This is a genomic window from Nitrososphaerota archaeon, assembly GCA_029785825.1.
GTDB lineage: Archaea > Thermoproteota > Nitrososphaeria > Nitrososphaerales > Gagatemarchaeaceae > UBA183.
Map to the genome: position 1 here is coordinate 964,588 of JAFLYY010000001.1, position 57,671 is coordinate 1,022,258.

Genomic DNA, 57,671 nt, shown 5'->3' on the forward strand with positions numbered 1-57,671 from the left:
GCGAGCCCGGCCGACGCGACGCAGACCTTGGCCGTCCCCGAGGAGACCCCGGTGACCTTCACGTCATAGTAGGCGGCACCTGTCAGGTCCGCCTGGGGGACCCCGGCAGGCGGCGCAGGGCCCGCTCCCCTGGTGGTGATGTTGACGAGGGTCCCGGCGGCCGCCGCCGAGCCCGTTATCTCCACGAAGACCCCGGTGGAGGTCTCGTTGACGGAGGCGCCCCCGGCGAACAGGGCGACCTGGCAGGCCTCCGCCGCCGCGGAGGTGCAGGCGGGCGCGGTCGAAGCGAACTCAGCCGTCAAAGTCCCATAGGTGGCGACGCTCACGGACGTGGAGGGAGCCCCCGGCACGGCCACGGACAGCCCGGGCGAAGCAGACCAGCCGACGAAGCCGTACCCCGCGGACGGGGACGCGGAAAGCGCCAGGGACGAGTCCGCGTCGTACCAGCCGGAGCCTGCCGCGGGGGAAGCCGTCCCCGAGCCGGGCGGACTGACCGCGACCGTGACGAGGTACTGCGTCGCGAAGGTGACGGCGAGCCCGGTCTGGGTGGGGACGACGAGGCTCCCCGACGCCGCGGAAGGCTCGTACCTCACCCCGGGGGCGCTCCCCTGGACGGCAGGGACGTTCCATGTCCGCGTCCCCGAGAGGACGCCCGGGAACGACATCGACGCCGACGCCGACGTGAGGGTGACGCCGTCGAAGGTGGCCTGCCATGTCGTGCCTGGCGGGAGGCCCGACTCGGTGACCGTGACGGAGTAGCTGGAGACGGGCGCCGATATCGGAGCGAACGCCGCGGTCTCGTTCACCGGGCCGCTCATGGTGACGGAGGCGGGGTTGGCGGAGCCGGTGTAGGACCCGGCGCCCGTGCCCGTCCAGGAGGAGAAGGCGTACCCGGGCGAGGGGGTGGCGGTCAGCGTCAGCAGTGCGCTCGCGTCGAACCAGCCGCTCGCGGGAGAGACGGCCCCCGGCCCTGTGGCCTGGACGGCGAGGTAGTACTGGGTGACGAACGCGCCTGACACAGTGCCCCCCGCCGAGGGGGCGGTCACGGTCCCCGACAGGGCGGTGGCCCCGGCCCCGGTAGACGAAATCCAGGCGTACCGCTTTCCGGAGGCGGTGCTCGACACGGCGGCGCTCCAGGAGTAGGCGTGGACGGAGCCGGGGAGCCAGCTGAACGACAGCGGGAACTGCGAGGCGGAGTAGGCGACCCCGTCGACCGTGAGGGCCACCCCGGTCGAGTCGGGCGAGATCCCCGAGACGGCGAACCCTACCGTCACAGGCTGGGCCCCGATGAGGAGAGGGGTCCCGGTCAGGTCGGCCACCGGGACGGTGCCGCAGAGCGTGTCGGGGACCGTGAACGTGATGGGGGTCGCGTCGACCCAGGAGGAGGACCCGTTGCTGTAGTACTGCATGCCAGAGAACTGGGTGGCGGCCGGGTTATCGATGCAGATCTGGGCGGTCCCGTCGGTGATCCCTGTGACCTTGACGTCGTAGTACCCCACGGAGGTGAGGATCGAGCCCGACGTCCCCGCAGGCTGGGAGCCGAGGACCGTCGTGGTGATGTTGGCGCTCGTCCCGTCGGACGCGGTCGAGCCGGTGACGGTGACGTTGGTCCCGGTGGAGGCGGAGTCGTCGGCCGAGACGGACCCTCCGGACGTCTGGGCGACCGTGGAGACGGACGCGGTGACCACGAAGGGGGACGACACCACGATGGACGGTGCCGCGGAGGTGGTCTCCAGGATGAAGTAGTAGGGCCCCGCCGGGGCGAGGGAGGCCGGGACCGTCACGGTCGCGGAGAGGGACCCTCCGGAGCCGGAAGAGACGCCTGTCACCGCAGTCCCCTGCTGGGCGCAGGTCTGGGCCAGCGTCAGGCTGAAGCAGTAGCCGTACGCCGTGGAGGGGGAGAGGCCGGCGGCCGTCAGCGTGAAGGAGGTCCCGGCGTCCCCGGAGGAGACGTTCAAGGACATCGAGGGCCTCACGGTGTAGGGGACCGAGGCGAGGAAGACGCGGACGACGGGGTAGCTCGGGGGCGGGTACACGGTCATCGAGACGGTCACGTAGTAGACACCTCCGGCGGCCGACGAGGGGACGGTGAGCGTCGTGGAGGCGGGGATGTCCCCCGACGCGGTGGAGGAGAAGGCGGGGGACCCCGAGCAGGCCACCAGGTTGGAGCTGGAAAAGCAGTACTCGTAGGTCTGGCTGGGAGAGAAGCCGCTCCCCGTGAGGGTGACGGTCGAGCCGGGGGAGCCCTCGGAGGGGCCGATGGAGAGCGAGGGAGAGGTGACGGTGTAGCGGGCGTAGCCGACCAGCTGGGACCCGAGGCTCACCACGAGGTAGTAGGCGCCGGGGGCGTTGTCCGAGGGGACCGTGGCGCTCAGGCCGCCCGGGAGCTTGCCGTCGCTCGCCGTGACGTAGGAGTTGGAGAAGGCGGGGCCGTCCGGGTAGGAGTACAGCACCACCATGGCGAGGCCGGCCCTCTGGGTCGGGAGCGGGGCGACGACGGACCAGGCGTCCGTCAGGGGGTTGAAGCTCTCCACTGCGTCGGTGTACCCGCCCGCTGTCTTCCCCCCCGCGGCGTAGATCAGGCCGTCCGCCTCCGCCGAGGCCAGCCCCGCGGTGGCGGTCCCGATGGGGGGCGCGCTGGCCCACAGGTTGGTCGCGGGGTCGTAGACCTGCGTGGCCGAGGTGAGGGCGCCCCCTGGCAGGGCGCCGCCGAACGCGTACAGGAGCCCGCCGTCGGCCGAGGCCGCGAGCCAGGAGGGGTCGAGGGGGGGCTGCGAGATCGGGGGGCAGGTCGACTGGGTGCTCCAGCAGTTGGCGGCCGTGTTGTAGGCGTACGCCCCTCCCGGGCCCGTCCCGCCGACCGAGTAGACCTCCCCGTCCAGGTAGGCGGCCGAGGACGCGGAGGTGGCCACGGGGCGGACCGCCACGGAGGCGCTGCACGGCCCCACCGACGACCAGCAGTTCTGGTCAGGGTAGAAGACGTACTGCGCGGAGAGCGAGCCCGAGAGGCCCGTCCCCCCGAAGGCGAACCCCCTCGTGCCGTTGGAGGCGGACGCGAGCCCCGAGGCCAGGGTCGGGTAGGCCGGCCCGGAGGCCCACATGTTTGTGAGGGGGTCGTACACCTGGGTGAGGTCCACGAGGCCCCCTGTGGCGTTGGTCCCGCCGACCACGTAGATCAGCCCGCCGATGCTGAAGGCCGTGGCGTTGGTGACCGCCACGGGGAGGGGCGGCGCCGCCATCCACGCGTTGGTGGCGGGGTCGTACGCTTCGACCGTGTTGAGCGCCGGCGACCCGGCGTTCTGGCCGCCGATGGCGTAGATCGTCGGCTGGCACCCCTGGGTCGGGGGCGCGGGGCCGTAGGCGAGGCAGGTGGCGTACTCCATCCCCGGGGCGAGCCCGCCGGCCCCGAACGAGAACCCGGTCCCCGCCGTCCCGGACGACGGGCTGACGGCGACCGTGGGGGTCGTGACCGTGAAGAGCGCAGACGCCACTACGAGCCCCGAGGCGGCGGCGGTCACCGCGAAGAGCCCCGTGGACGACCCCGAGGGGACGGCGAAGGACGGGACGATGAACAGGCCGGGGTCGCTTCCGTACAGCTGGAAGGTGTGGGCGGAGGAGCAGGCGGCCGGGGACGAGGTCACCCCCGGCTCGAAGCAGTAGTAGTAGGTCGCCTCGGTGGTGTAGTTGGACCCCGAGAGCGCGACCGGGGTGCCGCCGGGGCCGAAGGCGGGTGAGAGGTCGAGCGTGGGGACGCCGAAGCTCGCCGTGACCGTCCCAGGGCCGTCCGGATAGACCCCGGTGGACGGGGCCCACTGGTCCTCGAAGGTCAGGGGGCCGCCGCTGGCGGACCACTGGAGGAAGTCCGCGGGGGCCGTCGGGGTGGCGGCCATGTCGATGAGGACGGTGGCGTTCTCCCACTGGTTCCCGTTGAGCGTGATCGTCCCGGCCCCGGATACGGCGAAGTCGACGAGGTACTGGTGATAGTAGACGATGTCGAGGGCGGCCGGCGCCGACACGGTCCCCGAGCCGACGAGCGCGTACCACCTGTCGGTGGAGTTGGACCCTGTGAGCGGGTCGGTCGCCGTGAAGCTCCCCCCCGCGTTGAACCAGAGCTGGACGGAGGAGGGGGACAGGGGGAGGGTCGCGGTCGACGTCCCGGTCAGGTTCCCCGCGGCGAAGGCGGGGGCCGAGGGGGACCCGCCGTCCGCGACGGTGTAGCTCAGGGTGAGCTGGAACTGCTCGTAGTAGTAGATCGGGCTGTCGACCGCGTTGGCGGCGTCTATCGTCCAGGTCAGGTCGCCGCCGGACACCGGCGCTGCCGAGGAGGCGAGCCACCTGGTCCCGGCCGGTCCCGAGACGAGGAGGGGGGAGGTCGCGACGGTCCCCCTGAGGGCCCAGACGGCCTGCGGGGATGTCGTGAGGTCGACGGCGGCCGCCGATGGGGCGCCGTTCACGCTCCCGCTGGCGGGGATGGTGAAGTACCCCAGGGGGATGGCGGAGACCGGGGCGCCGCCCACGGGGGAGTACTGGACCGTCTGGAGCAGGAGGTCGTAGTAGTACAGGGTCGGGGTGAGCTGGGACCCCTGGACCGTCAGCCCCACGGCCGCGCACGCCGGGTCGATGCACCACTTCTCTGACGAGGTCGACCCGCTGGAGGACCCGGAGACCGAGAGCCCGCCTGCGCCGCTCCCCTCGTCCATCCACTCGGCGAGGGACTGGGAGCACTGCTGCTGGGACTGTCCGGAGGAGCCGAGGTAGGTGTAGGAGATGTCGAAGCAGTTGGGGCTCGCTATCGGGGTGCTCGCCCCCGCGGGGAGGAGGTTCAGGGCGGTGTGCGCCTGCAGGTAGTAGGTGACCACGACGGACGCGGAGGAGGAGGCGGTCCCCGAGGGGGTCCCGGTGTAGAGCCTCTGCGCGCTCCCGGACCCGGCGAGGGGGTCGGTGACCGACCAGGTGGTCCCCGAGTCGACCCAGTAGGAGGCGGCGGTCGAGCCGAGGGCGGCCGTCTGGGGGGACCCGTCGGAGGTGTAGGACAGGGTGGGCGCGGAGTAGCCCGCGGGGAGGGCGGAGGCGGCGCCGTCGACGCTGACGGCGTACTTCATGGACAGGGAGTACTGCCTGGTGAAAGCTATGACGACGCTCGAGCCGGCCGGGACGGCGGTCGAGCCTGATGCGGGGGAGGGGGCGTACCGGCACCCGGTGCCGCAGGCCACGTCGGGGGCGCTCCAGGGGTACGTCCCCACGGAGAGGGCCCCGGTGGCGAGGGACGAGCCCGTAGAGGAGTAGAGCACGCCGTCGAAGGTGACGGTCCAGCTTGTCCCGGAGGGGAGGCCGCTCTCGTCGAAGGTGACCGCCCCGGAGGTGACGGTGAACTGCGCGAACGCGACCAGGGGTCCCGACGTCGAAAGGACGACGACGAAGTAGGCGCCGGGGGCGGTCCCGGAGGGGACCGTGATGGAGCAGGGGGCCGCCGTGGTGCCGGGCGGGGATACGGTGCATGACGCCACCGCCCCTGAGGCGTTCGTGTCAAGCGTCCCCGACGGGAAGGGCCCGGCGCAGGCGCCGCTGGAGGTGCTGAGGCAGAGGTCGTACTGGGAGCTGGGGGCGAGGCCGGACGCGGTCACCGCCGTGGCGGTCCCGGCCGGTCCCGACGATGGGTTGAGCGTGACGGAGGGGACGCCGAAGCTGGCCGTGACGGTCCCCGTCCCTCCGATGACGGCCGTGGTGGAGGGGGAGCCGGCGGAGGCGAAGGTGATGGCCCCCGTGGACGAGCTCCACGCCGAGAAGACGTAGCCGGGGTTCGCGGCCGCGGATATCGCGACCGAGGTGGCGTTCTCCCAGACGGAGGAGCCGGACGGGGTCGTCGACCCCCCTGCGCCGGGGGCGGACGCGAAGGACACCTGGAACTGGTGACAGTAGTCGAGGGGGGGTTCGACGGGCGCGGGCCCTCCCGCGGTCCAGGAGGCGGTCCCGCCAGACACGGCCGCGGTGGAGGAGACCAGGACCCACCTCTCGCCCGTCCCGCCAGCCAGGACGTCGGGGGCGGTCAGAGGGGAGCCCTCCAGGGCGTAGACGAGGGGCGGGGCGCTCATGGGGTTGTAGAGGGCGAGCGTGACGGCCGTGGCCAGGGGGGAGTCAGACTGGGGCGGGGAGGCGCCGTAGGTGAAGACCGAGGGGGCGGTCACGAAGCTGATGGAGGGGGCCGACGGGGACCCCCCGTCGCTGACCTCGTATACGGCGGGGACCGCGACGAGCTCGTAGTAATAGTAGCTCGCGGAAGCAGGGGTCGGCCCCGCGGAGATCTTCGCGCCGTCCCCGCAGACGTTCCCGGGGGCGGCGGGGCCGGTGAGGCACCACATCTGGCCGAGCCAGGACTGCGAGGTGGCGGCGGAGACCGTGACGGTGGTGGACTGGTCGACGGTGAGGACGAGGGGGGACCCGACGTACTCGGCGGTGGTCGTGACGCCGCCCGAGGTGTAGGTGACCGTGAAGAAGTTCGTGGCGTTGAGGGCCGAGGTGCCGAGCGAGTCCGGGGTGAGGGTGATGGAGACCTGGGTCTGCGGCGGGGCGGACGACCCGAAGTCAGCTGTGATGGTCCCCGCGCCGTCTATCGTGGCGGTGGTTAAGGCGGAGGACGCGCTGGAGAACGTTATGGACCCGGTGGACGAGCTCCAGCCGGAGAAGGCGTAGCCGGAGTTCGCGGTGGCGGAGATGGGTATCCCGGGGCTCCCCGCGTCCTCCCAGACGGCCGTCCCCGAGGGGGCGGTCGAGCCGCCGGCGGACGGGCTCGAGGCGAAGGTGACCTGATACTGGTGCTGGTAGTCTATGGGGTTGCCGAGCTGGCTCGGCGCTGTGACCACCCACTCCGCCACGGGGATGGAGTTCACCACCGCGAGGGTGGCGGTCGCGGACGACACGGTCCACTGCTCCCCTGTCCCCGCGCCGCTCAGGACCTGGGGCAGGTAGGCTGTCGTCCCCTTCAGCACGAAGGCGTCGAAGGGCGGGGTGTTGGGGAGGGGCTGTCCTCCGATCCCGGGGGACCCGATGGTGACGGGAGAGTCAGAAGGACCGGCGGCGGCGGGGGCGGTGGTGTAGGCCAGTCCGGGGGGAGTGGGAGGCTGTCCCGGGACATAGGACCCGCCGCCGAGCAGCGCGTATGTGACAGGCTCCGAGAGGAGGCCGTAGTAGTAGTACGTCTCCGTGGCTCCGGACGCCCCTGTGCTGAAGGACGTCGCCTGGCAGGCGCTGGCGGAGTAGGACAGGCACCACGCCTCAGAAGAGGTGGATAGGGAGGACTCGGCGGAGACCTGCACGTTCGTGCCGGCGTCGGCGCTGAAGGAGAGCGGGGCCCCGACGTAGTCGACCGTGGTGGGGGCCCCCGAGTAGGTGTAGGTGACCGTGAAGAAGTTGGTGGCGTTGAGGGCCGAGGTCATCGAGTCAGGGGAAAGGGTGAGCGACACCGGGACTTTGGTGGTGGTCATGGAGAAGGCAGCAGAGGCCGCGTCCCCCACGTCGTCGAAGGCGGTCACGACGGGGGCGGAGAGGGCGGAGCTCGGGACGGTGAACGAGCACCCGTTCGAGGCCGGGAGGACCCCGAGGCTCCCCGACGTGCTCTCGGTCGTGCAGGTGCCGCTCGTGGAGACGGAGCTGCCGGCGAAGTAGACGATGATCGGTGCGCCTGCGGCGTACCCCGAGCCGCTGACGGTCACGACCGTGCCGGCGAGCCCTGAGCCGGGAGAGAGGGTGAGGACCACCGTGCCGGTGACGGTCAGCGCGAAGGTCCCGGAGCTCGCGAGGTTGTTGCCGTCCCCGGCGTAGTTCGCGGTTATGGTCGGGGCGCCGGTCACGGAGTCGGAGTAGGAGACGAAGCAGGAGCCTGAGGAGAGGGTGCACGCGAGGGTGGACCCGAACGAGACCCCGAGGCCGAAGGTCCCGGTGGAGCTCGAGGAGGAGAAGGTCACGGTCCCAGTCGGCGAGCTCCCTGTGACCGTGGCGGTGCAGGTGGTATCCGACCCGGTCGAGCCGGAGGGGGCGTGGGTCGGGTCAGGAGAGCAGGAGACGGACGTGCTCGACGAGGTGGGAAGGGTGCTGTCGGGGCGGACGGGCGCCGGGGCAGGGGTGGCTCCGACGGCCGGTAGCGCCTGCTGTGGGGTGGCCGCCGAGGAGCGCGGCGTCACGCTGACCGGAGAGCCCAGGGCGCTGACCACGAAAAGCGCGACGAAGAGGAACGCCTGCATCTTGGCAGGGCGCCGGAGCTTCACGTCCGTCATCGGGGCGCACCAGCTGTTTCAGGCCGTCGGGAGGGTGCGGCGACCGTCGCCGGAGATGGGGGGGCGCAGACATCCCTTTCTCCCGATGGCAGGAGCAAACGACGGGGACGACGTCGCGGTGTCGGGATAAGCCCAGTCCAAACGCCGCTTGCGGAAAACGACAGACAAACCCTTAGATATGCAATTTAGGCGGACGGTTATACAAGAATTGGACAGGGTGGACGTTGCGATCCTCCGTTGGTTCCTGCAGGGACATCAGACGGCCCCCTTCCGGCCCGAGGTCCGCCCGAACATCAGCATCCTGTCGAAGAGGCTGGGGGTGTCAGCAGAGACGGTCAGGAACAGGATGCGCAGGTTGTTCGAGACAGGCGTCCTGAACGGGGTGGTGGGCCAGCCGAACCCGGAAGTCCTGGGGCTGCAGATAGCCGCCCTCGGGATCCAGGTCCCTCCGGAGACGTCGAGGCACAAGCTGGCGAGGAGCCTGGCGCTCGTGGAGGGGATGCAGATAGTCGCCACCCACCTCGACGGGATGATAGGGCTGGTGTTCTTCCACGAGGGAGGGGCGTCTCTGGAGAGGAAGCTGAAGCTGGTGAAGACGATGTCGGGGGCGACGGAGGCGATGTTCACCGAGGTGGTCTTCCCCCCATGCGACCTTGAGCTGAAGAGGGCGGACTGGGAGATACTCGCGGCGCTGAGGCCGGACGCATCGCAGTCATATCACGAGCTGGCGAAGAAGACGAGGCTGTCGGCGAGGACGGTCAAGAGGCGGCTGGACAGGATGGTGTCAGGGATGGCGCTGTTCACCATGGCGCTCCACGAGACGAGGGCCGTCAGCGGGAGCCTGGAGGCGAACGTCGTGGTGCAGTACGAGCCGGGGGCGGACCGCTCGGCCGCGGACGGGGCGATAATGAAGGTCCTGGAAGACAACCTGTTCTACGCCGGGGTGTGGGCCAGGTACAGCGTCTACGCCATCAGCATTCCCAACCTCGTCGCCGCGGAAGAGGCGGAGAGGAAGCTGATGCAGATACGCGGAGTGAAGGACGCGAAGGCGAGCATAATCGAAGAGAGGCTGGAGCTATACGACTCGCTGGACCAGGTGATCTCCTCGAAGCTCAGGGGCCCTGGGTCGGAGAGTCGGCCCCCGGCGCGCAGCGTCGCCGTGGTTCAGAGGGCGAGGAAGAGGCCGCGGTAGGGTCCCGCCCTGCGTACGGGGGCGCGTTCAGCTCCACCAGCGCCGTCTCCTTCTGATCGCGAAGACGGCGGCCAGAAGGACGGCCACCGCAACCGCGACGGCAGCCAGGACGTAGAAGCCGTATCCTGTGAGGAGGGAGCCGAGGCCCGGCTGGGATGTCCCCCCGGCGGCGGACGACGGCTGGCCGGAATGGGAGCTAGTCGCGGTCCCGCTCGAAGCAGCCGCGGCCAGGGAGCCGATGGCCACCGGGGTCCCCCCGAGGGCCGACAGAGGTATCGTCCCGCAGACGGTGGTCCCGGACGCGGTGGTCCCGGACGCCTGGACCCAGCCGGCTCCGTTCCAGTACAGTATCTCAGTCTGGGCGTCGACCCCGACGCTCGTGACGCAGAAGCGGAGCTCCCCGGCCGAACTGCTGTTGGAGCGGAGGTCGACCACGCCGACGAGGCTGGAGAAGGCGAGCGGGGAGGTCCCTGCGAGCGAGACCTGGGCAGGGGTGCCCGGAGACGGGGGCTGCAGGACGGCGACAGTCAGGGTCAGCCCCTTCCCTTCGATGGAGGACGCGCCCGTCACTTCCAGGGCGATCCCGCCCACCGCGTCGTTGACGGTCACGTTGACGCTCCCGGAGCTGGAGACCACGGCGGTGACCGTGACGGGAGCAGAGGAAGTGGTGGACCCGGCGGACGAGGTGGTGGACGCGGCTGAGCCCGTAGGCGTGGTAGACGCGGCGGTGGCCGATATCGCAGGCGCCCCGGTGGAGGTGGTCGTAGTCGACGCGGTCGTCGTCGTCGTCTCGTTGACCGAGTAGCTGAAAGTCGTGGTCGCGTGGTAGGCCGGTCCGGAGGTGGAGGGCGCCCAGGTCGCGTCGACCGCGTACTGTCCGTCGGTCCAGCTCGCCCCGCCCGCGGCGAAGGAGACGGTGTAGTTTCCCGTCGTCCCGTCTACCTGGGCTTCGGCGGCCCGCGCGAGCTCACCCTGGGGGTTGTAGACCGAGATCGAGACGCTGGTCCCCGCCCCGGGCGCGGGCAAGACCGAGCCCACGACCACCACCTGCTGGGAGCCGTAGTAGCTCGGAGAGTTGGTCTGCACGGTGAGCCTGTACGTCTTGGCCCATGCGGGACCCGCCGCCACCAGCGCCCCGGACCCCATGAGCAGGAGAAGCAGGAGGGTGAGGGCCTCTGTCCTCGCCCTTCTTGCCTTGGCCACGTCGGGCCCTACTTTGCGCGCCTTCTAACTATGAGGGTCGCGATCGCTATCAGCACGAATGCGACCGCCACCCCTCCGATGATCAGCCAGTTGGTGGCAGGCGGAGGAGGAGACGCCGAGGAGCTGCTCGAAGAGGTCGGCGTGGTCGAGCGCTGCTGGGTGGCCGAGGTAGACGTCGTGGTCGTAGCGCTGGCGGTCTGGCTCGTCCTGGTCGTGATCGTGGTGGTAGTAGTGGTAGTCGTCGAGACCGCGTAGAAGCCCGCGGTGACCGTGCCGGGGCCGGCGACCGTCGCGGAGGTGGACGGGGAGCTCGGGGTGGCCACCGTTATGTTGCTTGTCGCAGACCACTCGCTGAACCCGAACCCGGACGCGGGGGTCGCCTGTATGGAGATGGCGGAGCCGGCTGGAACCCAGACCGAGCCGGACGGGGCGGTCGAGCCGCTCCCGGCGGGGGTGACCGCCATGGTGACCAGGTACTGCTCCGAGAAGCTCACGGACACCGTGCCGATGCCAGTCACGTCCACCGTCCCCGAGGAGGAGGCGGGCGCGTACTGCGCCCCGGAGTAGACAGGGACGGCTGCCACCGTCCAGCTGGCTGTCCCCAGGGGGAGGTTGGAGAAGACGATCTGTGAAGTGGTCGAGCTCTGAGTCGTACCGTTGAGCGTCGCGGACCACAGGGTGCCTGTCGGCAGGCCGGACTCTGCGAAGGTCACCTGGCCGGTCGCGGGGGAGGTGCCGCTCCCACCCGATGAAGCGGGTTGGGCGACGAGGATCTGGGTCCCTGTCAGGGCCGCGACCGGCACGTCCCCGCAGATGGTGTCGGTCGCGAGGGTGACCGTGACGTTCGCGGCCGCCGCCCAGGCGCCTGTGCTGGAGTCGTAGTAGTACATCTCTGAGGTCGACGAGAGGTGCCCAGCCAGGGCGGCGTCTGTATCGCAGATGGCCGCGGTCCCGGTGTTCACGTTGGAGATCTTGACGTCGAAGTAGAGCAGCGACGACCCTCCGTAGGGGACCGCTGGGAGCCCTGGCAGGTACAGCGACGAATAGAGGTAGCTGTCCACGGAGGCGGTCACCGACGGCGAGGTGCCCGTGACCGAGACGACTATGCCGTTGATGGCCGCCGAGTCGGCCACGAATGACCCGCCGCTCCCTGTCCCCTCGGAGAGGAGGGCCACTGTCGAGCCATCAGCCTGGGGGGCGCTCGCACCGGGCACCACCTGGAATGGGACGGAGACGGTCTTGAACGTCGAGGTGGAGGTCCCGAAGCCTATCTCCACCGACCAGGTCCCGTTGACGTCCGGCGTGAAGGCGGGCGAGGCCGCGAACCCCGCGGAGACGGCCGCCTGGGCGGTGGACACCGTCTCCCCCGCCGGATTGACCCAGCTGAAGGTGGCAACCGACGCGAGGGGGTCGGTGGTGGTGGCGTTGGCCGCCAGGGACTCTCCCAGGGTGATCGTACCGCCTGGGGCGCTGGTCTCGCCGGAGTACTGCAGGCTCCCGAGGACCTTCGCGGAGGTGGTGTATGTCGAGACCATGGTCACGTTGGCGTAGCTCTCCACCGTCTTCCCCACGAGCACCCCGTAGGTCTCTCCCGCCACCAGCGGGGAGCTGGGGACGAACCTGAACTCGGTGGCCAGGTGCTCCCCGGTCGGGGCGAGCTGGAGGTCCACAGGGACCACGGTGCCCGTGACGTTGGAGCCCCCGAGCTCCACGAAGATCGAGGCGGCGGAGCTGAACCTGACGTACCTGCTGAACTGCACCTGCACGTAAGACGACCCGTTGATGTTCACCGCCGAGACCCCGGTCACCGTCGGCGGGGCGAGGGAGACCATGCCTATGTTGAGCCCCGTGGCCGGCGGAGGCACGTCGAGTATCTCTGTCTGGGCGGTCACGTACCCTGGGAGGGTGAACACCACCTTCCAGTACCCCTCGGGGACGTACCAGCCGTACTGGCCGAGGGCGTTGGTCAGCTCGTTGTTCTGCTGCGCGTACGCCGCCGCGTCCCAGGGGACCCAGCTCCCCCCGACCAGCTGGTAGATGGTCGCGGTGACCCCCTCGAGCCTGTTGCTGGTGACGGCCTCGTAGACGTAGCCGCTCGGGTCGTAGACCCAGGTGGGGTTGGCCACCTCCGTGGTCTGGCCGTTGAAAGTGACGTAGATCGCTCCCAGCCCTCCGTAGCTGCAGTAGTCCAGGGTGGCGGTGTAGAGCCCGTCCGACCCCAGGGTCGCGATGGCCGATCCTGCCCCGGTTATGGTCACGTTCACGCCGAAGGCGTACGCCGGGTTGGTGATGTTCAGGGTCACGGTGATGGGCATGCAGGGGACGACGACGTAGGGGAACAGGACCACCCCCTGGCTGGCGTTGAACTCCACGAGCCTCCCGTCGGTCTGCTGCATCGACCAGCTGACCAGGGCTGGGATGTAGGTGTCGTAGAGGACCATGGCGTTGCCCGACCGCTCGGTGACCCCGGAGGCGAGCTTGGCCACGGCGTACAGGGTGTGGTTGCTGGGGTCGCCGCTCGCCACGAGGGTGACGGACGCGCTCCAGTAGCCGCCCTGCGGGACCGTGAGGGAGCCGACCGAGCTGTTGCCGTCGTAGATCTGCAGCGCGCTCCCCGGCGGACCCTGCCCGGACACGGGGACGGTGGTCGTCTCGACCTGCGAGGGCGCCACTATGCTGATGTGGACCACGGTGACCGTGGTCGCGCCCACCAGCTCCTGGGTCGTGGCCCCCGACAGGGTGTAGTTGATGAACAGTATCGGCCGGAACGAGGTCCCGTTCCCGATGGCCGAGGTCACGGTGAGGGTGTACCTCAGGACCCCCGAGGCCCCTGGGGCGAGGCTCCCGAGCTGCACGGCGTAATCTCCCCCGGACAGCGTGCTGCTCGCCGACGCCCCGTTGAGCAGGATGCTGGCGGTGTCGAGGGAGGTCCCGCCTGGGACCTGGATGAGGAGCTCGGCGTTGGTGAGGGTCGAGGTCCCTGAGTACGCGTAGGACCCCCTCATCTGGACCTCGCTCCCCACTGTCGTCACCGTCGGTGAGGCGACCAGGGAGTTGCCGGGCCGGTCGGTGAAGAGCCCTGCCGGGTAGACGGACATGTTCCCGACGCTGTCAAGCTCCCCTGACGCCACGGTGGTGGTCACGGTCCCGGTGAGCGTCCCGCTGGTGAGGTAGGCGAGGTACTCGCCGGGCTCGGGGACCGAGAAGTAGAAGGCGGAGGACGAGTTGGATATCGAGCCGACGAATGTGCTCAAGCCGCTGGTCGAGTTGTAGAAGTACATCGCGGCGGTCCACCCGGAGGTCACGAGCGAGTCCGTGGCGACGTCCACCACCGTCCCCGAGATCACCCCCGGCTGGATCAGCTTGAGGGTCACGGTGGCGCCCACGGTGCTGTTGGTCACCGTGCTGACGCACTCGTTCGGGAGGTTGGCCTCGGTCCCGGTGATGCAGACGGTGAACGCCTCCCCGGGCTCCGCGACCACCGGGAGGGAGTTGTTGACCCAGTTGGCGTACGGGCCGAAGATGGCGCCGGTCGAGGACTGGGCGTACAGGTCGAAGTGGACAGCCACCCGCCAGTCGATGGGGAGCGGGCCCTCGAGCTGGCCTCCCACGTACTGCGTGTAGAGGTTGACGTGGATGTAGCCGTTCAGAAGCGGGACCACGGCGAAGTTTTCGGTGAGGTTCTGCAGCGCCGACAGCGCGAAGTTCGCGCTCGCCTGGTTGAAGGTGTTGTCGGGGCTGCTGACGACGAGGGTGACGTTCCCGGCAGGGAGGGTGAGGGCGTAGTAGCCTGTCGAGTTGGTCTGGGTCTCGAAGGAGCCCAGGCTGTCCAGGGCGTTGGTCGAGCTCACGACGCCGGCGGCCACGATGGCCGAGCCCACCGCCGTCCCGTTGGTGTAGGTGACCCTGCCGCTGACGTACCCGACCTGGAGTGTCTGCAAGGCGATCGTCTGGAAGTCGTTCCCGGCCGTGGTGGAGAAGTTGGCGGGCGCGAACGGCTGGTAGATCGTGCCCGAGGTCTGGACGTTGACCGTGACCGTCAGCCCCGTGGCCACGTCGAACGGCATGGTCCAGCCGGTGGAGTTGGTGAAGCTGCTGTCGAAGTACTCCCCGTTCACGGTGAAGGTCACGAGGAGGTCGGGGGCGGCCTTCCCGTTCTGGTCCTTCAGCTGGACCGCGAAGTAGCTGGTCGAGAAGGAGAGCGCCTGGCTGACGCCGGCGCTCGTGACCGTGATCGTCCCCGAGGCGGGGGTGACGGAGGAAGCGAGGGGTTCGCATGAGCCGGCGTAGAACGAGTACGTCCCTGTCGGGACGTAGAACTGCGAGGTGGTGGAGTAGCTGTACTGCGTGACGTTCGCCCCGCCCTCCGTGAGCGTGGACTCCCAGCAGGTGTACGGGGCGAGCCCGGTCTCAGAGAACGTGACCGCGTACTGCTGGATGAAGGCGATGCTGACAGGCGAGGGGTTGCTCCCGCTGACCGTCACCGACCCGGAGGCGGGCGAGGGGACGAAGCTCGAGTTGTCGGAGTAGACGTAGTAGGGGTAGGTGCCGCTGGGGACCCTGAACTCTATGGACCCCCCGACCGAGCTGTTGAACTGCCCGTTGAGGTAGACGTACCAGTACTGGCCCGAGGGGAGGGTCGACTGGGTGAACAGGACGACGTAGGTCGGGGTGAAGGTTACGTTGACAGTCTGGGGCCCGTTGACGAAGACCGAGCCGCTGGCGGGGGAGGCGCTGTAGGTGGGGCCGACCTCGACCGAAAAGACGTCGTAGGCGCCGCTTGCCGCCGATATCACTATGGAGGTACCCGTGGTGGACTCGAAGCCGTAGGACGTCTGGACCCCCCAGGTCTGCCCCGAGGCCAGGCCCGTCTCGGTGAATGTGACCGGGTAGTACTTCACGAAGGCTACGGCCACGGTCGCGGCCCCGTTGTAGACGAACACGTACCCTGTCACCGGGCCGTACCCCGGAGAGGTCGCGTTGTAGAAGTACTCGCCGTTGGGCTCCCTGAAGGTGACCTTGGACGTGGTCGAGGCGTTGCTCCCCGTTCCCAGGGCCACCGTCCAGCTCGTCCCCGAGGGGAGGCCCGTTTCGTCGAAGACCACGGCGTAGACGCGTGTGAACGTCAGGGGGACCGTGGCGTTGGCGCCTGCGACCGTGACGGACCCGGAAGTCGGGGACACGACGTAGCCGCTGACGTGGGGGACGGTGAACTGGTAGGTGCCGTTGACCTCGTTGAAGGCGAGCGAAGCCGCGGTGGACGAGGCCGTCGTCCCGTTCAGGTCGACGCTCCAGAGGGTCCCCGACGCGAGCCCGGTCTCAGAGAACGTGACGAGGTACTTCAGCGGCGCGAAGGCCAGGGAGACCCCGGCCGGGGCCTCGTTCACCGTCACCGTCCCCGACGAGGGGGTGACGAAGTACCCCTCGGCCGAGGCGGTGAAGGAATAGACCCCGTTGACCTCGAGGAAGGTGACGGCCGCGCCTGTGGACGAGTTGGTCACCCCGTTCAGCGTGACGCTCCACGTGGCGCCCGTCTGCAGGCCGGACTCTGTGAACGTCACCAGGTACTTCGCGGCGATCACGGTCAGCCTCAGGGCGGTCGAGTTGGTCCCTCCGCCTCCGCTGGCGGCCACGGCGAACGAGTATGTCCCCGGGACGACCCCCTTCGATGCCGTGAGGGTGAGGACGGTGCTGCAGCTCGGGGTGCATGAGGCGGGGGAGAACGACGGGGTCACCCCGGTGGGGAGCCCGCTCGCAGCGAACGCGACCGCCACCGCCGTCCCCGAGATGAGGGTCAGGGTGATCTGCGTCGTGTTGGTGAACCCCTGGACGACAGAGAGGGCCGGAGGCGCGGCGGAGATGTCGAACTTGAACGGGGTCACAGTCAGGGTGTACTTCGTGGAGTTGGAGAACCCCCCTCCGGCGGCGGTCACCGTCAGGGAGTAGACCCCGGGGGGCGTCGTCGTCGCGGTCGAGACGGTCAGCGTGGAAGAGCAGGACGGAGAGCAGGACGTCGGGGAGAAGGCGGCGGTAGCCCCCGAGGGGAGGCCTGACGCGGAGAACGTGACCGGGACCGCGGTCCCGGACTTCAGCACCAGGGCGACGGCGGTCGTGGCCGACTGGCCGGGCTTCACCGAGCCGGACGACGGGGTGGCCGAGACGTCGAACCTGTATGGGACGAGGGTGAGGGCGAACGTGGTCGAGTTCGACCCGGTCCCCCCGGCGGCCTTCACGGTCACCGTGAAAGTCCCAGTCGCGGCGGTAGTCGACGCGGTTATCGTCATGGTCGAGCTGCACGTGGGGGTGCAGGAGGCAGGCGAGAAGGAGGCGGTCGCCCCCGAGGGGAGCCCGGAGACCGAGAAGGTGGCCGCCACGGGGGTCCCGGAGGTGAGCGTGAGCGTGACGGTGGCCTTCAGCGACTGGCCCTGCGTCAGCGTCCCTGAAGGAGGGGCGACGGCGATGTCGAACCTGAAGGGTATCACTGTGAGGGTGTAGGTGGTCGAGTTCACCGCGCCCCCGCCTGAGGCCGTCACCGTGACCGTGTAGGTCCCCGGCGCGACAGAGGCGGAGAGGGCGATGGTGAGGGTGGAGGAGCAGGTCGGCGCGCAGGAGGTCGGGTTGAAGGCGGCCGTGGCGCCCGTCGGGAGCCCGGAAGCGGAGAACGTCAGGGTGGGCGGGGCCCCCGAGGTGAGGGTGAGCGTGACGGTCGAGGTTGTCGACTGGCCCGGCTTGACCGACCCCGAGGACGGAGACAGGGAGATGTCGAACTTGAACGCGGTCACCGACAGGTCGTAGGTGGAGGAGTTTGTGACGCCGTCCCCTGTCGCGGACACGGTCAACGTGTACGAGCCTGGGACGATGGCGGAAGTGGTGGTTATGGTGAGCGTGGAGGAGCATGTGATGGTGCAGGAGGAGGGGGAGAAGGACGCGCTTGCGCCGCTGGGGAGCGCAGAGACCGCGAAAGAGACGGAGGTCGGGTTCCCGGACGTCTGGGTCACGGTGACCCCCGTGCTCACCGACTTGCCGGGGATGACCGAGCCCGTCTTGGGGGTGAGGGAGACGTCGAACCTGACCGGGATCGTGGTCACGGTCAGAGCGTAGGTCACCTGCTCGGAGGCGGTGGAAGCGGTCCCTGAGACGGTCACCGAGTAGGTCCCTGCGGCCGTGGTCTGTGTCGTCGATATCGTCATCGTCGAGGTGCAGCTGGGGGAGCAGGAGGGGTTGGAGAAGGCGGCGGTCGCCCCCGAGGGGAGGCCTGACGCGGAGAACGTGACCGGCTCGGTGATGCCGGCGCTGAGCCCCAGCACCACGGTGCTATTGACTGAGCTCCCCTGCTGGACGGACCCCGAGGAGGAGCTCAGCGACATCGTGAAGGAGAACGGGGGAGGGGCGGTGGCGCTGTAGTTGAAGAGGGCGCTGGCGTGATACACCGTCCCGGTGACGGACGGCGACCAGGTGGCGTTGACAGAGTAGAGCCCCGTGACCCAGTTGGTGCCTCCAGCGGAGAAGCTGTAGTTGTAGTCCCCGGCGGCGTCCAGGGGAGGGGCCGCCGTCCTGACCAGGGTCTTGGTCGGGTTGTAGACCGACAGGGTGACGCTGGTCCCTGACGCGGGGGCCGGGGTGACCGACCCGTTGAGGGACACGAGGTCGGAGCAACAGTAGAAGGTGGCGCCGGGGACGACGGTCAGCGCGTAGGTGGTGGCGGGGGTCGGCAGGTACACCGCCGACGCGAAGCTCGAGGGGGCGAGGAGGATCAGCGCGAACAGCGCGAGCCATCGGTGGAAGGCAGGGGACCTCAATCTGTCCGACGCCCTCCGTGGCCGTCGAAGGCGGGACTGCGGCGCACCGAGGCGCGGTCGCGAAGAAGGAGGACGGAGGACGCGGCGGCCCCTGGTGCGGGAGCTGGACGCGTTGGCTTCAACTTGGCGGTCACCCTACGACGACCGTGACGGTGGTGGACAGGGAGACGGGGACGTCGCTGAGCGTGGTTACGAACGAGGTTATCGTATAGGTCCCGGGGGCAAGCGTCTGGACGCCGAGGTAGACGGAGCCGCTCCCGAAGGAGTTCAGGCTCAGGGAGACGGCGACGACCTGCACCTCCTGGCCGGTGGTGGCGTTGTCGACCTCGAAGAACACGATGGCGGGGAGATTGTAGAGGAGCTGGTTCGAGTACGTGACGTTCAGGTAGTTCGAGCCCGCGAGGACCGTCTCTGCGGGGGTCCCCAGCGTGACGAAGGACTGGTCGAGGGCGGGCGGAGAGTAGACGTTGACCTTGTCGTTGTTGCAGTTGTTGTTGGCGTAGTTGTTGTTAGCCCCGTTCTGCAGGTAGATGCAGATCTGGTTGTAGGCGATGTCGTTGTTCGTCGCCGTGTTGTTCGCAGTGTCGATGAACCCTATCCCGGCCTCGTCGTTCTGGATGTTCGAGCCGGATATCATGTTCCCGGCGGCCGAGGACCCGTTGATCGCGACCCCGAAGCCGACTGCTGGGGAGGCGACGCCGGTCCCTCCGATGCTCCCGCCCTGGACCGTGTTGTTGCTCGAGTCGGTGATGAACACCCCGGCCGCCTGCTCGCACCCCGCCGAGGGGTTGCACGCCCAGCCGTTGCCGTAGGCGCTGTAGTTGAAGACCTTGTCTCCCTGGGTCCCGCCTGCCAGCTCGATGCCGTTCATCCCGTTGTACGCAGACATCCCGGCGGTGATGGTGTCGTTGCCTCCGGGACCTGAGACCAGGATGCCGTCGTTTGAGTTCTTGAACGTCTGGGTGCCGGTGAAGACGTTGGTCCCCGTCGACCCCGTCACCTCTATCCCGTTGTTCCCGTTGCCGGCGGCCTGGTCTCCCGCGAACCCCACGTCGAAGCCGCTGAGGGCCCCCTGGAACTTCGACGCGTTGAGGAGGAACCCGTCGTTGCCGTTCCCGGGGACCTGGAGGGAAGGACCCACGCAGACGTAGGGCCCGCAGAGCCCGAAAGACATGCCGCCTGCGTAGCTAATGGCCACCTTGCCGCCCTGGGCGCCGTTTAACGCGACGCCGTTGCCCAGGTTGGCCCCTGAGGTGTCGAAGGCCGATATGGAGTAGTTCACGTTGTTGTACTGGAATCCGTCAGAGCCCCCGAAGACAGCGAGGTTGCCGAAGCTCAGCACCCCCTGCTCGTCGGTGAAGCCGATCCCCGGCCCGGTCCCCGAGGTGGCGTTCCCGTTGAAGTATGCGGAAGAGCCAGCGACCACAGACGTGAAGTTGCAGTTGCACCCCGTCTTGTCGTAGAAGGGCGGGAAGTTCACCAGGGTGTTCCCTGGGGCCTGCTGGTTCAGCAGTATCCCGCCGTCCGGGTTCCCGAAGGCGACCGCGCCTGTGACGCTGACCACCGACGAGTCCGCCTGGAACCCGACTCCGTTCCCCAGTGCGAAGTCCCCTTGGGAGAGCACCACGGAGTTGTTGGTCGCGAGGACCCCCACCCCGTCGGAGTACACCATGTTGCTGCCGAGGAAGACGCCGGAGCAGCTGGCGACCGGGCACGGGAACGGCCCGTTCAGGTTCTGGCCCTGGCCGTCGACCGCTATCCCTGCCCCGTCGTAGGAGGCGGTGTTGGAGAACACGTAGACCGGGCCGCCTGTGTCTGCCCCTGTCACGTTGACCCCGGCCAGGCGGTTCCCGACGGCGATGTCGCCGGCGACGAAGGCCCCGACAGCCTGCGGGTCCTGGACGAATATCCCGTTGGCCCCGTTCCCGTAGGACTGGTCGTTGACCACGGCGACGCCCGTGCCGTCGTTCCCGAGGATGCCGAAGCCGTCCTTGCCGTTGAGCAGCGCGACGTCGTTCGCCAGCGCCGAGGAGCCTCCCGTGGGCGGGAAGTTGAGGAGGGCGAAGCCGTCCTTGCCGTTGCCTACGCTCAGGATAGACCCCACCGTGGCGCTGCTGTTCTGGAAGACTCCGTCCCCGGCGTTCGACAGCGCGTAGTCGACGACTACCATCGGAGAGGTCGCGTAGGGGGTGTTCAGGGTGATGCCGTTTCCGCTGCTCCCCTGCACCCAGTTGTCGACGATGACGTACGAGGAGCTGTAGTTCCCGGAGAGGGAGATCGACGTGGTGTTGAGCCCGGCGATGACATAGGGGTTGGATGCCGAGCCGTTGCCTCCGACCACGCCGTTGGCGCTCGTGAACCCTGAGGAGTTCGTTATGCTGACTGGCGCGTGCGTCGGCAGCGTCACGAAGAACGAGGTCGCCCCGCTCCCCGCGTCCCCTGCTCCGTCATACCCCCCTATGCTGACCGAGTAGTTCCCCGCGACAGCGTACGGCTGCGAGAGCACAGGCGCCTCGGAGGGGTTGACCCAGGTCCCCGTGGCGGAGTCGTAGGTGAGCTGGAGGTAGTAGCCGCCGAAGCTCGCCCCGTCGGCTCCTATCGAGACTTCGGCCGCGACGCTCCCCGTGGTCACGGGCGCGCCGTTCGGATATGACAGCCTTGCTGAGATCAGCTCGCCGTTGCCCACGTTCGCGCTGGCGGAGACCCTGGCGCTGCTCGTCGAGCCGGTGACGGTCAGGGAGCTGGGCGCGACCCTTACGACCGTCGAGAATTCACCGGAGTATCCGTTGACGGTGTCCCCCTGCACCGTGACGGTGTAGAATCCCGACGGCATGCCGGCGACCGTCTGGAAGGTCCCGGACCAGAGCCCGGTGAGGAAGTCGAACGTCAGAGGCACCGTGCCGAGGACATTCCCGCCCCCTGAGACGACGGCGCTGAAGTTCCCGCTCATGGCCCCCGTGGACGCGTAGATGCTGATGGGGTCCCCTACGACGTAGGAGGGGCTGTCCGTGAACGGGAAGACGTCGAGGCCCACGTTGAGCCAGAAGTAGGCGCTCCCCTGGTTGCCGGAGGAGTCGGTCCCGCCCACCGTCATCACCCAGGGCCCCTGGCCGGGGTTCGACGGGATGTTGAAGGTCCCGACCCACATGCACCCGGGGGCGCCGGAGAAGTTCAGCCCGCACTGGTAGGAGAGGGGGACGCTCCCTTCGGAGGGGCCCGAGGGGGTACCGAGGTTGAAGGTGGCGGTGAAGGTGCCGCTGGTCACCTCGGTTCCGTCGGGCGCTGTGACTACGGCGGCGACCGGGACAGACTGGCCTGGGAGCCAGTAGGGGTAGAGGGGTGAGAAGACCGTGACCCCGTCCCCGACCGAGGCGGTGGCGTACCCCGCGCCGGACTGGGTGCCGTTGACCGCGTCCACCGTCACGGACCATTCGCCTGGAGCGGCGGTGCTGTTCACCGGGAAGCGGCCCGACCACTGGCCTGTCGTGGAGTTGAACGAAAGAGGGAGGCCGGTGACGTACGGCTTACCGTTGGGAAGGGTGACGGTCGCGGTGACTGTCCCCGTACCCACTGTGACGGAGCCTGAGAGGCCCTTGGCCGTGACGCTGGCCGTGACCTCGACGGTCGAGCCGTAGGGGACCGACTGCGCGGGGTTCTGGATGAGGCTCGACGACTGCAGCGCGACAGGGGAGTAGTACATCGTGTTGTACCAGTCTCCCACCCACTGGTTGTTGAAGAGGCCCTTGACGTAGGGCTGGGCGAAGATGTAGGTCCCGTTAGGGATGGGGGTCCAGACGAAGATCTGGTTCTGAGCCGCCATGCTGTAGAGGGTGGAGTCGCAGGTGGAGGCCGCCGTCGGGGTGGGCGGGAAGATGCAGGCGTTGACCTCGGCCTGGACCGTGGAGTTGTCGAAGTATCCGTTGTACGGCGACGGGGACATCAGCGGGTTGAAGACGCTCTCGCCGAAGGGATACTGGAAGTCGGCTCCCCAGCCAAAGCCCATGAAGTTAGGGAAGGTCGAGGGGGACGACATGAGCTGGCCGTAGTAGGAGGAGTTCACCCCCACCGCCGTGACGTTGATCCCGAACACCCCGAGGCTGCTCTGCAGCGTGGAGTAGGTGTTCCCCTGCAGCGGAGGGACGTAGTAGTAGGGGATGCTGGCGAGCAGGGTGCCGCTCGAGTCCCCGATCGACGACCCTGCGAGGACAGAAGTGCCGTTCGAAAGCGTGAAGGTGGTGGGGACTTCGATGTAGAAGTTCCCCTGGTAGCCGGCGGCCTCGAAGTAATCGTATGCCGCCGTCGTGTTCTGCGCGGGGATGGGGAGCCCTCCGGGGTTGTAGGAGGAGCCGTCTCCGGGGACCAGCGGCCCCAGGAACTCGCTCCCGTATGGAGTGCCCTGGAAGTAGTTGGGGGCGTTGAGCGCCGTGTAGTTCAGGGCGTCGGCGACCCCCTTCCGGAAGTCGGCGATGTTCAGGGGGAGGGCGTGAGAGTTCATCGCGAGGAAGAGCGCGAAGTCAAAGGGGCCCAGGTTCCGCAGTATCTGGTCGAACGAGAAGTAATCTTTCAAGTAGCCGTTGTACATGTTACCCCAGTTGCTAATCGGCGCCGCAGACAGCTGCGCCTGGTTGGTCCCGAAGTCGTTGAACGCCTGCGACAAGTTGCTCCACGGGCTGATGACGACCTCCGGAATCATGGCCTGGCCGAGGACAGTTCCCTTCAGGCTCGGGTCGCCGCTCCCCCAGTAGTTGGGGTTGGCGACCAGGACGATGGGAGTGAGCCCGGGCCCCACCGACTGTACCATGTAGGGCCCTGTTCCGGGGCCTCCGTTGCTGTTGAACCAGCCGTTCTCGGTGTTGTTCTGCACCCCTCCGTGGGCGTCGACGTAGGCAGGGTCGACGATCTGGGCCCCGGTGAACCCGCTCCAGAACTGGGGGGCGAAGGTCCCCAGGGCGCCGAGGTACTTGGCCTCGAAGGTGCTGGAGTTGTAAGCGACCAGGGCCTGGCTGGGGTAGCTCATTATGGAGTCATAGGTGGCGTTGGTCGGGTCGAAGTTGGAGAGCATGTTGTCGAAGAACTTCACGGCGATGTTGCAGCTGGCCTGCGTGTCGAGGTTCGCCGGCTCTCCGGTCACCGCGGCGATGGCGTTCCTCGCTCCCCAGGGGAAGGCGGCGCCGCAGCTGCTGAAGGAGTAGGAGCCCGAGCCCAGCGGTGCGCCGGCGGTCAGGTTGTAGAGGACCTGGTTCCAGTTGAACGGCGCGATGCCCGACGGCGCGTTCTCGTAGAGTAGCCGCGCGATGGAGAACCATGCGTCGTAGGCCGACAGCTTGCTCCCGTCGGAGAAGGTGACGTTGCTCCTGATCTGGAAGACGGTGTAGTTGGACCCCGTGGTGTAGCTGCTCGCCAGGGCGGGGACGAACTGGGTCCCCGAGGTACCGTTCATCTCGACGAGGTCCTGGAAGACGGCGTTGAGATAACTAACATCCTGGCCGTAGAAGGCGGTGGCAGGGTCGAGGGAGTCAGGGGCGGAACCCGTCGACTCGTCTACGAGGACATTGGGGTTGGACGGGCCGTAGCTCCCGCCGACCAGGTCCAGCCCGGCCTGGACGGAGAGCTGCGAGGAACCTGACTTCGACAGGATCTGGGACAGCTCGCCCACGTTGGGGGATCCGATCCCTGTCAGGGGGTCCCAGCCGGTCCCGGCCTGGTAGGGGTTGTTGTTCCCGACGGTGACGTCGTGGAACGCCTTCGCGTACTCTGCCGGATTGTTCAGGATGGAATACAGCGTCGGGTTGATGTAGCCCAGGGGGTGGGCTGCAGCCTGGTCGATGAGCGCCATGGAAGCTGCCCACGACGGGGAGCCGACGCTCGTCCCGCCGACGATGTAGCCGCACATGCCCTTACCGCAGGAAACGTCCACCGCGACCCCCGTCTGGACGTCAGCATCCCAGGCGACGTCGGGCGCGCCCCTGGCGCCGTTGGCTGTGACCCCGGGCCCGCTCTGCCATGCGGGCTGGCTGAACAGGGTGCTGTAGCCGCCGCCCGTCCCCCAGCCGTAGAGGTTGTTCCAGCTCCAGGCCGTCTCGGTCCCATAGCCGCCGGTCGCGTTCATGAACGGCGGGCTGAGGTATCCAGAGGTGGTGTTCATGTAAAGGGTCGTCCCCCCGACCCCGGTCACGTACGGGTCGGTCGAGGGATAGATCGCTCCTCCGTACGGGGAGGTCTGCCCGAAGGCCTGGTCGTAGGCTCCCCAGTCCCCGCTGGCGGCAAAGACGGTGATCCCCTGGGCGGCCGCCTGCTGCATCACCTGGTCGAGCCACGGGTAGTTCTCCCCGAAGACCGGGGCCACTGCGGCGGAGGAAGCGATGTCGTTCTCGGGGATCCCCCAGCTGTTGGAGATGATGTTGTTGGAGGTGGGGCTTCCGTAGGAGTTGACCGCGGCCTCCTCGGCGTCATAGAGCGCCTGCGCGTTGTTCGAGCCGATGTACAGGTTGATCTTGGCTCCGGGGGCGAGGGCGTGCGCCCACTCCACGTCGAGCGCGATCTCGACGTTCCAGCCAGTCACTATGCCCATTGTCATGTTGCACGGGCCGTCGATGCATATCGTGTTCACAGACGTGGTAGGGATGCCGAACTGCTGGCTGAAGTTGTTGAGCTCGTCCTGGATGTACGGGTCGCCGTAGGCGTCCACGATGGCGATAGTCACCCCGGTCCCGTTGATGTTGCGGTTGTACAGCGAGGTGAGGTTGTAGCTCTGGGCGATCTCCGAAGGAGAATAGGCGAAGAAGTTCCCGGGGGTCTGGCCGGGGTTCTCGTAGCTCTGATAGAGGGTCCTGTAGAGCGGGACAGCCCCGTGCGCCTGACCGGACGACTGCCAGTTGTCCATGCCGTAGATCATCAGGAGGTTTCCGAACTGGTCGGGGAGCTTCGCCTGCGAAGACGCAGAGTAGAAGCTAGCCCCTTTGTACTGGTAGTCCTGTATCTGGGTCTTGAGCGCCTGGTCGAACTCGCTCACCGAGCCGTGGGCCTGCAGGACGAACTGGTCCGGGTTGAGGCTGACGCTGCCAGGGGAGACCTGCCCGCCCGTCGTCACGGTGATGCCGTACTGCGCCAGATACGACTGGAGCTGTGCGAGCTCGCCGGCGTCCGGACCGAAGAGCGTGTCGTACTGCTGCGCGGTGAGGTACTTGTGGTAGTAAGGAGAACCTGGGTCGTTCATCTGCGCCAGGAACTCGTCGAGCTGCTTGACGTTCGTCGCAGGGAGGACGAAGCTCACGCTCATGTTCGCTGTCGGGGCGGTCAGCCCGACCTCCTTGGCGTAGCTCAGGACGGACGGGAGCTGCGTGGTGATCGTCGCGTAGGAGTTGGACCCTCCGCCAGACGCGAAGCTGACGAGGACCAAGGCGTTCGAAAAACCGGTCACTGACAGCAGGACGAGCGCGAGCAGAGCGGCCAGCTTCCTGCTAGAGCCACGCGAGCGATGACGTGGGCGGTGACTCATCAGTTAGGGGACCTCACTGATGTATCGCCCGTGTATCAAATATGACACATATTTGAGCATTAGGTGCCTCGGCGAACTGCGCGATTAGGATAGAGAATCACATGTTTTCCTGAGGCCGAGACTGCATGTTTTCTAAGAAACCGAGCGCTGTCGTCGTCCGGCAGACCATCAGAGGTAGACTGCTGCCGCTATGGCGAGCAGAGAGAAGACCAAAGGCAGCGGGAGCGCGGGGAGGGCCTCGTGACTCCCCGAGTGGAGGAGGGCGAGGGTCAGGGAGAACCCCGCTACGACTGCGACGGAGGCCATCAGGCCGGCGGCAGGGCTGAACAGGAAGCCCATCGAAGCCATCAGGGAGTAGAAGAACAGGTCGCCGAACCCTATCCCGGTCCCGCCCACGCTGACCAAGAACATCCGCTCCAGCCTGTCGGGCATAGCCGAGACAGCTTTGGCGAGCGGGCCCCTCAGTACCGCGAATGCGTCCCAGGCTGCGTAGGCGATGGGGAGGAGGATGAGCGTAGTCAGAGGGAGGTAGATCGCGCAGGCGACCGCAAGGCCTGCGGTCAGGTACGAGCCGAAGAGGAAGGAGAGCGCAGGAGGGGCCTTCCCGGCGGCGGAGAGGACGTAGACGGCCCAGAGCACGCAGGGGACGAGCGCCGCCAGAAAAGGTCCGAGGGGTCCCAGCGACAGGAGCCCCACCGCCACCCCTCCGTAGCCGAGGCCCGCTGATATGGGCAACCAGAGCCTCCCTCTGTGCCCCCTCAGCAGCAGATAGGCCAGCAGGAACGTGGCGACGGCCGTCAGAGCTACGAAGGCGAGGCCGGAGGCGGCCAGGCCGCCGGGCGAGGGACCCAGCGGCTTGACCTGGTAGGGAGTGGAGGCGCCGCCGAGCACCACGTGGGTGATGTTGGAAGCGGTCCCCAGGCCCTGGACCTGGACGACGGCTGCGAGCGGACGGTTGATGTAGAAGAGGAAGAAGGCGAAGAGAAGCTGGGCCGCGACGTAGGCTGTGGGGAACAGCAAGCCTCCCCGGGCCTCCGGCGGGTCTGAGGTGGCGCGACCGGCGGGGGAAGAGGTCATGTGCGAGAGCGGGCCCGAGGGCCTGTCTGCGGCGGGGGCGGTCGGCGCTTTCAGCCTGATGTGCAAGGCGATGCACACCAATGTGACATGTTTTCTATGTTTTCGGAATCTGGGGTTCATCCTGCTTATAATCGGCCCGCGTAGAGGACGAGGAGGAACGAGATTTGAGCAACAAGAAGACGGACGGATACAGGACGATACGCATCCAGGATGCGATCTATGCCGAGATCGAAAAGATGACGAAGGAAGAGGACTCGTTCTACAGGAGCGTCTCCGAGTTCGTGCACGAATCACTCCGGATCAGGCTGCAGGAGATCCGGCAGGGTAGAAAGAAGAGCTAGGCGCAGCCGTCGGCGTCGGCCGTGGCCTGGATTCCCTGTGCGACGATTATGCTGATGAAGGAGTCCAGCGAAATGTCCTTCTGGCTAGCATAGCTCTTGCAGAACTTCATCAGCTCCGCCGGCAGATGGACCACGAGGTCCCCCCCAACGCCCTTGTTGCGAGCTTGGTCTGGAGTCTCCTTCCGGCGGGGCGCTCTGGCTGCGGCGAAGGCGCTTGACGGCGCGAAGTATGGGAGATGGTCGTAGGGCCTCCTGTGGACCAGAAGCTGCGAAGTGCCCAGGCTGAAGGATAGTACCAGCATAAGCGCTAGCGAGACAGCCTTGGTTGAGCGTTTGGGTCCGCCCGCGGTCTCCTGCGCATGCAACTGCGCGTCGGCTCGCGTCCGAAGGCTGACTATATAACGCTGCTTTGCCGGAAGGGCACGGCGTGACGCGACGCCTCGACTGACGCCGGCATCGGCGTTCGTCACCTAGCGCTGGGCGGCGCGCTCAGGTCCATACGACAGGGACAGGAAGGCCGAGCTTGCGGCGACGCGGCCGAGGCGATCGGCCCGACGGACACAAGGGAGGAGCTCGCCAGGGCTCCTGCCGAGTAGGACACTTTCCGCCTCGCCAAGGTCATCGTCGAAACGCGCCCTGGCCCGTTTCTGCGTGCCGCCATGATGCCATAGAGCTGGAGCCTTTCAGAGGAGCGCGAACTCCCAGGCGGGAATCGCTTCCGCTCCTTCGACCGCTCCGCGCTCCATCGTGACGAGCAGCTTCCGCTTGACCCTCCCGTCGAACTTCCTGTCGAAGAGCCTGAGCTGCCTGGCGTCGGTCCCTCTTTCCTTCACCTCGACGGCCGTAAGTCCCTCCCCTTCTGGGAGGACGAAGTCCACTTCAAAGCCGTCTCTGTAGAAGAACCTCGCGTCGGTCTTGACGAGCACGAAGTTCTCGAGGAGCTTCGCAGGGTTCTCCTGACCGGAGGCCAGAGCCAGGTCCGGGGTCCCGAGATAGACCTTCTTCGCCTTTCGGGCGCTGGCCACGGGGCTCCCTCTATAGTTGTAGACCGATCTCGTGAGAAGGCCGTATTCTAGGTATCCGAAGTAGTCGGAGACGACCCGCTGATCCCTTCCGAGGTTCTTCGAGACCTCTCTGTAGTTCGTTATCGCCCCCGGGTTCGCAGCCACGATATAGAAGAGCGCCCTCAGAAGTTCGACGTCCCGGAGCCCGAACTCAGACGGCAGGTCCCGGTAGATCACCCTCTCGACTATGCCTTCCCTGATGTAGTTCCTGGCGCGCTCTTCGTCCTCCTCACCGACCAGCTCAGGGAATGAGCCATATCTGAGGTACCTATGGAAGAGCGGGGCCAGATCCCTGTCCCAGAGCCTGGGGTTCATCTTGATGTCTCTCACCGCCTTCCCCGAAAGCTCAAGGAACTCCTCGAATGAGAGCGGTCCGACCAGAAGAGAGAGCATCCTCCCAGCCATGCTCTCCCTCGACCTCCTGCGGAGGGGGACCGACGCGGACCCGGTCAGGACGAACTTCAAGTTGGGGTATAGGTCGTAGTGCAACTTGACTTTGTCCTCCCAGTCCTCTGCCTTCTGGATCTCGTCGAAGAAAATGTAGATGCGGCCGGCCGAGGACTCGAAGGCCCTGTTCAACACCACCCTCTGGTAGGCGTCAAGCACCGCGTCGATGCTCGACGGGGCTTCGTCGAACGAGAAGTAGAGGATGCTCTTAGGGCTCGTCCCGCTCCTGAGGAGCTTGTCGATCAGCTGGTAGATCAGGACCGTCTTGCCCATCCTTCTCATCCCCCAGATGAGGGTCGCCTGCCGCCTTTCGAGCTCCTTCTCCGCAGCGTAGTACGCCTTCCTTCTGAACCGCTCGAGAAGCGCTTCCCTCACTTTCCCTGTGGTCCACCAGGGGTTGAACCGGGCGAGTTCCGAGGACTCCATTCCGTAGCAGTTTGATGCTATAACTACTTAAAAGTTATGATGGTATGATGTCATAACTTCGGACATTTCCGTCTGTCCGTTCCGGCCCCCCATCGCCATGTAGTGACTTGTCACCCCCGCATGGCTTGCCCCTGAGAGTCGTTCTCGATCTGCCGGCAAACCAACGCTCAACCCCGGCCCGGGGCACCTTACGCTAGGACTCGATCCGCTTCGAGCCACAGAGCGGAGAGTAGCGCGCCCGTGTATCGGGTCCACCACACCTCAGCCGGGAGCGTCCGGCCCCTTGGCTCGCATTGAGAACTCGAGGATTTGTGTGACCGGAGGTCGGCGGGGGCTAGCCGCGGCCAAAGGGCTCTTCCCACAGGCGCAGATGCTCCGCGCGGGAGCGGAGGAGCACGACAAGCTCATGGCGTACGCGCTTTCACTCACCCACCTGGTGAACGCTGCCTTCGTCTCGACCCTGGCCGAGGGGATTGGGGTCGAGCGGTTCGAGGGGGTTGCGCCCCCGCTGGGGGCGACTCGGTTGGATCTGGGCAAGGCCGTACTTTCGCAAGATCCGTCGCTACTTTCCCAGACACAGACCGACGACCCCCTCGTGTCTGGAGTTCTGTCCCCGGTCATCGCCGAGCTCCAGAGGTTGGCGAGGGCGGTGACGAAGGAGGATGTGGCCGGCCTTGAAGAGAAGTCCGCTTCGCTCGCGGGGGAGTTTCCTAGAGGCGAACTCGAAAGGGCCCTTCGTGGCGTGTACCCGGTTGCTGATGTGGCGCCAGTCAGCAGGGGCGGCTTTCGCCTTGGTAAGAAGGACCTCAAGCGCCTCGAGAACGCGGGACCTCGGCCAGTCCCGACGCCGCACGGCGGCCACGACGGCGGTTACGGCAATCGCGGGTAGCCTTGAGGCGACAAAGACCACCCGGCTCCACACAAGAGGAAGCCGTGGAAACGACGCGGGAAACGGTGAGAGTGACCTTTCGTCCACGGCGACTTGACGCTGTCGAACCCCAGAACCAGCGACGCTGACATCCGGTTCTCACAAAGGTCTGCCGTGGGCGGGACGCGGACCTGCATCTGTGGGTTCAGATTCATTCAGGGAAGGCGCTGGCCGGGCGGCCGGGGCCGGAAGACACGCCCCTAGATCAGCCGGTCCGGGCTCATTGTCCCCTTGGGGTCTATCGCTTCTTTGATGCTCCTCAGGAGGCTCACCGGCATCTCGTCCTTCGCGTAGATCTTCTTCAGGATGCCCACCCCGTGATGGTGCGATATCGTGGCGTCGTGAGCCCTGGCGACCTTCGCCATCTTTTCCCAGGCGGCCCAATACGTCTCCTTTCTCGGCTCGAGAAGCAGCGTGAAGTAGACGCAGGCGCCCTGGTCGTACAGGTGAGAGACGTGAGCCCCGACCCCCGCCACGCCCTTGACTTCGCTGAGGGTCCCGGCCGCGTCCGAGTACGTCTCGAAGACCCTGCTCCACATGCAAGCCACCTCGATCGTCTCCAGGGTGTACCCCATCTTACGCACCGAGTCGATCTGCTCCTTGAAATTGAACCTCTTCTCGAGCCACCTGTCGACCATGGAAGGGTCGAGGGCGGTGCCGTCCTGCCCGAGGAGGGCAGAGACCTCCGCTCTGACAGCTTCGAGGACCGGCTTCGACCTGAAGTGGTACACCAGGAGCAGGGTGCAGGCCCGCTCTTCGAACTGGAAGAGCGACTCGACCTCGTTGTAGGCCCTGCAGACTGCGGGCCTGACGTCCAGCTCCAGCAGCGACTTCGAGGCGTTGATGGCTGACTCGAACGATCCGAACCGGTAGGCGGCCTTCCAGACGTGGGTGGGCTGCTTGCGTATCTTCAGCTCCGCGGCTTCTACTATGCCAAAGGCCCCCTCGGCGCCGAGGAATAGCCCGGCCAGGTCAGGGCCTGCAGAGGACCTTGGCGCCTCGCGCTTGCGGGTCCAGACGGCCTCCCCCGAGGGCAGGACGACTTCGAGCCTGAGCACCGCATCCTCGATCCCGCCGTAGAGGGTGCTGTACTGTCCGGTGCCGAGGGTCGAGACGAAGCCGCCTATCGTGGCCAGCTCGAAGGACTGCGGGAACTGCGAGAGGGTGAAGCCCTTCGCGTTCAGCTTACGTTCGAGCGCGCTCAGCCTCACCCCCGCCTGGACGGTGACGGTCCTGTTCGCCTCGTCCAAGTCCAGGATCTGGTCCAACCCGCTCATGTCGACCACCACTCCGCCCGAAGGAATGGAAGCGCCTGTCACCGAGCTCCCTCCTGCGTGGACGAAGAGAGAGACCCCTTCTGCGTCAGCGAACCTCACCAGCGCAGCCAGCTCGTCCGAGTTCGCCGGTCTGACGGCTGCGGCTGCCGTTCCGCCTGCGCCTTCGTCGATCCAGAGCAGCGGCCACCAGTCGCTCAGGTACTTCTTGACGTCTCTGGTCACTCGGCCAGGAAGGAGTCCCTCGAGCTCCTGAACGACCCTATCAGCCGCTTCCACTTTTCGTAGTCATCCTCCTGTTTCGTGCCGCCACTGCCGCTAAAAACCTCTGTCTTGTCCCTGACTTTGACGAGCTCGTCCAGGGTGCCTCTGCCGAGCGTGACCATCTGAAGGATGGCGACCCCCCTGGAAGTGGCCTCCGTGTCGGCCTGCCTCTCCACCGGGACCCCCGCGGCCCCCGAGGTCCTTCGCATCAGCTGGTCCGACTTCGACAGGCCGCCGTCAGCCCTCAGCAGCCTGACCCTTTCCTGCGACTGCTCCAGCACCAGCCTGACGTGGAAGGCGATGGATTTCAGCAGGCCTGAAGCGATCGCCTTGCGGTCTGACCCGAGCTCGAGACCCGCGATCACCCCCTTCGCGTAAGGGATGCGCGGCACCTGCAGCCCCGAGAGGGCGGGGACGAAGATGACGCCGCCGTCGTCTTCGACCTCGAGGTCGGCGTAGTCCCTGATGAGCCCGGCCGTGAGCATCATGTCGACCGCCCTGCCTGTGGTCGGAAGGTACCCCTCGACCCCGAACCAGACCTTCCCCCGGTGCTTGAGGAGGACCACGGGTATGAGATCGCCTCTCCTCCTGAACCCGTCCGTGGGCACGTCGACGAAGGTCCCCGTCCCGTTGGTCACCTTGGCCACCCCCTGGACGGTCGCCCCCTCGGCCACGCTGGCGGCTTGCTGGTCGGCGACAAGCGCGTTCAGCTCCAGTCCCCCGCAGGAGCCGATGCGCTCCGTGTTCTCGACCAGCTCGGGGACGGTCATCTTCAGCCTGAAGAGGCTCTTCACGGCCCCTATCTCCTGCATCTTCCTGGGGTCGACGACGCCCGTGAGGCAGGCGTTGGTGGCGTCGGAGACGAACCTTCCGGTGAGCCTGTAAGCGAGGTAGGCGTCGATCGTCCACTGCATGGCTCCCTCCGGGAGAGAAGGATTCAGCTCCCGAAGCCTCAGAAACTTCATCACGGGCGAGTAGGGGGATATGATGAGGTCGAAGGGGGGCACCCTCCCCGCGAGCCTGACAGCCAGCGGCAGCCTCCTGTAGGTCGAGACGACGCTCCTGTCGGTCCATGTCACGATTGGCGTGAGCGGAGTCCCCTCCCGATCCCACGCGACGGTGGAGGCCCTGTATGTCGCCAGACCCGCCGACCTGGCGCCCAGCTCCCTCCCCCTCTCGATGAGGTGCTTCACGGCGCGGTAGAGCTCGTCGGCGTCCTGTAGGCCCTCGGCGCTCACGGGGACGGTCGCGCCCTCGGAGTGCCTCAGGTGCAGCTCGGAGTCGTAGACGTTCAGTTTGATTTTGGTCGTGCCGACGTCGACGCAAGCGTACAGCTCATCCCCGTTCATGGCTGGGCCTCCGGGAGCATCTGCTCGACGAGCTCGGCTATGGCGGGGGCGGCGGTGAGGCCGGGCGATTCGATGCCGACCAGGTTGACCGTCCTCTTCGGTCCGTCGAGGTCGATGACGAAGTCTCTTGTGGGGGAGAGGGGCCTGACTCCTGCGTAGGCCCTGACGAACGCCCCTTCCCTCTTCAGGAGGGGGCTGAACTTCGTGCGGAGCGCCTCCAAGTCCTCCTCGGTGTAGGCTCTTTCCGCCTCGGACCCCGCTATCCTGAGAGTGGGGCCGACTATCGTGGTGCCGTCTGTGGCCGGGATGATGGCGCCGCCTTTGGTCCTCGTGCCCAGGGCCACGGGGAGCGGCGCGACTATGCTGTGCAGCTGCAACCCCGAATAGACCGCCATCACGCCGAGACCGGGCAGGTGCCGCCCCAGGGGGGACCCGAGCATCTCCGCCACCTCGTCGGAGCGAAGACCCGCGGCGTTCACCACGAACGCTGCCGCGATCTCGCCTCCGGTCGTCTTGAGCAGGACCTCTCCTTCCCCTCGTTCGACGGCCACCAGTTCGGAGCCGAACTTGAACACGGCGCCAAGCCCCTCCGCCGCCTGCTTCAGGCGGGAGACGAGGGAAGTGACGTCGACAGTTCCGTAGCCGTGCACCACTATCCCCGCCGTCACGCTGTCCGAGAGCTCATCCTCGACCTTCCTCAGGCTGCCTCCACGCATGAGCTGCGTCCTGAACTCCCCCTTGAGGCTCAGCTTGAGGTAGAGGTACGCTGCGAAGAGGACGGGGAGCCTCGACCACCCCGTGACCACGAGGACGGCGGGCATCCGGTCCAGCCTTACCCCCAGCTCGGCGCAGAGCGCGTCGTACATCTTGTTCCCCTTCCGCGCGAGCTTGCTTTTTGTGGAGCTGAACGGGAGCTGGACCACATGGATGACGTTCGCCTGGCCGGCTGTGACGCCCGCGCCAGGACCCGCCTCCTTCTCTATGACGACCACCCGCCTGCCTGCCTTCGAGAGCCTGTGCGCTATGGTGAGCCCCACTACCCCTGCCCCGATCACAGCGACGTCAGCTGTTTGCCGGCTGACAGCCGTGCGCCATCACCCTGCCGTCGTGGTCACGATCGACCAGACAGGATGGACTTCGGTGCCGTAGCCGTGGTCTGTGTCCAGGACGAGCGCGCCTGTTATCGTGATCCTGTCTCCCGGCTTGATCGAGGCGAGGACGCCAGCCAGCGACTGCTGCTGCGACGGCACCACTTCGACGTGGAGGAGGCCGCCTTCAAGGACGACGTTGCCGAGGGAGAGAAGATAGGAGTACTGGGGGTCGACCTTTATGTCGATGCCGAAGTCGTTGTCGTTCGCCGGCCCCGATGTCGGTGAAAGCCCTTCGACCACCCCGCTGACTGTGATGCACGTGCTCAGGACCCTCAACCTCTGGGGCCCCCAGACACCGTCCTGGACGGTGCCTCCTCCGGCGACGTTTCCCTGCATGCAGGAGGCCGAAGAGTTGGACTGTATCCATTGGGATGACGAAAGCGAGTCCGGGTAGAGCGGATAGAAGTCGTTGCGCGCGTTGTATGACGAGGCCCCCGCCCCGCTCGCGAGAGCCAGCGGCGTCCCCAGGAGCGCGAAGGCTATCAGGAGGGCAGGGAGCTTCCCATGCACGCTCTTCCTGAGGGCCAGGTAGGCCGCCCCGGCGAGGGCGACCGCGCCCACCAGGGTTGCCTGCGGTATCCAGAACGGGCTGGCGGAAAGGAAGATGCAGAAGGTCGCGACCATGGTGGCGCCCCCTACCAGGAGCGAGCCACGCCGACCATCCCTCACGGAGCTGGCGAGGATGTAAGCCGGGAGGATGAAGACGGCGTCGAAGAAGGTCAACGCGGTGCTTGATGCGTCGCCACCGTAGAAGGCGAACCCCAGAATCGTCGCGAGGACGGTTCCAAGCAGGACCGAGCTCACGGAAGCGCCGAAGGCGCCCATGCGCCGCCGCAGTTTCGAAAGGGCGTAGACCTGCACGGTCCTGACCACGACAGCTCCGACTATGACCAGCGTGAACGCAGAGTGGGTCAGTCCCGTCAGGGACATCGCGGCGGCGCTGCCGATGAGGAAGACCGCGGTGGCAGGGACCGGGTCCAGCAGGAGGCCGGCAGTGAGCATGCCGAAGGCGCTGATCCCGTACCCGAAGAAGAGGAGAGGGGCGTTCCCTATGGTTATGGAGGTGACGAACACCAACGCGCTGACGAAGAGGTACTCGACGCTGCTTCTCCGGTTCGTCCGGTGTCACCGCTCCATTTTCTGGGCCCTTGGCCAACTCCGCCCTTCCGCGTCATATAACCTCCTCGCCGGCCGTGCGCCTGGCTCGGGCTGCCTGCGGTCACTCCTTGAACTTCGGAGCCAACGGCGTGGCCCTGACCAGCCGCTTGACGTCCTCGCCCGCGCGACCGTCGAAGACGATCCTCTGGCTGCGCCAGAAGCCAGCCCCCAGGTCGAGCAGGAGGTCGCTGGACATCATCACCTTCTTCACCTTGACTTCCTTGACCTCGTCGTAGGGGAGCTTCGACTTCGCCGCGCTCAGGAGGCCAGGAGGCAACGCGCCCCCCTTGATCTGGACCACCGGCTTGTCGGCGACCCGCTTCTTCAGGTTCCCCCACATCCTCATCCCGACCAGCCCGCCCAGCCCGGAGAAGGTCGCAGGGTTGGCCGCTTCGAAGAGCCAGGCTATGGTGGTCGGCAGCATGCTCACGCTGGTAGCGAGCTCGCTCATCTTGGATATCGGGACCTGCAGCACCTGCCGGTCAGTGAAGACGACGGAGCGGACGGTGTAGTCGGGAGACTCGGCAGCGTAGTGGATCGCCCCGATGATCGTTTCATCTCCCCCGCTCAATGCTACGTTCTGAATATGTTTGATATTTAAGAAATCTAAGAGAACTTCTGCAAGTGACTTTGCAAGGTCGGCTTCTTTGGAAAGGATATAATCCCTAACAGGTTAGGGATTTGGGGCATTGAGGAAGTTCCGGGACTCGAAGAGGTCTGCATTCCTGGTCGCTTCTCTGCTCGTCGCATCAGCCTTCGGCACGGTCGCGCTCGCCGGGTCGACCAACGCGACGGCCCTCAGCACGCAAACGGTTGCGCTCATGACGACTGACGGGTCGTCGGCGTGCCCGCTCCTGTCGCCTTACGCGACCTGGACCCCGGCCACCGACACCTGCCTCGTCGCGGCACCTTTAGACGTGTTAGCTGGCGAGACGCTTGACGTAGGGACAGGGGTGACCTTGACCTTGCAAGCGGGAAGCACCGGCTTGAGCAACCTTGGTACCGTCAACAATGAAGGGTACATCAACGGGGACGGAAACCCCGGCATAAAGAATAACGGGACCATCAACAACGCAGGGATAATCAACGTGACGTCCGGCGCCTCTGAAGGCGTCGCCAACGGAGGGACCATCGACAACGCAGGGACGCTCATCGGCATTTCCGGCGTCGGCAACGCCGGCGTTGGTCAGGTCGAAGTCGTCGCATTAGCCGGCATCTCAAACTTCGGGACCATCAACAACGCAGGGACGCTGAACGGGACCGCCATCCATGGTACCACAGGCATCTACAACGCTCCCAGCGTGTCATTCTACATAAACAACGATCTTTTCCACACGGCTCCGGGCGTGATCTTCGACTACTGCGGGGTCGCCCCCACATCCATCCCACCCTTGACTGGCGTCGAGCCGACCGGCGTGTCGTGCTACGTCGTGACGTTCGACCAGAGCGGCATCCCGGCCGGTGTAGCCTGGGGGCTCTCGGCATCATGGGGGCCCTTCGTCATCCCTCTGAACAGCACCACGGACGGCGGGAGCGTCGTCTTCGGCGTGAACACGACCCTGGGGTCCCTCGTCTACTCCTACAAAGCGCCGTCTGCCACCCCCGGAACGCAGTATGACTGCGTCTCTGGGTGCAGAGGGACAGACAATGTAGGGGCGGCAACGGCCTTCAGGGCGACGTTCGCGTCGGCCCTCCCGGAGACCTTTTTGGTGCTCCAGTCGGACTTCTCGACCCTCCAGTCGGACCTGATGTCGAACTTCACCAGCATATCGGGCGGCATCAGCGGCATCCAGTCAGGGCTCTCAGGCGTCTCAACTGCACTCTCGGGGATCTCGACGGGTCTGGCGTCGGGATTCTCCACCGTAGAGGCCGGCATCTCCACTGTAGAGTCTAGCATAACTGCTCTGGAGTCGAGCGTCTCGTCACTCTCGACATCGGTCGCCAGCGGCTTCTCCACGGTGGACGCCGACCTCGCAGGCATCTCGTCGCAGGTCAGCGCGCTCCAGGCCAGCATCGCGAAGCTGGCCCAGACCCCCCAGATGACCGTGGGGAGCGGCGCCAGCGTCCTCACCCCGTCCTCCCCCGCCGCGACGATCTACGCGAGCCCGTCTGGGAGCCTGGGGACGGTCACGCTCACCATGAACACCACCGGCGTCGGGACCAAGGACGTTGTGACGGTCATGGTCTTCACGGACCCGAGCAACCCGACGGTCTACCTCCTGCAGACCGTGGCGTCCAAGGGAGACAACCCCCTGTTCACCACGACGGTCGCAGCTTGGAAGGTGGAGGTGGTGTCGTCCTTCGGGGACAAAACGACGGCCATCACGGTCAACTGGGCATACACGGCCAGCGCTCCGCCGTCATAGAACGAGAGCGGACAGGCTTAGGGGGACCTGCGAGTCCTCCGCGGCACCTGCAACCGGAGCAGGCGCCCGCGCCGAACGAGAAGCGCCCGGTCCCTGCCGAGCCCTACGTCGCTTCCGATGCGAGCTTGATGTAAGACTCATTCCTCACGGCAGCCACCAGGGCCAGCCCCGCGCCGCAGTCGGGGATTAGACCCTTGTTGCGGAGCGCAGGCGGCGGAGAGCGCATTTAAGCCCCCCCGGCAGGCATCGGTCCTGGGTTGTGGGACATCCTCTACGCCATCGACGCCTCCTCCAGCATGGCCGACGTCCACAGGTCCCCCAGGGGGACCAGCTTCGTCAAGATGGACCTGGTGAGGGAGACCATAGCGGGGCTGCTCGGGAGCGGCCAGCTCCCCTTCGGCAGCAGGCTCGGGGTGATGACGTTCCAGGCGCCCACCCGGCTCGGAGGGATGTTCCTGAAGGGAGGGCAGGACATGACGAGGGAGGTGATACCCGTCACCCGGGCCGACGCCCTGACGAAGGAGGGGATGCAGTCCAAGATGAACGCCATCGAGACCAGCGGGGCCACCCCGTCAGGGATAGCCATCGAGGACGGGCTGAAGCTCCTCTACGCGGCCGAGGACGGGCCCCTGAGGAGGATAAAGAAGCTCGTGATGATAACGGACGAGAAGTCCAACGTGGGGCCGAAGCCGGACAGGGTGGTGAGCGACAAGGTGGCCATGAAGGCGATCATCGACATAATAGCCATAGGAGCGAAGATCAACCTGGAGACCCTGCAGAAAGTCGCGGCCCGGACCGGGGGGAAGCTCATGGTCGTGGAGAGCGCCGAGGAGCTCCTGGCCGCGATGAAGCCGAGGATCGACGTGAGGGGCCTCGGCGTGGACGCGGGGCTCCTCGAGGACGTGACGAAGGCGGAGCACGCGCTCTCCGCCGCGAAGCCCCTGGGAGCCTCGTCCATGGAGTACAGGCAGGCGCTCGAGCGTGCGCGCGAGGTGAGGGCCAGGGCGAACAAGAGGCTGATGGAGGTCCTGATGAACAAGGCCCAGGCCGACTCAGACGTGAAGGTGATAGTGTCCCAGCTGAGCAAGGGGATGTCTATGGCCGACTACGCGAGAAGGATCTGGCCGCGCGCGTCCGAGCTGGACCAGGTCGAGAAGGTGGAGAAGGAGCTCCGGGGCGCCACGGATAGACTGGCCGCCTAGGTCTGGGACGGGGTCAGCGCGGAGTCGGCGCCGGTCCGGCCCTGGAGGTCAGCGACCTCCTCGTCAGCAGGTAGGCCGCCAACACGCCTGCTATGAGGACGAACACCGCAGCGGACTGGAACGGGAACTCTGGGATGGAGCTGCCGGTCGTGGTGTTCGCGGTGGCGCTCTGAGTGGTGGAGACCGTCCCCACGCTGAAGCTCATGGGCGCCAGGGCCGACCCGTTCACGTTTATCCAGGTGGCAGACGTGGAAGTCTGCGAAGAGGGAGCCGGCACCCCCGAGGGGATGGTCAGCTTGCCGCCCCCGGTCGTCTGAATCGTCATGTTGACCTGGGTGGTCCCGATGGCGTCGAAGAACCCGGACTCGTCGAACTGTCCGCTGGAGACGGGCACGGTCGGGTTGAGGACGAGCCCGCCGAGCTTGAACTCGGTCTTCACCAGTCCGCTCGAAGACTGGTTCGTCTGCGCGTTGAAGGTGAGTCCGCTGATGTCGGAGGTGGTCGAATTGAAGAAGGCCCTCTGCGCCGAAGTGAAGTTCCCGGACGACGCGGACGACTGCGACTCCGCCTGTATGATCGAGTTCATGTTGAAGTTCGTGGGCCCGGTCACCGTCGCGTCGAATGTGATGGTCCCGGAGGAGTAGCCGAAGGAGTATTGGTATTCTGTCACGGCGTTGTCGACAGCGTTGAGGAGGTTCGCCTCGGCCGCGCACCGGCTGAGGGAAGAGGTCGCACAGATGGACGCGACCTCCGCGCCTGGGAGAGCAGTGAAGTTCCCTGTGAGGTCGAGGGTTATGGTGATGGTCGCAGAAGAAGCCCCGGGGCTGTCGGTTATCGTGAAGGCGGTCGCCGTGACGTTCGCCGCGGCGTAGACCGGGCTCTGGGCCAGCAGGGTGTTGATCTCGGTCGTGTTGAAGTGGCTCTGGTAAACGGAGATGTACTGGGGCAAGCTTGTCTCGTTTATGTCGACTGTCTGCCCGCTGATGGTGTACGTACCGTAGGTGACCTTGACGCTCCCTTGGGCCGTAAGGGCGGACGCAGTTCCGCTGTAAGTCAGGTCGAGGGTGGAGGTCGGGTTGCTTATCCCCGGCGAGCCGCTGATCGTGATCGTTCCGGACGACTGCTTGTTGGCGTAGCTCCCCTGCCCTGAGATCGACCCCGTGATGTTCGCCACATCCGCCGCAGGCAGCGTCGCTGTGGCGTGGATGGTCGCCACCGACTGGCCGCCAGAGCTCGACACGCTTGCGCTCGCCGTCACGTTAGGGACGGTCCCAGGGGTCGAGTAGCTTTCGTCCACAGACTGTTCAGCCAGCGTAAGCGACCCGGTGGGCCCCACGGTCACCGTGACCGATGAGTTCGAGCTTGATGAGGACGAGGTGGTGGAGGTCGTCGCCCCGGCCGACATCGGAAGGAAGGAGAGGGCGAGCAACGCCGCACCGATGAGAGCGAGCGCCGTCCTGTGATTCAACCGCACGCTTTTGTGAGCGACGATATATAGGCCTTGGCTATCGGACTCGAGGCGACCGGTCGGCCCAGGGCGAATCACCCTAAATAGAGACGGGGCCGCCGAAGGCCGCGTGTCTCTGGCGTCCCTGGGGCTCCGCAACTCGTTCAGGAAGCCCCTGAGGACCTCCCTTTCCGTGGCCGGGATCGCGCTCTGCATCGTGCTCGTGCTGACTGTCACCGCGGTGTCGGCCAGGTACACCACCGTCGTCGACCAGAGCTACACCATCTACCACGCCGACCTGCTTGTAGTGTCGAAGGGGGCGCTCCTTCTTGGGGGCCTCCCCCTGGGGGCTGTCATCTCCCAGGGAGCGGTGTCGGAGGTGGCGAGCGTGAAGGGGGTGACGTCCGCGACCCCCATCCTGATAGTGGTCGACGTGAACGGGCTGGTCCCGTCCAACATCACCATCGGGATACCCATCCAGAACTTCTCCATGTTCGCCTCCGCCACCCCCCTGACGCTCAAGGGGAGCTACCCCGCGTCACCCGACCAGGTGGTCGTGGGGAACTACCTCGCGTCGACCGGAGGGCTGGGGGTCGGCTCCACCATCCACGAAGCAGGCAACGTGCTGACCGTGAGCGGGGTGGCGTACACCTCCAACATAGTCCTCGGCAATGCGGTGATCATGCCGCTTCAGACAGCGCAGGAGTCCCTCGGGTACTCGGACCTGGTTTCCGCCGTCCTGGTGAACACCGACAACGCCACCGCGGGGGTCTCCGCGGGCATAGAGTCGTCGGTCCCCGGGGTGGGGGTCCTCTCCTACGGGGCGAGCCAGGAGATCACGGCCCCGCTCCTGTCTTCGGTGGGGACCTTCGACCTCGCCATGGCGGCGGTGGCGTCCGTCCTGGCCGGCCTCTTCGTCACGGTGATAGTCATGGTGAACATACTGGAAGAGAGGGAGGAGCTCGCTACGATGGTGGCCATGGGGGCCTCTGGAGGGTCGGTGCTGAGGGTGACCCTCGCCGAGACCGCGCTGGTGGCCCTGGCTGGGGCGGGGGCAGGGGCCGTCCTTTCGGGGGCGGCCACGGCCTTCGTGTTCGAGAGGTACGCCGGGCTGTCCCTCTCCGTCTCCCTGGGGACCCTTGGGACCATACTCCCTCCGGCGGACACCGTCCTCGCAGTGCTGGGGGTGCTCGCCATAGGGGTGGCGGTCGCGGTGGGGACCACCGTCGGGGTGGTCAGGAGGCTGGGATGAGCCCGCCGGTGGCGGCTCTGGAAGGGGCGACCAAGGCATACGGGGACGTGAAGGCAGTGGAAGGGGCCACCATAAGCGTCGAAGGGGGGAAGGTGGTGGGGGTAGTCGGTCCCTCCGGGTCTGGAAAGACCACCCTGATGGGGATGCTCGGGACCCTCCTGACCCCGACTTCGGGAAAGGCCTGCTTCGACGGGAAGGACGTCGCGGAGATGCCAGTCCCCCGGAGGAGGGAGATCAGGCTCCGCAGGATGGGGTTCGTCTTCCAGCAGCTCAGGCTGATGCAGAAGCTTTCGGTGATAGAGAACGTGAGGCTCCCCCTGGCCCTCGCCGGGAGTCCCACAGACGCCCAGCTCCGGAGGGCGTCGGACCTCGTCGGCGCGGTCGGGCTCGGGGGGAAGGAGAGGCGCAAGCCCCGGGAGCTGAGCGTGGGGGAGCAGCAGAGGGTCGCCGTGGCGAGGGCCCTGGTGAACAGCCCGGCCCTCGTCCTCGCCGACGAGCCAACGAGCCAGCTCGACTCGGCGACCGGGGGGAAGGTCCTGGAGCTCCTCGAGGGGCTCTGCCGGGAGATAGGGGCCGCCGTGGTGATATCGACCCACGACCAGAGGATGAGGGACCGCCTGGGAGAGGTGTACGAGATGCGCGACGGGGTCATCGGGCCGGGATGAGCCCGGCGAAGTGGCTCGGGGTCGCGTTCGTGCTTTTCCTGGCGTCCGGGGTGGCCCTGATAGTCGTCCCTGCCGCGTCTGTATCCGGGCTGAGGCTGACCACCGGCGCGCCCGTCAAGGTCGCCGGGTCCTTGGTGACTGTCCCCGTGCAGATATCGAACCAGGGGTTCCTGGGGATCGCGGTCTCGGGGCTGCAGGTGAAGGTCGTCGACGGCGGTGTGGTCCTCCTCTCCCACGGGATAGGGTCGGTAGACATCCCGCCCGGGGGGAAGGTCGCCTTCCAGGTCCCCTTCCTCAACGTGACGTCCCCGGCGACCGTCATCGGGAACCTCAGCGGTGAGGTGACGGGAGAGGCCGAGGTCGGCGGAATCGTGCCGGTGGGCCTCACCGTCGCCGCGAGCGTGGTTACGGCGGCCGCGTCCCCCGCAGCCGGAGGAGCGCTGGCGGCCTCCTTGCCGGCGGCCCTGATCGCCGCGGGCGCGGTCGAAAGGAAGGGAGGGGACGGGAGCGGGGAGGACGCGCATCGAGGGAGGACCCTCAGGTGGTGCGGCGGGGTCGGGCTGGCGGCGACCTACGTTGTCGTGCTCGTGGTCGCCCCGAGGCTCGCGGAAGGAGCGGTCAGCGGAGTGGTCTCCCGCGCGGCCGGGGCGGGCGCCGGGCTCGTCATGACTTCGGGGTTCGCCGGCTTCGTCATGGGAGCGCCCTATGCCGTGCTCTTGGTCGCAGTCGCGGCTGTCGAGGCTCTGCTCAAAGGGTCGGAGCTGGGCGTCTCCTGGAAGGGGAGGCTCAAAGTCGCGGAGGGAGCGCTCCTGGGCTTGACGTTCTACCTCCTACTCGGGGGCGGGACCACGCCGGTGGACCTGTACTTCAGGACTGTCGCCGCGGACTTCTCCGTGGGGGTGCTCCTGCCACTGGCCCTGCTGGAGATCGCCGCAGGGTCGAGGGTGGTCGAGGGGGTGGTCGAGGCCGGCTTCTCCGGCCCCGGGCGCAAGGGGGAAGATGGGGCTCGACAAAAACAAGTGGACGCCGCGGTCCGGCATCCACGATAGGCGTGTTCCCCAGTTCCGAAGGAGAGAAGGCGCTACTTCCCTGTTATCCTGAACAGGGTCGTCCCGCACGAAGCGCACTTGCCCTTCAGGGCATGGCGCCCGTTCTTGAAGGTCACCGTCTTGGGTGCGACGATGTCCCTCGATTTCTTCTCCTTCACGCAGAAGGCGCGAGTCATGAGCGGACAGGCGCCCCTGCGCGATATCAGCGGGCAGGTCATCCTTGTTGCGCCATCGTGACAGCGAGATTTGACAAAAAGTTCACCCCCGGGGTCACCGCCCGCATGCTGGGGGCCGCAGGTGGCGACGGACGCAGACGGCCAGGCGGGAGCTCGAGGGCCCCCGAGGAGGGGCGGCAGGCGGACATCCCTTCAGAATCGGAACGAGAGCTCGAATCCTTAAAGTAGCAACCATGAGACGGGAGAGAGGGTTGTCGCGCTCTAAGGAGTTCTCTGTCTTCGGCGAGGACTACGGCACCTCGGAGCTGAAGTTCGGCCCGGCCACCCTCGGCAACATCCCCGACGCGATAGAGAACAGAGGCTACTTCCCGGACACCCGCTCTTCCATGGTGAGGATGACCGGCGGGGCGGACAAGAAGCTCCTGGTGGTGGGGCCGGACGTCTCGAACTTCGTGGAGGCCAAGCGGGACATAGCCGAGAGGATGGTCTACCCGATGCGGAGCGGGGTCATCGACAGGGACGACGACAGGTCGTGGTCGGTGGTCAAGGAGCTGACCAGGTACGCGCTGCTCAGGCACGTCCCCGAGACCCCCGGGTTCGAGGGGGTGAAGGTGGTCGCGGCGCTGTCGGCGGCGGCGCCGAGGTACATGTACGACAGGCTCTTCGAGATACACAGAGAGATCAACCAGGAGGAGGGGAGGAACGTCGTGAAGGCCATCTCCATCATCCCCCAGCCCTTCGCCGTCGCGATATCGCAGAAGGTCCTCGCGTGCACCGTCCTCGAAGCGGGTGCCGGAAATTGTCAAGTGGCGCCCGTCAGCAGCGGGATGATCTTCAACGCGCTGATCACCATGAACCGCGGGGGCGGGGACTGCGACCTGGTCGCAGCCGAGATACTGAGGGACGCGGGGTACGGTGACCTGGCCAGGGAGCCGAAGCTGGTCAAGCTGTTCAAGGAGGCGGTGGGGCTCGTCCCGAAGAGCCTGAAGGAGGTGATGGCGGACAAGAGCAACCCCAAGCACGGGTTCGTCTTCAGGATCCCGAACACCAGGATATCCATCGACCTCGACAAGAACAGCTGGCAGAGGTACCTCATCGGCGAGTACTTCTTCGACCCGTCCAACGAGTACTACGCTTCATACTACAGGCGCGGGTTCCCGAAGCCGGCCGACTCGTACGCCGAAGGGAAGGCCATCTCCGGCACCACCGACCTCGCCGAGGTCATAATCCAGTCCGTCCAGAAGTGCAGCTTCGAGATCCAGCCGGCGCTCTACAGGTCCATCTTCCTCTCCGGGGGAGGGTTCTCCTGGCAGGTCCCCCAGGGGACGGAGCCGTTCGCTGTCGACTCCTCCACCAAGCTCAGGCTGATGCTCGAGGAGAAAGGGATCCAGGGGGTCGACGTCAAGCTCACTAGCCACCCCGTCTACAACGTCTGGCAGGGGTGCGTCGCCTACGGGATGTACATCCCGGACGACTTCACCTGGGACTGGGACGAGCGCGAGGGGTGGCAGTACCTGGACGGGAAGCAGAGCTAGCGGACTTCGGTTGGCGAGCCGCAAGATGACGGGGACTCGTCGGCTACAGCTTCGTCTGGACCGACGTCTCGCCGCCGAATAGCCCCCTGGTCTTCAGCCACCCCACGAGCGAGTGCCCTGACGTAGACGCGACGGAGAGCCCGACGAGCGCGAGGGACGCGGACCGGAGGAGAGCCATCAGCTGCGGCCAGGTCCAGGCCCAGGTGGGGCACCAGGTCGGGTCGTTCCCCGACGCCGGCGGGCACGAGCTTCCCCCGATCACGCTCGGCTGGACGAACCAGGTCAGTATGATGAGGGCGTTGAAGGCGTCGAAGAGATAGAGGGCGGGGGTGGCGACCCCCAGGACGGCGATCACGGGGACCAGGGTGACGTTGAACTGCGGGGCGTAGATGTAGGTCCCGAGGAGGTAGGCGGTGAGCGCGAGGAAGCTCCGGGGGACCAGAGGCATCTTCAGGGTGTAGACCCTGACCAGGAGGAGCGCCACGACCGCGTACCCGAAGTCCTTGGCCAGGTGGGAGAACGGGTTCGAGAACCACGGGATCCAGATGTACCAGGCGTCCTCCAGCCCCCACCCTGAGAAGAAGCTGAGGAACTGCTGGAACCACCCGAAGTTGAACAGCGCTATGGGGACGAACGAGACCCCGGCCGCTGCCAGCGAGACGGCGAGATATCTCAGCCGGGGGCTCCTCCCGGACAGCTCGAGGAGGAAGACGGGGAGGAGGACGATGGCTATCCCCTTGGTGGCGACGGCCGCGCCCAGGAAGACCGCCGACCACCCTGGCCTCTTCTCGACGAAGAACTGGAGGGCGAGGACCACGAAGAGCGCGTCGAAGAGGTCGAAGTTGTACACGCTGTAGATCAGCATGCTCGGCAGGAAGAAGTAGACAGGGTTCAGCTCGGTCCCGAGGGCCCTGGCGAGGCGCCATGTAGACCACCCCATGACGGCCCCCGCCGCGAGGCTGAGCGCGCTGAACGAGTCGTAATAACCAGCGTATAGACCTCCGACAGCACCCGAGAGGTACCCTCCGACGACCCTCGCCGCGTAGAGGAAGACCCCGGCCAGCGGAGGGTACTCGAGGAAGGAGCCCGGGGAAGAGTCGGGGACCTGCCCGGCGGCCACCCAGCTCCTCCCCCAGAAGGAGCCGATGTCGCTGTAGATGCTGGGGACGCTCAGGCTGGAGTGCACGAACGCGCTGAACAGGACCGCCGCCACCGCGGAGGTCACCGCTGCCCACATCAGGCGCCGGTCGGCCATAGGTCGGCGGTCGGCCGTCGGCATAATATGGTTAAGCCTCGGGGGCCAGCACCCCTCTTCAGGACCGGCCTGCGCCTCCGGGGGTCGGCGCCGCAAAAACAGCATAGATTATAATACGGGAGAGGGATTCGCATCTCTGTTGGTCACGATCGCGCTGCCTGACCTGTCGACGACATTCCTCATCGCGGCCATCGTCCCCATCATCATTGGGTTCATAGTCGGAGTGATAATCAGGAACGCCATCAAGATCGGGATAGCCATCGCCGTACTGGTCGTCCTCCTGATCGCCCTGGGGATCCTCACCCCCTCCCAGGTGCTGACGCCGCTCGCCGGCCTGGTGAAGCCAGGGTCGACGCAGGCCACAATCACCGCCTACGCCAACAGGGTGGCCGGATACCTCCCCTACTCGTCCATCACCTTCCTGATAGGGTTGGCAGTGGGGCTCCTGAAGGGCTGAGCCGGTCGGCACATCCCCTGTCTCCGGCACGATTTCCCGTTTAGACGGTCCCTGCCGACGCCAGAAAGCTCAGGCGAGGGTCAGCCGATGACCCACTCTTGCGGCGGGCCCCGGACGCCGGCGCAGTCTACCACTCCCTCGACCCTCCGCAGGAACGACGGGCAGGCGAAACAGACGAGGAAGGCGACCTCCTTCTTCAACACCGGGCAGTCGACGCTCTCCTTCTTCATCCTCGATATCGCCTTCGCGCTCGCCGCGCCCTTCAGCTCCGCGGAAACGACCTTGGGGACCTTCTTGGGCTTGGCCGAAGGGTAGATCTTCACTTTGAACTTCGTCTCTTGAGACACGAGGTTCCCTCCCGCGGCGACGGGATAAAAGCCTGAGGGTCGTCGTAACCGGTCCTGGCGTCCCGTCTCCGGGGCGCGGGCCCTGGTCAGACCCTGAGGGAGCGGACGTCGGAGAACAGGAGCAGGCCGAAGGAGAAGGCCGCCGTCCCCAGGGCGGCCAGCATGAAATCGAAGCCGACCCCATAGGCGGCGATGATCACCCCTCCCGCCACCTGCCCCGCTGGGCTCGCCGCCAGGCTCCCGACCTCGTCGATGCTCAGGTACCTGCCGAGCACTTCGTGGGGGACGAACTTCTGGACCCCTGTGAAGAAGGTGGTGTTGCCGAACCCGCCGAAGGCGGTGCCCGCGAAGATGAAAGCGGCCGCGGTCGCCGGCGCGGGAAATATCACCGGCCCGAGGATGCACAGGCCGGCGATCCCCCAGGGGAGCGCGAACCAGACGCCGAAGCGCCGCTCCGGGTGGAGCCTCCCCACCAGGAGCGAGCCGACGGCGAAGCCGAGCCCTCCTGCCGCGCCGAGAAGACCGAAGACGAAGGCGGGCTGGTGGAGGACGGCGCTCACGTACACCACTATGAACGTGAAGAAGAGGCTGAGGAAGAAGTTGGCCCCGAACGACGCGAGGGTCAGCTTCAGGAGCCCTCTCTCCCCGCTGATGTACGAGAACCCGCCCCTGAGCTGCTGCATGAACGGAGGGTGCTCCTTCGTGTCAGCCCCGGCCGGCGCCCTGGACGAAAGGGAGAGCGAGACGAAGACTATCAGGAGGGCCGAGACGACGTAGCTCGCGCCGTTGAAGGCCAGCGTCGCCGCCACCCCCACCGTGGCTATCATGATCCCTCCGAGCGGGCTCCCTACGATGGACGCCACTTCCTGCGCCGCGGTGAAGAGCCCGTTAGCAGAGCCCAGCTGTTCCTTGTCGACCGCCCGGGGGAGGAACGAGTTGATGGCGGGACGGAACAGAGACTGCCCCATCCCCAAGACGAACACCGCGCCGAGGACGACGTAGAGCTGGAACCCGAAGAGGACCAGGGACGCGGCGAACGCGACCATGGTCGCCGCGCGGAACGCGTCGGCCACCACCATCAGCCTCAGCTTGTCGTAGCGGTCTGCGAGGGTACCGCTGAAGACCCCGAAGAACACCCTGGGGACCACCCCCGCCACGCCGATCAGGGCGACGTCGAGGGGAGAGCCTGTGATGGTGTAGACGAGCCAGTTTATGGTGAGGAGCCCGGCCGAAGACCCGATAGAGGATGCCACCGAGCCGGTCCAGAGCCCTGCGAATACCCTCTGGTGGAAAAGAGAGCGAGGCTTCCCTCCGCTCCCTGAGTCGGGGGGTCCTGCTATGGTCTCCCCAGCTCGCCTGTATGCATCGGGACGCCTCCTGGTCTGAAGGAGTTGATGAGTCTTCTGCGCCTGTAAAGGGCCGAAGGGACTCGCGTTCGTCTGGCCGGGACGGGGCGTCCGGCTAGCCGGAAGAGCGCGCCTTCCCGCTCCTCAGGACGAACGTCAGCGCGCAGGCGACCCCGAAGGAGACGAAGTAGGAGTAGTCGGCGCCTCCGAAGAGGTAGGCCAGGGCGCCGAAGGGGTAGCCGAGGTTGAGCGCAGGGACCATGAACGGGACGGATATCACGACTGCCGCGAGATACGCCGCGAGGGCCCGCCAGTCCCACATGCGCGGGTCGGCCGCGGTCGCCACAGTCGTCCTCCCGAGGACGAAGTAGTCCACCAGGACCACCCCCAGCCACGGCGTGATCCAGTAGTCCAGGACGAGCAGGAACGACTCGAAGTTAGCGGCGAAGTTCGCCTGGCCGTAGAAGGTCAGCGCGAGCCCCACCGCCCCGCCGGCTATCACGGCTATCCAGCGCTTCGTCCTTACGTCGAGGACGAGGGCGGACAGGGAGTTCGTGTACAGGTTGAGCGAGTTGGCGGCTACAGCCCCGAGGAGGATGGCGAGGATCGCGTAGGGGCCGAAGGAGCCCGTGAGCTGATAGAGCCCCTGGAAGAGCCCCAGGTTCGGGGTCAGGGTCCCGACGACCGCCCCGATGACCTCGACGGCGAAAGACGCGACCGCGCCTCCGGCCAGGGCGAACAGGGCGACCCTCTTCCCCGAGACCCCCGACGGGAGGTACCTGCTGTAGTCCGACGCGTAGGGGGACCAGCTCATAAGATAGGAGAAGGAGACCGCCAGGACCACCCCAACCGAGCCGAGGGTGATGTCAGGGTAGGCAGGGGCGAGGAGGACCAGCTGCCCTCTGTCGGCCCCGAGGGCGGAGGCCAAGACCCCGAGGAAGAGGAGCCCCAGGACCACGGCCATCACCTTCTCGTAGAGGTGGATGAAGTCGTGGCCGAAGACGACTATCAGGACCTGGGCGGCGACGAGCAGGGCGGCGGCAGCGTAGTAGTTCAGCGAGGGCCAGACCACCTGGAGGGCCGTGACCCCGAGGATCGTGTTGACCACGAACCAGCCGACGGTGCTGAGCCAGTTGAGCCCGCCGAAGACGTAGTTCCCCCGCCGGCCGAAGGTCGCCCGCGAGGAGAGCATCTGGGGGAATCCGAGCCTCGGCCCCATGGCCGCCGAGAGGCCGAGCATCGCCCCTCCCAGGAGGTTCCCTGCCAGGAGGACCGGGACGGACTGGGAGAAGGTGAGCCCGAAGGAGCTCACGGCGAGGACCCCTATGACGTAGTCGGCCACCGTCAGGTTCGCGGCGAACCAGAGGGTGAAGGTCCTTCCGGGGGAGCCGTGGCGCTCCTCCTCCGGGACGTGCTCGATCCCGGTCCTTTCGACCTCCGCCGGCCTGTCAGCCAATGGACGCGTTACCTACGGCGAGCATTTCTAACCCTTTCCGGGCTCGGGGCCGCCCTCCAGGGTGCCCGCCATCGCCATGACCTTTTCCTTCAGCTCCTTCCTCCCTGCCAGGGCTGAATACACCGCCAGGAGCCGCAGCTGCCGGGCCACGTCCGCCTCGGTCTCCTTCGTCAGCCTCGCCAGCTCCTCCTTCCCCTTCCCGGATATGATGTACCTCCGGACGTTCCCTTCGCGCTTAGGCAGCTCTGTGATCAGCCCCTTCCTGAGCAGCTCCCCGAGCATCAGGTAGATGGACCCGGGGCCCGGGCTCCACTCGCCCGCGGTAGCGCGCCTTATCTGGCTGGCAAGGTCCGTCCCCGAGAGGGACGACTCGGACAGCATCTTCAGGGCGGCCAGGCGCAGCACCCCTTTGGGGACGCTAATCATCTTCTCCCCGGACCAAGCAAACGTGACTCAAGCGCGCCCAACCTGTACGGCCAACAGTCCTTCGACGAAGGGGCACGACCCTCTCTGTCATGTTAAGCTTTTCATACGTTCGGACGGGCCCGAGGCTCGAGAGCCATCTGAAACCATCCATCATAGTCCATGGCGGGGCCGGGAGCGGGAGGTACGCGAAGAACGACAGACGGTACGGCGGGCTGGAGGGCGCGGTGGAGGCGGGCCTGTCGGCCATGAAGAAGGGGTCAGGGATCGACGAGGTCGTCGCCGCGGTGAGGAGCATGGAGGACTCGGGGCTGTTCAACTGCGGGAGGGGGGCGTGCCTCACGGCCGAGGGGAAGGCCGAGCTGGACGCCGCCGTGATGAGCGCCGAGCGTCTGGCCGGGGCCGGGGTCGGCAACGTCACCTGCACCCACAACCCCGTCGCGCTGGCGAGGTGGGTGATGGAGAACACCGAGCATGTCCTTATCGTAGGGGAGAGGTGCAGGGACTACGCGAAGCTCGCTGGTATCAGGGTGGAGGAGCTGACGCCGTCGGCGCAGGCGCTCGAAAGGTTCCGGGCGTTAAGAGGGAAGGCTCCCTACAGGAGCAACCTCCGCCTCGTCAGGCGGTTCAGGACAGGGGACACAGTAGGGGCGGCGGCCGTCGGGGCTGACGGTGTCCCGGCCGCGGCCGTGAGCACGGGGGGGAGGTGGATGAAGCTCCCGGGGCGGGTGGGGGACTCCGCCATACTGGGGGCGGGGGTGTTCGCAGGGACGGGTGGAGCTGCGAGCGCGACCGGGTCAGGGGAGGACATCATCAGGGTCTCGCTGTCGATGAAGGCGGTCGAGTTGGTCTCGCGGGCCGGCGCGGCAGGAGGGGCGACGAAGGCGATCCAGATGGTCACGAAGGCGAGGGGGGAAGGGACGGCAGGGATAGTCACCGTGGACTCGAAGGGGAGGGTGGGGGCGGCCTACAACACCGAGTCGATGGGGAGGGCCTGGTGGGACAGGGAGAAGGGGCGGACGGTGGCCACGTTCTGACGGGCCGTCCTGATGCGTACGAGGCAGGGTGACACCAGGGCCCGTCTGGCCGCGGCACGGCGCTCCCCGCTAGGAGAGGCCGAGGAGGTGGCGCCCTCCTTAGGCTAGACCGGGATACCTACCTTGATGCAGAACTTCGCGAAGCGGGGGTCCTTGCGGAGCTCGCCGAGGAACGGGTCCGTCTTGATCAGGAACCCCCACGCGTGGGCGTCGGCGAGCTGGTCGAGGAAGGCGAAAGCCCTGTCGTAGTCCTTCAGCAAGGCGCTGACCACGAACGACGTCTGCAGGACGAGGGTGGAGCTGGCGTCGCCGCCCCCGATGTCCCTGATGGCCTCGTCTGCGTCGTCTCTCTTCCCCTGGAGGGCGAAATAGACCGCCTTCTCCGCCTGCAGCATCGTGTTCCCGCGGCCGTCCCTGAGCCCCGACTCGATGGCGTCCCAGGCGGCTCCGTAGTCCCCGGTTATGAGATAAGAGGCGGTGACCGCATCCTGGAGGTGGTAGTTGTGCGGGTAGAGCTCGCGCATGTGGCCGAGTATCTTGGACGACTCGTCCTTCTTCCCCTCTATGAGGAGCACCTGCGAGAGCAGGATCCCGTCGATCGATGAGAGCGGGTCGAGGGCGTATGCCCGCCGGAAGTTCGCCTCACTGGCTTGGAGGCGCCCGAAGGCGCCTTCGACCTCGCCCAGGAGCCTGTAGGCGTCGGAGAGGTTTGGATTGAGCCTCACAGCCTCCTCGAGCTCCCTGCGCGCCTCCTGGAACCTGTCGAGCCCCATGTCTACGCTCGCCATGGCGGAGTGGGTCTCAGCTATCTCCGGGCCGACCTCGAGCGCCTTCCGGGCGGCCCGTTCTGCCTTCGCCAGGCTTCCCGCATAGTCGCCGAAGTAGCCCAGGTGCCTGTAGGTTTCGGCGAGGAGGGCGTAGGCCTTCGCGAAGGAAGGGTCCCTGTCCACGGCCGACTCCAGCAGGGCGATGGCCTCCTCCTGGCTCGACTCGGCCCCCTCGTGGCAGAGGCTCATGGCGCGCAGGTAGACCGTGTACGCGTCTGGGTTGCCGGTGGACCCGGCCGCGGCCGGGGAGGAGTCAGACATGCGCGCCCTCAGGGCGTCGGCCACCCTCGCCGCGATGTCCGTCTGGATGGCGAAGACATCGTTCATGTCTCTGTCGTAGCTTTCCGCCCAGACGTGCCTGTCCTTGACCGCGTCTATCATCTGCACGGTGACCCTGAGTTTGTTGCCTGCCTTCCGGACGCTCCCCTCCAGGACGGTCCCCGCGTCCAGCTCCCTCGAGATCTCCCTGATCGGTTTGACGGCCTTCTTGTACTGCATCACTGAGGTCCGGGAGATGACCTCCGCGCCTTCGATTCGGGACACGGTGGAGATCAGCTCCTCCGTCATGCCGTCGGCGAAGTACTCGTCGCCGGGTTCCGGGCTCATGTTTGAGAACGGCAGGACCGCCACCCTCCTCCCCTCGGGCCGCCGTTCCTGCGGCGGCTTCGACTCCCAGGGCATCTTGACCCTGAACACCTCGACGGGGGAGCTGACGTTCTTCAGCTCTTTCTCCCCCAGGGAGACGAACGGTAGGTTGAACTTGTTCCTGACCTGGTCGTACACCTGCCTGGAGACGCACACCCCTCCCGGCTCGGCCAGCGGCTCGATGCGCGACGATATGTTGACGGCGTCCCCGAAGACGTCGCCGTCCCGGTGGATCACGTCCCCCAGGTGCACTCCGACCCTGATGACGACCCTCCAGCCGTCCCCGGCGGTCTCGTTGTAGTCGTGCAGGATGGCCTGGACCTCGGCCGCGCACCGGAGGGCGTCCAGGGCGCTTTCGAACTCTACCAGGAACGAGTCCCCGATGGACTTCACCTCCCTTCCGTTGAACTTCGGGAAGCACGGTCTCAGCAGGGCGTCCTGCTTGCGGAGCAGGTCCATGGTCTTGGACTCGTCGGACTGGGTGAGGGCGGTGTATCCGACCATGTCCGTGAACATGATCGCGGCGAGCCTCCTCTGGTCCTGCGACAACTGTAGGAAGAGCGCTGCTGAGCACTTGGAGATAAACGCGTTGCGTGGCGCCAGCTTCGCCACGAGGGGCCCGGCTGCGCCCTTCTGCGGACCCGTTATATCCGGGCCGCGGCAGCGGCCGGCGTTGAAAGCGTACTGCATTTCTCATGTCAAGGACGTCGACGGGCTCGGCGCCGGGTCGCTTGCTGCGGCGGCGACCGGGGGGACGGTGCTCCTCACTGACTACGACGACGTGGTAGCGAACCTCAGAAAGGTCCCCGGCGACGCCGACCGGGTGGTGGTAAGCGACCTCGGGGCGGACACGGCCGACTTTCCGGACTTCCTCGCCGAGATGAAGCGGCTGGCCGGCCACGCCAGGGTGACGTACATCGACCACCACTACATGACCGACGCCGCGAAGAGGAAGCTGAAGAGTGCGGGGGTCCAGGTGGTGCACGACGTGCGTGAGTGCGCGAGCATGCTGACCTACAGGACGTTCAGGGACTCCCTCCCGGAGGGGGCGAGGCTGATCGCCCTGTACGGGGCGGTGACCGACTACATGGACGACTCCCCCATGGGGAAGAAGCTGATGGAGAAGACAGACAGGCACCTCGTCCTGGCCGAGTCGACGATCCTGGCCCTCGCTCTTGCGAACAGGGCCGAGGAGGCGGGGTTCCCCGAGCGCGTGGTGGGGGAGCTGGCCGCCATGAAGTACCCCCACGAGATGGCAGGCGTCGCCGAGGCGGCCGTCCGCCAGCTCGTGCTGGAAGCCGGGCTTGTGAAGGAGGTGGAGAAGTCAGGGACGAAGGCGGGGAGGCTCGCATACATGGTCACGGCCCAGTACTCGACCGGAAACATCGCGAAGCTGCTCATAGGGGCATTCGACGTCCCTGTCGGGGTGGCCATGAAGGAGAAGAACGCCGGGTGGTACGAGGTGAGCCTCAGGGGGACGAGCGAGTGCAGGGTCCACCTGGGGAGGACGATCACAAGGGTGGCTTCGAGGCTCGGAGGGAGCGGCGGAGGGCACAGGAAGGCGGCCGGGTGCAGAGTCCCCTCGTCGAAGTCGGACGAGATGATCAGGGCGCTCGCGAGGGTCGTCTAGCCCCGCGGACGACGGAGACGCGGGCGGGCCTATGCCGGGACCGAAGACGGATGGGCTCCCCCCTTCTGGCACTTCGCCACGATCGCGCCCCCGAGGCTCATGCTGTGGATCGACGTCTCCCCCAGGTAGCGGGTCAGGAACTTCGCCAGGTCCGAGTTGTGGAGCACCAGGTTGTAGGTGTCGAAGAGAGACCCGTAGCGGAGCCCCGCCCTGCCGGCGGAGGCCAGCCCTATCAAGGGCGGGACCATCCTGAGGTACATCCCCAGGGCGACGGAGTTCAGGGGGTTGTCCGGTTTCCCCAGGTCGCAGAGCGCGAAGCGGCCGCCGGGCTTCAGGACCCTCCCCAGCTCCGCAAGGGCCACCGGCAGGTCGTGGGCGTCGCGGACCGCGAACCCCGAGACCCCCGAGTCGAAGGTCCTGTCGCGGAACGGAAGATACTCGAACGTCCCCTGGACGGCGTCCTGCGACCCCGACGCCTTCAGCATTACGCGAGACGCGTCGAGGAGGACGGGCGTCCCCTCCCTCCTCGCCACCACCTTCGACATGGTCCCCGGTCCCGAGCCTAGGTCCAGGACCAGGTCCCCCTCTCTGACCGCGAAGGAGACCGCCTCCTCGCGCATCTTCTTGTCGGCGAAGAGCGAGATCCTGCTCGACGCCAGCTCGTACGATGGGACGATCTCCTGCAGCGAGTTGACGACGTAGGCCCACTTGCCCTGGAGCCCGGGGCGGCGGTGCTTCACTCCCGGCAAACGCGTGGAAGACCTCTTCAAGCTTTACTGTCATGGTTATAACGTTCTTTTGGTATAGCGATGGTGCTGAGCACCCAAGAAGGGCGTGTGAAGGCAGCCGCGGCGCTACCTCCCGGAGGAGCAGGTCGCCTGGTTTGAAGCTGTCTAGGGGCCTCGGGATGCTCGCTTTCCTGATGGTGGTCCTGGCGATTTTCAGCATAGCGCTCCCGGTCTACTCTACCCTGCGGATCGGGGTAGTGGGGAAGCCTACATCCGCCCCCGACCCCGCCGACCCCTGCCTCGCCATCTACACCGTCGAAGTTCACAACGGAGGCATCCTCCCCCTTGACGGCGTCCGCGCCGACCTGAACTTCTCGGTCGGGGGCACGACGTTCCTCACCGCGGGGGTCCCGGTGGCCAACGTCCCCCCCGGCCAGACCGTCACCATGCACGTGACGTTCCCCGACATCAAAGTCAACGCGTCTTCGCCGTCGTCTGTGTCGTCCCTCGCCGGCTGTGCGCTGCCGGACCTGCAGAGCCTCTCGACCGCGACCAGCGCCAACCTGACCGGCACGTTCACGGCGGACCTGGGAGGGCTCATCCCGATCTCGGCCCGCTTCTCCACGGACGTCCCGATCAACGGCTCCGCCAGCCTTCCGATCATCGGGGGGCTAGGCGGGACCTCAAGCGGCACAGGAGGGCTCCCCGGGTTGCCGGGGTTCCCATAGGAGGGCGATGGCGCGTTGAGCAAGCGGCCAGGGACGTTCGGGTGGTCCGTCAGAGGAGACGCCTGGAGCGTCAGCGCGTGGCGTCTGGCCCTGGGAATAATCGGAGGGGCGATCACCTTCGGGCTGGCAGACGGGGTGAGATACGGGGTCAACGACGCCAGCGGGCTGGTCTCCGGTTCTTCGGCGGGGATCACCTTCTATTCAGACGTGATAGCTTTCATCCAGAGCCCTGAGTACTTCTACCTGGTCGGCGCGCTCATCGTGGTCCAGGTCGTCCACAACACGATCCGGAAGCCGTTCACGGTGAGGGGTCCGATCAAGATGGTCTACGGCGCCCTGATCGGGGCGATGTGGTTCTTCCTCCTCGCGGGAGGGATGGTCGACTTCAAGGTCGGGGTGCAGAACCCTGTGACGCTCAGCCTGTTCGTGAGCATCTCCCTGCTGATCACCCTCGGGCTCCTCGAGGCCTCGGCCGGGTTACGCGTCCTGCAGGGGCTGGTCGAGTTCTTCGAAGGGATGAGCGAAGCCGAGGCCAGCCTGAACGCTACGTTCGGAGACGGGAAGGGAACCCCGGCCAGTGGAGCGCCTTCAGCCGTCCCGGCCGGGTCTACGCAGACGCCTGCGGCCACCTGAGGCTCCCAGGGCGGGACCGCGTTCTGCAAGCCATGCGGGGAGCGGCTCGCTTCGGACGAGGCGGTCTGCTCCTCGTGCAGGACCCCCAGGGCCCCGCCTGCCTAGAACCCGAGGCTCTCGTTCACCAGAATGACGTGCACCTTGGGGCGGGTCTGCCTTTCGATTATCAGTGTCTTCGAAAGCACCGTCCCCGGAGCGCCCACCCCTTTCATCCTCCTGTCCTCCATCGGAGTGGAGTGCTCTCTGAGCCTCCTGAGCCCTTCCTCCAGGTTTCTGGCGACCTTCTGGGTCCCCACCACCAGGATCACGTTCTCGGCCCCGTAGGCGTAGGCGGCCAGCTGGCTGCCTGTCGCGCTCCCCGTGATCAGCTCCCCTTCTTCGGTGACCGCCTGGACGCTCCCCACGAAGTACTGCGCGTAGATCGCCGCATGCCTCAGCTCCACCTGCCTGTCCCTGTCTTTTTCGGCGAGTATCTCCCCCTTCAGGTTCACCCAGGGGCTCCCCTCTGACTTCAGGATGTCCATGAGCCCGATCTGTTCCTGGGTCGTCCCGCTGGTCATGACGCGCGCGCCGGCCGGGATGATCTTCTTTACCGCCTCGAGCGCCGACCCGCCGTCCCTGACGACCTCCGCCTCGAACCCCCTCGACTTCAGCGCAGCGACGGTCCTGTCCACCGCGGCCTGGTCGGCCAGCTCGTCCCACCTTTTTCCCGTCCCCTGTATCGCTTCTATGGTCATGGAGGCCCACCGATGGTCTGGATTTTAAACTAGTCGTAAGTCCTGACTAACTTGGCAGCCCCTACCTTCCTTCGGGCCGCTGTCGCGGGCGCTGGTTCTGCCTGCGCTGGGGGGATTGCCAGCGCCGGTGCTGGAGCAGGGGCAGGCCTGGCGACCCTGGCCGTTCTTCTCACGACCTTCCGCTTCGGGGCCCTTCTGGCCGCCTTCCGCGATGGCTGCTTGGCCCCGGCCCTTCTGGTGGCGACCCTCTTTCTGGCCTTCCCAGCGGGCCGGCGGGCTCTCTCCTCGG

37 protein-coding genes (1 of these 37 running past the window's edge) are annotated in these 57,671 nt (G+C 66.7%); 15 read left to right on the forward strand and 22 right to left on the reverse strand.

What is annotated here, in order from left to right:
- Positions 1-7,961 carry the 5' portion of a hypothetical protein gene (locus tag JRN21_05215; GenBank protein ID MDG6988710.1) on the reverse strand. Its footprint begins 355 nt before the window's first position, so 7,961 of the gene's 8,316 nt are visible here — the first part of the coding sequence; it begins with the start codon at positions 7,959-7,961; the stop codon falls past the left edge of the window.
- On the opposite strand from JRN21_05215, the gene JRN21_05220 reads away from it, so the two are divergent.
- Together JRN21_05220 and JRN21_05225 are read left to right on the forward strand one after the other, a co-directional pair.
- Complete coding sequence (locus JRN21_05220) at positions 7,900-8,400, forward strand: hypothetical protein (GenBank protein MDG6988711.1); 501 nt, start codon at positions 7,900-7,902, stop codon at positions 8,398-8,400. The genes JRN21_05215 and JRN21_05220 overlap by 62 nt on opposite strands.
- Positions 8,401-8,478: 78 nt before the next feature.
- Positions 8,479-9,462, forward strand: a complete 984-nt coding sequence (locus JRN21_05225) for an AsnC family transcriptional regulator (protein MDG6988712.1) — start codon at positions 8,479-8,481, stop codon at positions 9,460-9,462.
- A 27-nt stretch (positions 9,463-9,489) separates the two neighbouring features.
- Here JRN21_05225 and JRN21_05230 read toward each other — a convergent pair whose 3' ends face one another.
- The 4 genes from JRN21_05230 to JRN21_05245 form a co-directional block, all read right to left on the reverse strand.
- Positions 9,490-10,665, reverse strand: a complete 1,176-nt coding sequence (locus JRN21_05230) for a hypothetical protein (GenBank protein MDG6988713.1) — start codon at positions 10,663-10,665, stop codon at positions 9,490-9,492.
- Between the two features lie 8 nt (positions 10,666-10,673).
- Positions 10,674-18,464 carry a hypothetical protein gene (locus tag JRN21_05235; GenBank protein ID MDG6988714.1) on the reverse strand — a complete coding sequence of 2,597 codons (7,791 nt, stop codon included), beginning with the start codon at positions 18,462-18,464 and terminating at the stop codon, positions 10,674-10,676.
- Between the two features lie 130 nt (positions 18,465-18,594).
- Entirely contained in the window at positions 18,595-25,962 is a 7,368-nt protein-coding gene (locus JRN21_05240; protein MDG6988715.1) for a hypothetical protein, read from the reverse strand.
- Positions 25,963-26,130: 168 nt separating this feature from the next.
- Complete coding sequence (locus JRN21_05245; protein ID MDG6988716.1) at positions 26,131-27,120, reverse strand: hypothetical protein; 990 nt, start codon at positions 27,118-27,120, stop codon at positions 26,131-26,133.
- An 83-nt stretch (positions 27,121-27,203) separates the two neighbouring features.
- Here JRN21_05245 and JRN21_05250 point away from each other — a divergent pair, with 83 nt between their 5' ends.
- Positions 27,204-27,380, forward strand: a complete 177-nt coding sequence (locus tag JRN21_05250) for a hypothetical protein (GenBank protein MDG6988717.1) — start codon at positions 27,204-27,206, stop codon at positions 27,378-27,380.
- Here the strand turns inward: JRN21_05250 and JRN21_05255 are convergent.
- Both JRN21_05255 and JRN21_05260 read right to left on the reverse strand, forming a co-directional pair.
- Entirely contained in the window at positions 27,377-27,745 is a 369-nt protein-coding gene (locus JRN21_05255; protein MDG6988718.1) for a hypothetical protein, read from the reverse strand. The two genes, JRN21_05250 and JRN21_05255, sit on opposite strands and share 4 nt — an antisense overlap.
- 318 nt (positions 27,746-28,063) lie before the next feature.
- Positions 28,064-29,317 (reverse strand): ATP-binding protein, encoded by a 1,254-nt coding sequence (locus JRN21_05260; GenBank protein MDG6988719.1) that lies wholly within the window; start codon positions 29,315-29,317, stop codon positions 28,064-28,066.
- 283 nt (positions 29,318-29,600) lie between these two features.
- On the opposite strand from JRN21_05260, the gene JRN21_05265 reads away from it, so the two are divergent.
- Complete coding sequence (locus JRN21_05265) at positions 29,601-30,206, forward strand: hypothetical protein (protein ID MDG6988720.1); 606 nt, start codon at positions 29,601-29,603, stop codon at positions 30,204-30,206.
- Between the two features lie 239 nt (positions 30,207-30,445).
- Here JRN21_05265 and JRN21_05270 read toward each other — a convergent pair whose 3' ends face one another.
- The 5 genes from JRN21_05270 to JRN21_05290 form a co-directional block, all read right to left on the reverse strand.
- Positions 30,446-31,798, reverse strand: a complete 1,353-nt coding sequence (locus tag JRN21_05270; GenBank protein ID MDG6988721.1) for an FAD-binding oxidoreductase — start codon at positions 31,796-31,798, stop codon at positions 30,446-30,448.
- Positions 31,741-33,132, reverse strand: coding sequence for a hypothetical protein (locus tag JRN21_05275; GenBank protein ID MDG6988722.1), 1,392 nt, complete (start codon positions 33,130-33,132; stop codon positions 31,741-31,743). Before JRN21_05275 ends, JRN21_05270 begins: the two co-directional genes overlap by 58 nt.
- Entirely contained in the window at positions 33,129-34,187 is a 1,059-nt protein-coding gene (locus JRN21_05280; GenBank protein ID MDG6988723.1) for an FAD-dependent oxidoreductase, read from the reverse strand. Before JRN21_05280 ends, JRN21_05275 begins: the two co-directional genes overlap by 4 nt.
- 39 nt (positions 34,188-34,226) lie before the next feature.
- Positions 34,227-35,360 (reverse strand): hypothetical protein, encoded by a 1,134-nt coding sequence (locus JRN21_05285; protein MDG6988724.1) that lies wholly within the window; start codon positions 35,358-35,360, stop codon positions 34,227-34,229.
- A 142-nt stretch (positions 35,361-35,502) separates the two neighbouring features.
- Positions 35,503-36,012 (reverse strand): hypothetical protein, encoded by a 510-nt coding sequence (locus JRN21_05290; protein ID MDG6988725.1) that lies wholly within the window; start codon positions 36,010-36,012, stop codon positions 35,503-35,505.
- A 118-nt stretch (positions 36,013-36,130) separates the two neighbouring features.
- Between JRN21_05290 and JRN21_05295 the strand changes: the two genes are divergently transcribed.
- Both JRN21_05295 and JRN21_05300 read left to right on the forward strand, forming a co-directional pair.
- Positions 36,131-37,807 carry a hypothetical protein gene (locus tag JRN21_05295; protein MDG6988726.1) on the forward strand — a complete coding sequence of 559 codons (1,677 nt, stop codon included), beginning with the start codon at positions 36,131-36,133 and terminating at the stop codon, positions 37,805-37,807.
- Between the two features lie 257 nt (positions 37,808-38,064).
- Positions 38,065-39,009: a VWA domain-containing protein gene (locus JRN21_05300; GenBank protein MDG6988727.1), complete on the forward strand. Its 945-nt coding sequence runs from the start codon at positions 38,065-38,067 to the stop codon at positions 39,007-39,009.
- Between the two features lie 13 nt (positions 39,010-39,022).
- On the opposite strand, the gene JRN21_05305 is transcribed toward JRN21_05300, so the two are convergent.
- Positions 39,023-40,477, reverse strand: a complete 1,455-nt coding sequence (locus JRN21_05305) for a hypothetical protein (protein ID MDG6988728.1) — start codon at positions 40,475-40,477, stop codon at positions 39,023-39,025.
- A 109-nt stretch (positions 40,478-40,586) separates the two neighbouring features.
- On the opposite strand from JRN21_05305, the gene JRN21_05310 reads away from it, so the two are divergent.
- The 3 genes from JRN21_05310 to JRN21_05320 are packed head-to-tail and all read left to right on the forward strand — an operon-like array spanning position 40,587 to position 43,422.
- Entirely contained in the window at positions 40,587-41,708 is a 1,122-nt protein-coding gene (locus JRN21_05310) for an ABC transporter permease (protein ID MDG6988729.1), read from the forward strand.
- The gene (locus JRN21_05315) at positions 41,705-42,373 is read left to right on the forward strand and encodes an ATP-binding cassette domain-containing protein (GenBank protein MDG6988730.1); all 669 of its coding nucleotides are present in this window, start codon (positions 41,705-41,707) and stop codon (positions 42,371-42,373) included. Before JRN21_05310 ends, JRN21_05315 begins: the two co-directional genes overlap by 4 nt.
- Positions 42,370-43,422 (forward strand): hypothetical protein, encoded by a 1,053-nt coding sequence (locus JRN21_05320; protein ID MDG6988731.1) that lies wholly within the window; start codon positions 42,370-42,372, stop codon positions 43,420-43,422. The genes JRN21_05315 and JRN21_05320 overlap by 4 nt, the downstream gene beginning before the upstream one ends.
- Before the next feature lie 32 nt (positions 43,423-43,454).
- Here the strand turns inward: JRN21_05320 and JRN21_05325 are convergent, their stop codons facing one another.
- Entirely contained in the window at positions 43,455-43,598 is a 144-nt protein-coding gene (locus JRN21_05325) for a hypothetical protein (protein MDG6988732.1), read from the reverse strand.
- Between the two features lie 233 nt (positions 43,599-43,831).
- Here JRN21_05325 and JRN21_05330 point away from each other — a divergent pair, with 233 nt between their 5' ends.
- Positions 43,832-45,133, forward strand: coding sequence for a hypothetical protein (locus tag JRN21_05330; GenBank protein ID MDG6988733.1), 1,302 nt, complete (start codon positions 43,832-43,834; stop codon positions 45,131-45,133).
- Between the two features lie 43 nt (positions 45,134-45,176).
- Here JRN21_05330 and JRN21_05335 read toward each other — a convergent pair whose 3' ends face one another.
- Positions 45,177-46,388 (reverse strand): hypothetical protein, encoded by a 1,212-nt coding sequence (locus JRN21_05335; GenBank protein ID MDG6988734.1) that lies wholly within the window; start codon positions 46,386-46,388, stop codon positions 45,177-45,179.
- Between the two features lie 139 nt (positions 46,389-46,527).
- On the opposite strand from JRN21_05335, the gene JRN21_05340 reads away from it, so the two are divergent.
- Positions 46,528-46,845, forward strand: coding sequence for a hypothetical protein (locus JRN21_05340; protein MDG6988735.1), 318 nt, complete (start codon positions 46,528-46,530; stop codon positions 46,843-46,845).
- 80 nt (positions 46,846-46,925) lie between these two features.
- On the opposite strand, the gene JRN21_05345 is transcribed toward JRN21_05340, so the two are convergent.
- The 4 genes from JRN21_05345 to JRN21_05360 all read right to left on the reverse strand — a co-directional run bounded on the left by JRN21_05345 (position 46,926) and on the right by JRN21_05360 (position 50,420).
- Positions 46,926-47,192 carry a hypothetical protein gene (locus JRN21_05345; protein ID MDG6988736.1) on the reverse strand — a complete coding sequence of 89 codons (267 nt, stop codon included), beginning with the start codon at positions 47,190-47,192 and terminating at the stop codon, positions 46,926-46,928.
- A gap of 86 nt (positions 47,193-47,278) precedes the next feature.
- Positions 47,279-48,445, reverse strand: coding sequence for an MFS transporter (locus JRN21_05350; GenBank protein ID MDG6988737.1), 1,167 nt, complete (start codon positions 48,443-48,445; stop codon positions 47,279-47,281).
- Between the two features lie 208 nt (positions 48,446-48,653).
- A complete protein-coding gene (locus JRN21_05355; GenBank protein ID MDG6988738.1) occupies positions 48,654-49,994 on the reverse strand; it encodes a cytosine permease in 1,341 nt (446 codons plus the stop codon).
- A gap of 27 nt (positions 49,995-50,021) precedes the next feature.
- Complete coding sequence (locus JRN21_05360) at positions 50,022-50,420, reverse strand: PadR family transcriptional regulator (GenBank protein MDG6988739.1); 399 nt, start codon at positions 50,418-50,420, stop codon at positions 50,022-50,024.
- Positions 50,421-50,509: 89 nt separating this feature from the next.
- Here JRN21_05360 and JRN21_05365 point away from each other — a divergent pair, with 89 nt between their 5' ends.
- Complete coding sequence (locus JRN21_05365) at positions 50,510-51,454, forward strand: isoaspartyl peptidase/L-asparaginase (protein MDG6988740.1); 945 nt, start codon at positions 50,510-50,512, stop codon at positions 51,452-51,454.
- Between the two features lie 104 nt (positions 51,455-51,558).
- On the opposite strand, the gene JRN21_05370 is transcribed toward JRN21_05365, so the two are convergent.
- Complete coding sequence (locus JRN21_05370) at positions 51,559-53,475, reverse strand: hypothetical protein (GenBank protein MDG6988741.1); 1,917 nt, start codon at positions 53,473-53,475, stop codon at positions 51,559-51,561.
- Between the two features lie 124 nt (positions 53,476-53,599).
- On the opposite strand from JRN21_05370, the gene JRN21_05375 reads away from it, so the two are divergent.
- Positions 53,600-54,556: a hypothetical protein gene (locus JRN21_05375; protein ID MDG6988742.1), complete on the forward strand. Its 957-nt coding sequence runs from the start codon at positions 53,600-53,602 to the stop codon at positions 54,554-54,556.
- A 29-nt stretch (positions 54,557-54,585) separates the two neighbouring features.
- Here the strand turns inward: JRN21_05375 and JRN21_05380 are convergent, their stop codons facing one another.
- Positions 54,586-55,296 (reverse strand): class I SAM-dependent methyltransferase, encoded by a 711-nt coding sequence (locus JRN21_05380; GenBank protein MDG6988743.1) that lies wholly within the window; start codon positions 55,294-55,296, stop codon positions 54,586-54,588.
- 143 nt (positions 55,297-55,439) lie between these two features.
- On the opposite strand from JRN21_05380, the gene JRN21_05385 reads away from it, so the two are divergent.
- Positions 55,440-56,012 (forward strand): hypothetical protein, encoded by a 573-nt coding sequence (locus tag JRN21_05385; protein ID MDG6988744.1) that lies wholly within the window; start codon positions 55,440-55,442, stop codon positions 56,010-56,012.
- A 15-nt stretch (positions 56,013-56,027) separates the two neighbouring features.
- Positions 56,028-56,645 carry a hypothetical protein gene (locus tag JRN21_05390; GenBank protein MDG6988745.1) on the forward strand — a complete coding sequence of 206 codons (618 nt, stop codon included), beginning with the start codon at positions 56,028-56,030 and terminating at the stop codon, positions 56,643-56,645.
- A 101-nt stretch (positions 56,646-56,746) separates the two neighbouring features.
- On the opposite strand, the gene JRN21_05395 is transcribed toward JRN21_05390, so the two are convergent.
- The gene (locus JRN21_05395; GenBank protein ID MDG6988746.1) at positions 56,747-57,382 is read right to left on the reverse strand and encodes a lactate utilization protein; all 636 of its coding nucleotides are present in this window, start codon (positions 57,380-57,382) and stop codon (positions 56,747-56,749) included.
- Between the last annotated feature and the right edge of the window lie 289 nt (positions 57,383-57,671).

What these genes read in the sequence shown, in the direction of transcription:
- JRN21_05315 (MDG6988730.1), top strand. Translation starts at nt 41,705, where the DNA reads ATGAGCCCGCCGGTGGCGGCTCTGGAAGGGGCGACCAAGGCATACGGG.
- JRN21_05240 (MDG6988715.1), bottom strand. Translation starts at nt 25,962, where the DNA reads ATGAGTCACCGCCCACGTCATCGCTCGCGTGGCTCTAGCAGGAAGCTG.
- JRN21_05260 (MDG6988719.1), bottom strand. Translation starts at nt 29,317, where the DNA reads ATGGAGTCCTCGGAACTCGCCCGGTTCAACCCCTGGTGGACCACAGGG.
- JRN21_05365 (MDG6988740.1), top strand. Translation starts at nt 50,510, where the DNA reads ATGTTAAGCTTTTCATACGTTCGGACGGGCCCGAGGCTCGAGAGCCAT.
- JRN21_05330 (MDG6988733.1), top strand. Translation starts at nt 43,832, where the DNA reads ATGAGACGGGAGAGAGGGTTGTCGCGCTCTAAGGAGTTCTCTGTCTTC.
- JRN21_05360 (MDG6988739.1), bottom strand. Translation starts at nt 50,420, where the DNA reads ATGATTAGCGTCCCCAAAGGGGTGCTGCGCCTGGCCGCCCTGAAGATG.
- JRN21_05335 (MDG6988734.1), bottom strand. Translation starts at nt 46,388, where the DNA reads ATGGCCGACCGGCGCCTGATGTGGGCAGCGGTGACCTCCGCGGTGGCG.
- JRN21_05275 (MDG6988722.1), bottom strand. Translation starts at nt 33,132, where the DNA reads ATGAACGGGGATGAGCTGTACGCTTGCGTCGACGTCGGCACGACCAAA.
- JRN21_05395 (MDG6988746.1), bottom strand. Translation starts at nt 57,382, where the DNA reads ATGACCATAGAAGCGATACAGGGGACGGGAAAAAGGTGGGACGAGCTG.
- JRN21_05320 (MDG6988731.1), top strand. Translation starts at nt 42,370, where the DNA reads ATGAGCCCGGCGAAGTGGCTCGGGGTCGCGTTCGTGCTTTTCCTGGCG.
- JRN21_05325 (MDG6988732.1), bottom strand. Translation starts at nt 43,598, where the DNA reads ATGACTCGCGCCTTCTGCGTGAAGGAGAAGAAATCGAGGGACATCGTC.